The following is a 57235-nucleotide window of genomic DNA, read 5'->3' as shown; positions in this document are numbered from 1 at the left end:
TCGGGTGCGACTACATGCCGCCAACCGTGCAGATCGGGCCTACGGCTACGACTTCGGCATCCGGCACGCGTTCTGACGCGAGCTTCGCTCAGGCCCGCGCGGTCGCCGCGGCCTTGCGGGCAGGCGCACTGGCATAAAGCCAGATGCCGAACACGATCATCGGCACGCACAGCCACTGCCCCATGCTCATGTTGAGCGCGAGCAGCCCGAGGAAGTCGTCGGGCTCGCGGAAGTACTCCGCGATGAAACGCATCAGCCCGTAGCCGACCAGAAACACGGCCGACACGCGACGCTCGCGCCGCTCCTTGCGGGCGTAAAGCCACAGGATCACGAAGAGCAGCAGGCCTTCGAGCAGGAACTGGTAGACCTGCGACGGATGGCGCGGAAGCATCGATCCGCTTTGCGGAAAGACCATGCCCCAGGGCAGGTCGGGGCTGCTGAAGCGGCCCCAGAGTTCGCCGTTGATGAAGTTGCCGACGCGGCCCGCCGCCAGGCCGGTCGGCACGCAAGGCGCGACGAAGTCCATCACCTGCCAGAACGGACGTGCACGCGAGTGCGAGAACCACACCATCGAAGCGATCACGCCCAGCAGCCCGCCATGAAAGCTCATGCCGCCCTGCCACACGAAGAAGATCTCCAGCGGGTGCGTGAGATAGAAGCCCGGCTTGTAGAAAAGGCAGTAGCCCAGCCGGCCACCGACGATGACGCCCATGACGCCGAGGAAAAGGATGTCTTCGAGGTCCTTGCGGGTCCACGCGCCCGGGCCGGTGATAGAGCGGAACGGCTCGTGCTGCAGCCGGCGCGTGCCGAGAAAAAAGAACAGGGCGAAGGCGGCCAGATAGGTCAGGCCATACCAATGGATGGCGATCGGCCCGAGCTGCAGGGCCACCGGATTGATCTGCGGGTACATGAGCATGCTGGATTAAAACACCCCCAGGCTCACGCACTTCGTGTCGCTCTCCACCCCCTTGCAGGGGGCAATACCGGCGGACCGGCGGAGCCGGACCCGCGGTATTCCTGGGCTTTACGCCTTGATGAATTCGATGAAGCGCCCCAATGCTGGGTTGTCGATGTGTGATGGCCAGACCAGGCTGGTTTCGCAGCGCGGCAATGGTGCGGCAGTTCGTCGGCGAGCGTGGGGCTCGAACTCGGCGGCGGCGCGATAGACAACGCCCGAGCGTCGGAACTGCATGACGCTTTCGGGCACCCACGCTACACCGAGGCCGCCGGAGACGAGGTTCACGATGGTCTGCATCTGGATGGCTTCCTGGGCGATCTCGGGGGTTCGGCCGGCGGCGTGGTAGAGGGCGAAGATGGTGTCGTGTAGCGACGGGACGATGCGGCGCGGGAAGATCACGAGGGGTTCGGCCAGCGCGTCCGCGAGCGGCACCTTGTCCGCCTTTGCCAGCGGATGCCTAGCCGGCACGGCCAGCACCAACGGCTCTTCGGAAACCGCCAGGCGCTCCAGTCCCGGCGGGGCGAAGCCGGGCGAATGCAGCATCAGGCCGGCGTCGATCTCGCCGCGGGAGAAGGCTTCGAGCTGCACGTCGCCGGTGGCCTCGACCAGTTCCAGGGCGACCTCGGGGCACTGGATGCGGAACTCGCGCACCCACGCGGGCAGGCGCTCGAAGCCGATGGTCGAGACGAAGGCTAGGCGCACGCGCCCCACCTCGCCCGCAGCCGCTGCCCTGGCGCGCGCCGGAAGCGCTCGCGCGCGCGCCAACAGTTCGCGGACATCGGGCAGCAGGGCCTCTCCGGCCGGCGTGAGGGCCACCCGGCGCCGCGTGCGGTCGAACAGCAGGACGCCCAGCGTCTTCTCGATCTGCGCGATGGCCTGCGTGACCGGCGGCTGCGTCATGTGCAGGCGCGCAGCGGCACGGCCGAAGTGCAGTTCCTCGGCGACGGCGACGAACTGTCGCCATGCCCTGAGGTCGATCCAGGCTTCTTTCATACGTCAAGCATATCAATCAGACACAAAAATCGGATTGGAACCAATCAATCAATCGTCCGATACTTGGCGTCCCCGATTCCCGACCCATGAGACACACGATGGACACCAAAACGATCCAGATCAACCGCCGCAGCGCCAACATCGTCGAAGGCAAGAGCCGCGCACCCAACCGCTCGATGTTCTACGCGATGGGTTACGAGGAAGGCGACTTCAAGAAGCCGATGGTGGGCGTGGCGAATGGCCACAGCACCATCACGCCCTGCAATTCCGGTCTGCAGAAGCTGGCGGATGCGGCCATCGAAGGCATCGAGGAAGCCGGCGGCAACGCCCAGGTGTTCGGCACACCCACCATCTCGGACGGCATGGCGATGGGCACCGAAGGCATGAAGTACTCGCTCGTCAGCCGTGAGGTGATCTCCGACTGTATCGAGACCTGCGTCGGCGGCCAGTGGATGGACGGCGTGCTGGTCGTGGGCGGCTGCGACAAGAACATGCCGGGCGGCATGATGGGCATGCTGCGCGCCAACGTGCCGGCAATCTACGTCTACGGCGGCACCATCCTGCCGGGCAGGTACAAGGGCCAGGACCTCAACATCGTGAGCGTGTTCGAGGCGGTGGGCCAGAACGCCGCGGGCAACATGAGCGACGAGGACCTGAAGCAGATCGAGATGCGTGCCATCCCCGGCACCGGCTCTTGCGGCGGCATGTACACGGCAAACACGATGAGCTCGGCCTTCGAGGCGCTGGGCATGTCGCTGCCCTACTCGTCCACCATGGCCAATCCGCACGACGAGAAGCAGAACTCGGCCAAGGAATCGGCCAAGGTGCTGATCGAGGCGATCAAGAAGGACATCAAGCCTCGCGACATCGTGACCAAGAAGGCGATCGAGAACGCGGTGGCGGTGATCATGGCGACCGGCGGATCGACCAACGCGGTGCTGCACTTCCTGGCCATCGCCCATGCCGCGGACGTCGAATGGTCCATCGACGATTTCGAACGCATGCGCAAGAAGGTGCCGGTGCTGTGCGACCTCAAGCCCAGCGGCAAGTACCTCGCAGTCGACCTGCACCAGGCCGGCGGCATCCCGCAGGTCATGAAGCTCCTGCTGAACGCCGGCCTCCTGCATGGCGATTGCCTCACCATCACTGGCCAGACCATTGCCGAAGTGCTGAAGGACGTGCCGGACCAGCCGCGCGCCGACCAGGACGTGATCCGCCCGATCGGCGATCCGATGTACGCCGAAGGCCACCTCGCGATCCTGAAGGGCAACCTTTCGCCCGAAGGCGCGGTCGCGAAGATCACCGGGCTCAAGAACCCGGTCATCACCGGACCGGCACGTGTGTTCGACGACGAGCAGTCGGCCTTGCAAGCCATTCTCGACGGCAAGATCAAGGCCGGCGACGTGATGGTGCTGCGCTACCTCGGTCCGAAGGGCGGACCCGGCATGCCCGAAATGCTGGCCCCCACCGGTGCGCTGATCGGCGCCGGTCTGGGCGAGAGCGTGGGCCTCATCACCGACGGACGCTTCTCCGGCGGCACCTGGGGCATGGTGGTCGGCCACGTGGCCCCCGAGGCGGCGGCGGGCGGCACGATCGCCTTCGTCAACGAAGGTGATTCGATCACCATCGACGCACACGAGCTCAAGCTGGAACTCAACGTGCCCGAGGCGGAGATCGCCAGGCGCCGGGAAGGCTGGAAAGCGCCCGCTCCGCGCTATACGCGCGGCGTGCAGGCCAAGTTCGCGTTCAATGCGTCGAGCGCCAGCTCGGGCGCGGTGCTCGACAAGTTCTGAGCGTCAAGCCTCGGAGGCGGTGCCCGGTTACCGCCGCCGGCGGCTCGAGCGGCTGGTCAGCATGCCGAGATTGCTGCGCTGGCGGTCGATTCGGTCTTGCCGGCGCTCGTTCTCTCTCTCGACGGCCTTGCGCTTGGTGTAGCCGGAGGAATCCGCCCAGGCCCACCAGGCGACCGCGAGCGCGAATGGGGTCAGCACAATCCACCAGCTCATCGTGACGACAAAGCTGACTTCGAGCAATTTGAGAGCCACACCAAGCAGGCCCAGCATCAGAAACCACATTGCGAACTCCTCCGTTATTTGCGCGGGACGCGTGCAAAAGAGCGTGCACCGCCCTGCCTACAATCGCGTTGGATCGACTGTACCCCACCGTCTCGTTGGAACCCCATGAAAAAAGCACTGCTGATTGCTTTGTTGGGCCTCGGTTGTAGCGTGCCTGCACTTGCCGACCTTGCCCTTGCCACCTCGAAGAACTGCATGAGCTGCCACGCGGTCGATCGCAAGGTGCTCGGGCCGTCCTTCAAGGAAGTGGCGGCGAAGTACAAGGACAACAAAGGCGCCGTCGACCTGCTCGCCACCAAGATCATCAAGGGCGGCTCCGGCGTCTGGGGCCCCGTGCCGATGCCGGCCAACAACCAGGTGAGCGAGGCTGACGCCAAGAAGCTCGCGGCCTGGGTGCTGGCCCAGTAACGTCGATCAGACCGGCGGCGGCATGCCGGCCGCCGACACCGACGAGCGGCGGTCGAAGCGATCTTCCAGCTGGCCGATGTGCGCCGCGAGCGTGTTGTCCGACTGGTCGGATCGCAGCCTGATCGCGGTCTCGAGCTGCTCCACCCTGGCCAGCAGCGCGGCGTGGCGTTCGGCATTGCGCGCCATGTGGGCGTTCTCCTGTGTCTCCAGGAAGTTGCGCAGCTCCGTAAACCGCGAGGCCTCCGCCTTGTCGGCGAGATCGCGCTGGGCCTGCATTTCCTTCGTGTGCCGGCGCGTTTCCATCAGGATGGAGCTTTGCAGGTAGACCACGTAGGCCACGAAGAAGATGCCCAGCAGCGCCGTGAGCCCGAGCATGATCAGCGCGAACGGCGCAGTGACCTGCATGAAGCCGATCGACATGGCTGTGGGCGTGACCAGCAGCCCCCAGTTCAACGCCGCCAACGCCGCGATCAGCAACACGACGACCAGCAGCACCCCGGTTCTCAGTCCCATGACGTTGTCTCCTCGACGATCAATGGGCTGTTTGTAACGCATCGCCGCCACCCGCCCTGTCGGACGGGGTCGCGGACGGCCAAATCAATATGCTTGACCCAGTTGTTCAAGGATCGCGGGGTTCTCGAGTGTGGAGGTGTCCTGCGTGATCGCCTCGCCCTTGGCGATGCTGCGCAGCAGGCGCCGCATGATCTTGCCGCTGCGCGTCTTCGGCAGGTTCTCGCCGAAGCGGATGTCCTTCGGCTTGGCGATGGGACCGATTTCCTTGGCCACCCAGTTGCGGAGTTCGGTCGCGATCTGCTTGGCCTCGTCGCCGCTCGGGCGGCCGCGCTTGAGCACGACGAAGGCGCAGACCGCCTCCCCCGTCAGGTCGTCCGGCCGGCCGACGACAGCAGCCTCGGCCACAAGGTCGGTCTTGGCGACGAGCGCGGATTCGATCTCCATGGTCCCGAGGCGGTGGCCCGACACGTTGAGCACGTCGTCGATGCGCCCCGTGATGCGGAAGTAGGCCCGGTCGGCGCTGCGCACGGCACCGTCGCCGGCCAGATAGATCGTGCCGCCCATCTCTTCCGGGAAATAGCTCTTCCTGAAGCGCTCGGGATCGTTCCAGATCGTCCGGATCATCGAGGGCCACGGCCGCTTGATGACCAGCATGCCGCCGGCACCATTCGGGATGTCCTTGCCAGTCTCGTCGACGATCGCGGCCATGATCCCCGGCAGCGGCAGCGTGCACGAACCCGGCACCAGCGGCGTCGCGCCCGGCAAGGGCGTGATGACGTGGCCCCCCGTCTCGGTCTGCCAGAAGGTGTCGACGATCGGGCACTTCTCGTGGCCCACGTTCCGGTAGTACCACATCCAGGCTTCGGGATTGATCGGCTCGCCCACCGTGCCCAGGATCCGAAGGGAAGACAGGTCCCAGTTCTTTGGATGCACCTTCTCGTCGCTGTCGGCCGCCTTGATGAGGGAACGGATCGCGGTCGGCGCCGTGTAGAAGATCGAGACCTTGTGCTTTTCGATCATCTGCCAGAACCGGCCCGCGTGCGGAAAGGTCGGGATGCCTTCGAACACCACCTGTGTCGCGCCCGCCGCGAGCGGGCCATAGGCGACATAGGTGTGGCCGGTGATCCAGCCGATGTCGGCGGTGCACCAGAAGACGTCTTCCGGACGGATGTCGAAGGTCCAGTCCATCGTGAGCTTGGCCCACAGAAGGTAGCCGCCGGTCGAATGCTGCACGCCCTTGGGCTTGCCCGTCGAGCCGGAGGTGTAGAGGATGAAGAGCGGATGCTCCGCGCCGACCGGAACGGGAGCGCACTCGGTGGCCTGCCCCTTGAGCGCCTCGCCGAAGGTCTTGTCCCGCCCCGTCACCATGTTGCAGGGCGTCGAGGTGCGCTCGTAGACCAGCACCGTCTTGATCGATTCGCAGCCACCGAGCGCGATGCCGTCGTCCACGATCGCCTTGAGCGGGAGTTCCTTGCCGCCGCGCATCTGGAAGTTGGCGGTGATGACGGCGACGGCGCCAGCGTCGATGATGCGTTCCTGTAGCGCCTTGGCCGAGAAGCCGCCGAAGACCACGCTGTGCGTCGCGCCGGTGCGGGCGCAGGCCTGCATGGCGATGACGCCTTCGATGGTCATCGGCATGTAGATGATGACGCGGTCGCCCTTCTGAATGCCCTGCGCCTTCAGCGCATTGGCGAACTGCGACACGCGCGCCAGCAGTTCCTTGTAGCTGACCTTGGTGACGGTGCCGTCGTCGGCCTCGAAGATGATCGCCGTCTTGTTCTCGACCGGCGTGCCCATGTGCTTGTCGAGGCAGTTGGCCGAGGCGTTGAGTTCACCATCGTCGAACCACTTGTAGAACGGCGGGTTGGATTCGTCGAGCGTGCGGGTGAAGGGCTTGCTCCACACCACGTTGGCACGCGCCTGCCGGGCCCAGAAGCCCTCGAAGTCGTCCGCCGCTTCCTTGCAGAGGGCGTCGTACGCCGCCATGCTCGGAACGCGAGCGCCCTGGCTGGCGCGGGCGTCAGGCGGAAACACGCGGTTTTCGACCAGGACGGATTCGATCGTGGAAGCGCTGCTCATTCTCTGTCTCCTGTACCAACGTTCATACGGAAGGTAAATGTGGGCGTCCGCACTTACGGATCACTGACTGGACATGTTAACGACAGGACGATGACACCAGCGCCGGCATGCGCACCCTAGAATCGCGCGTTTCCCCGTTGTTCGCGCCAGTCCAACAACCACCGCTTCGCATCGATGTCAAACTCCGACCCCCTCCTCCCGCCCACCGGCAAGACCTCGCCGCTGCGCCCCCTGCCCAACCTGATCTTCGCGAGCCGCTGGCTGCAGTTGCCTCTGTACCTGGGCCTCATCGTGGCGCAGGCCGTGTACGTCGTGCATTTCCTGGTCGAGCTGCTGCACCTGGTCGAAGCCACGTTCGGCAACAAGGACGCCCTCGAGTCCCTGGTTACGAGCATTGGCTACAAGACCGCCGCGCCCATCGCCTCGCTCAATGAAACCGTCATCATGCTCGTCGTGCTGGCGCTCATCGACGTGGTGATGATCTCCAACCTGCTGATCATGGTGATCGTCGGGGGCTACGAGACTTTCGTGAGCCGCATGAACCTCGAAGGCCATCGCGACCAGCCCGAGTGGCTCAGTCACGTGAATGCGTCGGTGCTGAAGGTCAAGCTCGCGACGGCCATCATCGGCATCAGCTCGATCCACCTGCTCAAGACCTTCATCAACGCGGACAACTACACCGACCGCGTGCTGATCGCGCAGACGGCGATCCACATCACCTTCCTGTTGTCGGCTATGGCGATCGCGGTCACGGACCGGCTGATGGCGCCCGGCCGCCCCGGCAACGACCATTGAGGCCGAGAGGGCGGCGAGCGGTCACCGCCCGGTCATGTTCTCGGGAATCACCCACTGATCGAACTGCTCGGCCGTCAGGTGTCCTGAGGCAATCGCCGCGTCGCGCAGGCTGCTGCCTTCCTTGTGCGCCTTCTTCGCGATGAAGGCCGCCTTGTCGTAGCCGATATGGGTATTGAGCGCCGTCACCAGCATCAACGAGCGCTGGACCAGTTCGGTGATGCGCTCGCGGTTCGGCTCGATGCCCACCGCGCAGTGGTCGTTGAAGCTCACCATGCCATCCGCCAGGAGGCGCACGCTCTGCAGGAAGTTGTGCGCCACCATCGGGCGGAACACATTGAGCTCGAAGTTGCCGGAGGCGCCGCCGATGTTGATCGCGACATCGTTCCCGAACACCTGGGCGGAGAGCATCGTGACGGCCTCGCTCTGCGTCGGATTGACCTTGCCCGGCATGATGGAAGAGCCGGGCTCGTTTTCGGGAATGCTCAGTTCGCCGATACCGCTGCGCGGACCGCTGGCGAGCCAACGCACGTCGTTGGCGATCTTGGTCATGCTCGCGGCCAAGGTCTTGAGAGCGCCATGCGCATGCACGAGGGCATCGACCGAGGCCATCGCCTCGAACTTGCTCGGCGCCGTGACGAAGGGCAATCCGGTGAGCTTCGCCAATTCGGCGGCGACCTGCTCCGCATAGCCCTTCGGTGCGTTGAGGCCGGTGCCCACCGCCGTCCCGCCTAGCGCTAGTTCGCACAGGTGCGGCAACGCCGCGCGCACATGCGCTTCACCATGCGCCAGTTGGGCCACATAGCCTGAGAACTCCTGGCCCAGTGTGAGCGGCGTCGCATCCTGCAGGTGGGTGCGGCCGATCTTCACGATGTCGGCAAAGTCGCCGGACTTCTTGTCGAGCGTGGCCCGCAGCTTGGCAATGGCCGGCAGCAGCTTGTGCGTGATCGAATCGACCGCCGCAACGTGCATGGCCGTGGGAAACACGTCGTTCGACGACTGGCTGCGATTGACATCGTCGTTCGGGTGCACGAGCCGACCTTCGCCGCGTTCGCCACCCAGCAGTTCGCTGGCGCGATTGGCGAGGACCTCGTTGACGTTCATGTTGGTCTGCGTGCCCGATCCGGTCTGCCACACGACCAGCGGGAATTCGTCGTCATGCTTGCCGACGATGACCTCGTCGGCCGCCGCGACGATGGCCTGGGTCTTCTTTTCGTCCTGAAGGCCCAGCGCGTGGTTCACCACCGCCGACGCCCGCTTGACCTGGGCCAGCGCCCGGATGATCTCGCGCGGCTGTTTCTCGCCGGAGATGTCGAAGTTCTGAAGTGAACGCTGCGTTTGCGCGCCCCAGAGCTTGTCGGCAGGCACCTCGATGGGGCCGAAAGTATCGCGTTCGACGCGGGTCTTGGAACTTGTCGCCATGATGGATGCTCCGCTGGTGAAGATGGCAGCGTGCCGCGCGAGAAGATAGCACAAGGCTATCCGCGGCGCCGGTCGGACAGGTGCGAACGCGGCAGGGATAATTGCGGGGTTTGTCCGCCACCTTCCCCACGAGAATCGCCATGACCATCATCCAGCAAGCCGACCTGATCGAGTCGGTCTCCGCCGCGCTGCAATACATCAGCTACTACCACCCGACCGATTACATCGCCCACCTGGCCAAGGCCTATGAGCGCGAGCAGAGCCCTGCCGCCAAGGACGCGATGGCGCAGATCCTGACCAACAGCAAGATGAGCGCCACCGGGCATCGCCCGATCTGCCAGGACACGGGCATCGTCAATGTGTTCCTGAAGGTCGGCATGGACGTCCGCTGGGGCGGTTTCACCGGCAGTCTGGACGACGCCATCAACGAAGGCGTTCGCCGCGGCTACAACCACCCCGACAACACGCTGCGCGCCTCGGTCGTGGCCGATCCGCAGTTCGACCGCAAGAACACCAAGGACAACACGCCGGCCGTGATCTTCACCGAGATCGTGCCAGGCAACACGGTCGAAGTGACCGTCGCGGCCAAGGGCGGCGGCAGCGAGAACAAGAGCAAGCTCGTGATGCTGAACCCCGGCGACAGCGTGGTCGACTGGGTGCTCAAGACCGTGCCGACCATGGGCGCTGGCTGGTGCCCACCGGGCATGCTGGGCATCGGCATCGGGGGCACGGCCGAGAAGGCCACCCTGCTCGCCAAGGAAAGCCTGATGGACGACCTCGACATGCACGAGCTGCAGGCCAAGAAGGCATCGGGCGCCGAACTGAGCAAGGTCGAGGCGCTGCGCATCGAGCTGTATGAAAAGGTCAACGCGCTCGGCATCGGGGCGCAGGGGCTGGGCGGTCTTTCCACTGTGCTCGACGTCAAGATCAAGATGTACCCGACGCACGCGGCGAGCAAGCCGGTGGCGATGATCCCGAACTGCGCCGCGACGCGCCACGCGCACTTCGTGCTGGATGGCTCGGGTCCGGTGTACCTCGAGGCGCCCTCGCTGGACTTGTGGCCGAAGATCGACTGGGCGCCCGACTACAACAAGAGCAAGCGCGTCGACCTCGACAAGCTCACGCCCGCCGAAGTCGCGAGCTGGAAGCCGGGCGACACGCTGCTGCTCAACGGCAAGATGCTGACCGGCCGCGATGCGGCCCACAAGCGCATCGCAGACATGCTCGCCAAGGGCGAGAAGCTGCCGGTGGACTTCACCAATCGGGTGATCTACTACGTTGGCCCGGTCGATCCGGTCGGCAACGAGGCCGTGGGCCCGGCCGGTCCGACGACGGCAACGCGCATGGACGGATTCACAGAGATGATGCTGGCCCAGACCGGGCTGATCGCGATGATCGGCAAGGCCGAGCGCGGCCCGGTCGCCATCGAGGCAATCAAGAAGCACCAGAGCGCGTACCTGATGGCTGTCGGCGGCGCGGCCTACCTGGTGAGCAAGGCGATCAAGACGGCCAAGGTGGTTGGCTTTGCCGACCTCGGCATGGAAGCCATCTACGAATTCGACGTGGTCGACATGCCCGTGACAGTGGCGGTCGACGCCGGTGGCACGAGTGCGCACATCACAGGCCCGGCGGAATGGCAGAAGCGCATCGCGAGCGGCGAATTCAAGACGATCGCGCTGCAACCGGCTTGAGCATGAAGCCGGTCGGCAACCACTCCAGCGCCGATCGGCCGATTGGCGTGTTCGACAGCGGCGTCGGGGGCCTGAGCGTCCTGAACGCGTTGCGCGAGGAACTGCCGCAAGAGCGATTCGTCTATTTCGCGGACACTGCGCATGCGCCCTATGGCGAGCGCGGGGATGCGTACGTCGTCGAACGCAGCGGCGCGGTCGCGCGCTATCTCCTGGAAACGCATCGGATCAAGGCGCTGGTCGTGGCTTGCAACACCGCGACGGCGGCTGCGATCCACCAGCTTCGGGCGGAACATCCGGCGTTGCCGGTGGTCGGCGTCGAACCGGCGCTGAAGCCTGCGGTGGCGCACAGCAAGACCGGTCACATCGCGGTCATGGCGACGCGGGTGACCGTGGAAAGCCGCAAGTTCGAAGCGCTGCGGGAGTCGCTCGACGGGCAGGCGACGTTTCACATCGTTCCTTGCGACGGCCTCGCGGGTGCCATCGAGCGGTCCGATGCCCCGACGATCGCGACGCTGTGCCAGCAGTACGCCAATGCCGCCGGGACGTACGGAAATCAGCCCGGACAGATCGACACGCTGGTGCTGGGCTGCACGCACTATCCCTTCATTGCCGACCATCTGCGCCACCACACCGGCGATGCGGTGCGCTTCATCGATACCGGTGCGCCGGTGGCGCAGCAAACGCGCCGGCTACTGGGCCGGACGGGCCAACTCACTGACGCAGGTGACGGCGCCGTCCTGCTTCTTGGCAGTGCGGCGCCTGAGCTGCTCGACGCGGCCGCGATGCGCTGGCTCGCCTTGCCTGCCGCTCGCGCGGGCCTTGCCCACGCTGTCGCGGCAGCAACCGCCTGACGCCACGCATGGGCCTCAGATTCCTTGCCGCGTGCCTTCTGGGCGCCTTCTGCGTCGCAGGGCACGCCGCGTGCGATACAGGTCTCGCGGAGCGGATGCACGCCAAGCTGCATCCCAAGCGCGTGCTCGACCACGAGCGCGCCGTGTGCGAGCCCTGGCGGGGCTTCCCTGGTCGATTCATCGTCGTCCTGCCCATGCCCCGCGAATCCTCCGAGCCCGGCTCGACGCAATTCGACCTGGACGTGCTGGTGGTCCAGCAAGCCGACAACGGGAACACGGACCGCGCCAGGGTCGTCAGCCGGCTGTTCGAGGAGTCGGCCCTGACCGAAGACGCGGTGCGCATCGGCGAGATCAAGGTCGACACGGCACGCTACACGCTGGCTTCGGATGCGCGGGCCTTCGGGTTGCGCGTTCTTCGCCAGGGTTCGTCGCGCGCCAACCCCTATTCCAACGAAACCCTGTCGCTCTACGTCCCGCAAGGCCAGAAGCTCGCCAAGGTCCTGGACGAACTTCAGCTGACGCTGGAGCGGGGCGAGTGGGACACCAATTGCACGGGCAACTTCGAGACTGTGCGAGGAGCACTTTCCGTCGCACGGGGCAGCGTGCACAGCGGTTACGCCGACCTGATCCTGCGTGAAGCGCGATCGGAGAGCCGATCAACGCCGCAGGGCGACGAGTGCATGACGCACGAGCGGCCGGCGACCTTCAAGTCGACCGTTCTGCGCTACGACGGGTCAGGCTACCGCACCTCGAACGCCGTGGCATCCGAGTGATGTTGCCAGGTTCCGGTATCAGGCTCGCAGCGCGGCTTCGCGACCGCGTCGCATGTCGATTGGCAACAGCAGCAGCAGTCCGGCAATGAACAGCGCCGCGGTCGACAGGATCGCGACGCGCTGGTTGCCCCCCGTCATCCAGGTGATGGCGCCGTAGCTCAGTGGACCGATGATGCTGGCGAGCCGCGTGGCAAAGGTCCAGAGTCCGAAGAACTCGGCAAGCTGGCGCGGCGGAGCGAGAACGCCCGTCATCGCGCGGCCCGCCGACTGGCTGGATCCCATCGCCAACCCGGCGATCGACGCAGCCCACCAAAAGCCACCCTTCGTCGTCACGGAGGCCGCGATCACGCAGACGGCGATCCAGGCCACCAGGGTGCCCGCGAGCGAACGCTTGTGACCGAGCCGGTCCTGCCAGTAGCCGAACACGAAAGCACCCAGCGCTGCGGCGATATTCAGCACGAAGATCAGCACCATCGTCTCGCTGGGGACGAAGCCGATCACCTGCTCGGCATAGATGGCAGCCAGCGTGATCGCCACCGCTACCCCTCCCTGATAGCAGACGGTGCAGGCCAGCAGCCACATGAAGTCACCGTACTGGCGCGCCTCGCGGAAGGTGCTGTTCAGTTGCAGCCAGGCGCTTTGCCCCTCGTCTCGCATCTGAGGCATGGCGCGTTCGGGAAGCAGAGCAAAGGTCACGCAAGCGGCCACGCCGTAGATCGCTGCCGTGATTAGCATGGTGACCGGCACGAAATGCGCGGCCGGCAAGCCCTTGGCTTGCGCAGAAAGCACATAGGCGAGGCAGAGGCCCAGCGCGAGCATTCCGCCGATGTAGCCGAACGCCCATCCCCAGCCGCTGACCTTTCCCATGCCTTCGGCCGTCGCGAGTTCCGGCAGGAAGGCGCCGGTCAGCGATTCGCCGTACGAATAGAAGGTGTTGGAAATGATCACGAGGACCATGGCCAACGCCACGGCGTAGGTCCCCGCCGCGCGCGGCGTGAGGGCCAGCGCCGCGGTGCCGAAAACGCACCCCGCAGTGACGATCATCAGTACGCGCTTCTTGGCTGCGTGGAGGTCGGCCCAGGCGCCGATCGCAGGCATGGTCAGCATCACGATCGCATACGAGATGCTCAGGGCCACCGTCCAGGCGAAAGCACCCCAGGACGCGCCTTTCGCGATGCCGCCGACAAAGTAGGCCGCGAACACCGCAGTGATCACGACCGTGGTGTAGCCCGAGTTGGCGAAGTCGTACATGGCCCATCCGAAGACCTCGCGCTTGCGCACACCGGACCGGAGGGCTGACTGGGGGAACAGGGCCAAGCGACGTCTCCTCGAAAAGAACGTCGCCGAGCATAGCGGAGCGGCTTGACCGCCCCGTGTCGCGCTGCGGCTAGTGCAGGTGGCGCGGACGGCGACCGCCGCCGTGTCCGCCGCTGCCCGCGCCGCCGGTGCCGCCGCGAGGTCGCTTGCCGATCTCGAGCGAATTCACCAGCGCATCGAAGCGATCGCCGAACAGCTTGTCGATCTCGGCCACAACACCGCCGAGTTCGGCGCCGTCGAAGTGGCGCTCCATGAGGTTGACGACATCCTCGACCAGCAGGTCGCGCTGCACCTGCATGATTGCTGCGGGGTTGGGGCCGACGAACAGCATCAGGAAGTCGTCGCGCGACTCCTCGTCGGGATCGCCCTCTTCCTCGTCGAAGTCGGTGTCGTAGAAGGTGACTTCGAGTGCAGCGCCCTGCTCCGCGAGTTCGTTGAGCGCCATGCACATCTCGTCGAGCGCCTGGCGGAAATCCTCGTCGCCGGCGACCGTCCAGCAGATCTGGAGCATGTGGTCCTTCTGCTCGAAGCGGATGCCCGGCTCTTCCTCGTAGACGCTGGTCGCGCCGTCGGCCAGCGAACGGGCGCCGGCGTATTTCCAGAGCGGCTTGAGCGCTTCCTGGATCTGCTCGAAGCTCACATCGGAACGCAACGGCACATCGCCGTGCACGTGGATTTCGAACGGAGCGTTATAGCGAGGCATGTCTTGCTCCCTTGTAGTGTGGTGGTGCCCGGAACCGGGGTCGAACCGGTACGCCCCTTATGCAGGAAGCGGCGGATTTTAAGTCCGATGTGTCTACCAATTTCACCATCCGGGCGTCCGGTCGGATATTGACGATACCCCAAACAAAAACAGCCCCGGCAACGTTGGTTGGCGGGGCTGCATTTTCGGTACCGAAGGAAGTGGAGGCGCGACCCGGAGTCGAACCGGGCTAGACGGATTTGCAATCCGTTGCATAACCGCTTTGCTATCGCGCCACGCTCTTTTTTCGAGACTTTCGAAGTCGTATAAACCGCGAAAAAAAGGGAAGCCTGAGCTTCCCTTTTTCAAAACTGGAGCGGGAAAAGAGTCTCGAACTCTCGACCTCAACCTTGGCAAGGTTGCGCTCTACCAACTGAGCTATTCCCGCGTTTCGAGCCTCGAATTATATAGCATTTTTTCGAGGTCCCGCAACCGTCGGCACTCAATGCTTGATGGATCCTTCGGCAGGTTGTGCGGCGCGCTGCTTGGCCAGTTCGGCCACTGCAGCAGCAGATGCTGCAACCTCTTCGTCGGACAAAGGCGTCGGCATCTTTTCCAGCGCGATCTCGAGGACCTTGTCGATCCACTTCACCGGCACGATCTCGAGGCCGTTCTTCACGTTCTCGGGAATGTCCTGCAGATCCTTCGCGTTCTCTTCAGGGATCAGCACGGTCTTGATGCCGCCGCGCAATGCGGCCAGCAGCTTTTCCTTCAGGCCGCCGATCGCGGTGACTTCGCCACGCAGCGTGATCTCGCCGGTCATCGCGACATCGGCACGAACCGGAATGCCCGTGAGCGCCGACACGAAGGCCGTCGTCATCGCAGCGCCCGCGCTGGGCCCGTCCTTGGGCGTCGCGCCGTCAGGCACGTGGATGTGAATGTCGCGCTTCTCGAAGATCTCGTCCTTGATGCCGAGCCGACGAGCACGGCTGCGCACCACGGTGCGGGCAGCTTCCACCGACTCCTTCATGACGTCGCCGAGCGAACCCGTGCGGCTGATCACGCCCTTGCCGGGCATCGTGACCGCCTCGATCGTGAGCAGGTCGCCGCCGACTTCCGTCCATGCGAGACCCACCACCTGACCGACCTGGTTCTGCTTCTCTGCGAGGCCGAAGGTGTACTTGCGCACGCCGAGGAAGTCGTTGAGGTTCTCGCCGTTGACGACAACCTGCGGCTCCATCTTCTTGAGCAGCAGTCCCTTGACCACCTTGCGGCAGATCTTCGACAGCTCGCGTTCGAGCGAGCGCACGCCGGCTTCGCGGGTGTAGTAGCGCACGATGTCGCGCACCGCTTCTTCGGTGATGAGGAGTTCCTCTTCCTTCACGCCGTTGTTCTTCATCTGCTTGGGCAGCAGGTACTTCAACGCGATGTGCGTCTTCTCGTCCTCGGTGTAGCCCGCGAGACGAATGACCTCCATCCGGTCCAGCAGCGCCGGAGGGATGTTCATCGAGTTCGACGTCGCAACGAACATCACGTCGCTCAAGTCGAAATCGACCTCGACGTAGTGATCGCCGAAGGTGTGGTTCTGCTCGGGGTCGAGCACTTCGAGCAGTGCACTCGACGGGTCGCCGCGGAAGTCCGTGCCGAGCTTGTCGATTTCGTCCAGCAGGAACAGTGGATTGCGCGTGCCGACCTTGTTCAGGCTCTGCAACACCTTGCCCGGCAGCGCGCCGATGTAGGTGCGGCGATGGCCGCGAATCTCGGCCTCGTCACGCATGCCGCCAAGGGCCATGCGCGTGTACTTGCGGCCGGTCGCCTTGGCGATCGATTGCCCGAGCGAGGTCTTGCCGACGCCCGGTGGGCCGACCAGGCACAGGATCGGCGCCTTGACCTTGTCGACGCGTTGCTGCACCGCGAGATATTCCAGGATGCGGTCCTTGACCTTCTCGAGGCCGTAGTGGTCCTCGTTGAGGACTTCCTCGGCATGGGCGAGATCGTGCTTGATCTTGGTCTTCTTGCTCCACGGCAGGCCGATGAGCACATCGATGTAATTGCGCACCACCGTCGCCTCGGCCGACATCGGCGACATCAGCTTGAGCTTCTTGAGTTCGCCCTCGGCCTTCTTGAGCGCTTCCTTGGGCATCTTGGCGAGCTTGATCTTCTTCTCGATCTCTTCGATGTCCGCGCCCTCTTCGCCTTCGCCCAGTTCCTTCTGGATGGCCTTGACCTGTTCGTTCAGGTAGAAGTCGCGCTGGTTCTTTTCCATCTGGCGCTTGACGCGGCCGCGGATCTTCTTGTCGACGTTGAGGATGTCGACCTCGCGCTCGAGTTGACCGAAGAGGTTCTCGAGCCTCGCCTTGATGTCGTCCAGGTCGAGCACGGCCTGCTTGTTGTCGAGCTTGAGCGGCAGGTGGGCGGCGATAGTGTCAGCCAGTCGGCCCGGATCGTCGATGCTGGAGATCGAGGTGAGGATCTCGGGCGGGATCTTCTTGTTGAGCTTCACGTACTGGTCGAACTGCTGCATCACGGCACGCCGCAGCGCCTCGACTTCCGTGCCCTTTTGAGTCGCGACCTCGGTCGCCTGGACCGGCGTCACGTTCGCGGAGAAATGCGTTTCACCGTCGTCGATGCGGTTGACGCGCGCGCGTTGCTGGCCCTCGACCAGCACCTTCACCGTACCATCGGGCAGCTTCAGCATCTGGAGGATCGTCGATATGCAGCCGACCTCGAACATGTCCTCGACCGAGGGCTCGTCCTTGGCGGCGGCCTTCTGGGCGACCAGCATGATGCGCCGTTCGGCTTCCATGGCGAGTTCGAGTGCCTTGATGCTCTTGGGACGCCCGACGAACAGCGGGATGACCATGTGAGGGAACACGACCACGTCGCGCAGCGGAAGCAGCGGCAGGTCGAGTTCGGTGGCAGGCAGGGGGGTATGACCGGACATGGGAATCCTTTACTTGATCATGGAAAGATGGTCGGGCCCGCGCACTTTTCAAGTGCGCGGGCACGGTCTTCGTCGAAGACGCCGGACGCCTGGCGGGGAGCGGCCGGCTGCGTGTGCATTCAGGCCTTCTTGGCGGCTTCGCGGTAGACAAGCAAGGGTGGCTTGTTCTCGTCGATCGTGGATTCCTCGACCACGACCTTGTCGACGTTGGTCGCGTTCGGGAGCTCGAACATCGTGTCGATCAGCGACTGCTCCAGGATCGAGCGCAAGCCGCGCGCCCCGGTTTTCCGGGCAAGCGCCTTGCGCGCAATGGCCTTCAAGGCAGCCGGACGGATCTCGAGGTCCACGCCCTCCATCTGGAGCAGCTTGGTGAATTGCTTGACCACGGCATTCTTCGGCTCGGTCAGGATCTGCACCAGCGCGTCTTCGCTGAGCTCGGCGAGCGAGGCCACGACCGGCATACGGCCGACCAGTTCGGGAATCAGGCCAAACTTGATCAGGTCTTCGGGCTCGACCTCGCGGAACACCTCGGTCACGCTGCGCTGCTTCTTGCTCTTGACCGATGCGCCGAAACCGATGCCCGAGGCCTCGGTGCGGTTTTCGATGACCTTCTCGAGGCCCGCGAACGCACCACCGCAGATGAACAGGATGTTGGTCGTGTCGATCTGCAGGAAGTCCTGGTTGGGATGCTTGCGGCCGCCTTGCGGGGGTACGCTGGCCATCGTGCCTTCGATCAGCTTCAGCAGTGCCTGCTGAACGCCCTCACCCGACACGTCGCGGGTGATCGAAGGGTTATCCGACTTGCGGGAGATCTTGTCGATTTCGTCGATGTAGACAATGCCGCGCTGGGCGCGTTCGACCTCGTAGTTGCAGCTTTGCAGCAGCTTCTGGATGATGTTCTCGACGTCCTCGCCCACGTAGCCGGCTTCGGTCAGAGTGGTGGCATCGGCCATCACGAAGGGAACGTCGAGCATGCGGGCCAGCGTCTGGGCCAGCAGCGTCTTGCCCGAACCGGTCGGGCCGATCAGCAGGATGTTGCTCTTGCTGAGTTCGACGTCGTCGCCCTTGGCCTTTTCCTTGTGGCGCAGGCGCTTGTAGTGGTTGTAGACCGCGACCGACAGCATGCGCTTCGCGGGCTCCTGCCCGATCACGTAGTTGTCGAGGTTGGCCTTGATCTCCAGCGGCGTCGGCAGGTCGCTACGACCCTCGCGCGCTTCCTCGCCCGCGGGGAGTTCGTCGCGGATGATTTCGTTGCACAGGTCGATGCATTCGTCGCAGATGAAGACCGACGGTCCGGCGATCAGCTTCTTGACCTCGTGCTGACTCTTCCCGCAGAACGAGCAGTAAAGCGTTTTTTCGCTGGAGGAGCCTTTTTTCTCGGCCATGGACAAATGCCTCGTAACAGGGGTTTAACAATGATAGCGAAACAAAAACGGCGTTTCCCGTGTGGGAAAACGCCGTTGTTGCTCGGGCGCCTCAGCGCCAGGGTGCCTTAACTGCGCTTCGCGATCACTTGGTCGATCAAACCGTACTCTTTGGACTCGTCCGCGGTCAGAAAATAATCCCGTTCCGTGTCGCGGGCAATCTTTTCGAATGACTGGCCGGTGCGATCCGCCAGGATGCGGTTCATCAGCTCGCGCGTCTTCAGGATGTCGCGCGCGTGGATCTCGATGTCCGTAGCCTGGCCGCGAGCGCCGCCGAGCACCTGGTGGATCATGATCTTGGAGTTCGGGAGCGAGAAACGCTTGCCCTTCTCGCCGGCCGCCAGCAGGAAGGCGCCCATGCTGGCCGCAAAACCGATGCACAGCGTCGACACGTCGGGCTTGATGAACTGCATGGTGTCGTAGATGGCCATGCCGGCGCTCACGCTGCCACCTGGGGAATTGATGTAGAACGAGATGTCCTTGTCAGGGTTTTCGCTCTCGAGGAACAGAAGCTGCGCCACCACGAGGTTGGCCGTCTGGTCGTTGACTTCACCGACCAGGAAGATCACCCGTTCCTTGAGAAGGCGCGAATAGATGTCGTAGGACCGTTCGCCACGGCCTGACTGCTCGATGACCATCGGAACCATGCCGAGGCCTTGAATATCCTGTGCGCTCATGTTTGCTCTCCAGAGGGGGTTGTACTTTACCCAAACGAAATGGGGCTCGTGCCACAAAGCACAAGCCCCATGGATCGCAAGGCTGCTCCGCGTGATCAGCCCTGCTGGGCCATCAGTTCGTCGAAGGACACCGACTTGACGTTGATCTTGGCCTTGTCGAGCACGAAATCCGTCACATTGTTCTCGATCACGACAGCTTCGACTTCCGCGAGGCGGCGGTTGTCGCTGAAATACCAGCGAACCACGTCGGCCGGCTTCTCATAGCTGGCGGCGAGCTCGTCGATGTGGGCCTTGATCTGCTCGGGCTTGGCTTGCAGGTTGTTCGAACGGACCAGTTCGGCCACTACGAGGCCCAGACGCACGCGGCGCTCGGCTTGCGGACGGAACACGTCGTCGGGGATCGGCGTCTTGTCGGCGTCCTTGATGCCGCGCTGCTTGAGCTCGGCACGGGCGCCTTCGATCATGCGGTCGACTTCGGCCTGCACGCTCGACTTGGGCAGGTCGAGTTCGGCGTTGGCGATCAGCGCGTCCATCACCGCGTTCTTGTTGCGGGCCAGGAGGCGGAACTTGACTTCGCGCTCGAGGTTCTTCTTGATGTCGGCGCGCAGGCCTTCGACCGTGGCGTCGGCGATGCCGAGCGACTTGGCGAGTTGCTCGTTGACTTCGGGCAGGTGCGAAGCCTCGATCTTCTTCACGGTGACCATGAAATCGGCCTGCTTGCCGGCCACGTCCTTGCCGTGATAGTCGGCCGGGAAGGACAGCGGGAACGTGCGGCTGTCGCCGGACTTCAGGCCGCGCACGGCGTCTTCGAATTCCTTGAGCATCTGGCCTTCGCCGACGATGAACTGGAAGTCGTCGGCCTTGCCGCCCTGGAAGGTCTCGCCGTCGATCTTGCCTTCGAAGTCGACCGTGACACGATCGCCGTCCTGGACGACGGCGTCCTGCGCGCGTTGCGCGAAGGTGCGGCGCTGCTTGCGCAGGATGTCGAGCGTCTTGTCGATCGCGTCGTCGCCGACTTCGGCACTGAGCTTCTCGACTTCGGCGCCGGACAGGTCATTGATCTTGACGTCCGGGAACACTTCGAAAATCGCGTCGAACGCGAGTTCGCCTTCGGGCGAGCCTTCCTTTTCGGTGATGCGGGGCTGTCCGGCCACGCGCAGCTTGGCTTCGTTGGCAGCCTGCGAGAAGGCCTCGCCGACCTTGTCGTTCATGACCTCGTAGTGAACCGAGTAGCCGTAACGCTGGGCCACGACGTTCATCGGCACCTTGCCGGGACGGAAGCCGTCCATCTTGACGGTGCGGGCCAGCTTCTTGAGGCGCGAATCGACCTCGGACTGGATGGTGCCGACCGGCAAGGTCAGCGTGATCTTGCGTTCGAGCTTCTCGAGGGTTTCAACGTTCACGGTCATTTGAGTCTTCCTTGTGAGGGGTCTTGTGCTGGTGCGCGGGGCCGGACTCGAACCGGCACGCCATTGCTGGCGTCAGGACCTAAACCTGGTGCGTCTACCAATTTCGCCACCCGCGCGGTTCCAGTGTCTTCAGGTGATGTATACCGAAGGCGGCCCGCAGGCCGCCTTCGGTCATTCGGAAGCGGACGACCCGGAAGCCCCCCGCCTGAAATCGGTCAACCGCGTATTTTAAGCGCGAACGAGAGCCTCCTCGGCCTCCACCACCGGGTTTCTCTCGTCGCGCTTCACGCGGAACCAGGCGGCGTACATCGCCGGCAGCGCCAGCAATGTCAACACGGTCGCCACGATGAGGCCGCCCATGATCGCCACCGCCATCGGGCCCCAGAAAACGCTGCGCGACAGCGGAATCATCGCCAGCACGGCCGCCGCCGCCGTCAGCACGATCGGCCGCAACCGCCGCACAGCCGATTCGACGATCGCGTCCCAGGTTGCAACGCCCGCGGCGCGGTCGCTCTCAATCTGGTCGATCAGGATCACGGCGTTGCGCTGGATCATCCCCATCAGCGCAATCACGCCCAGCAGCGCCACGAACCCGAACGGCCGGTTGAGCAGGAGCAGCGCCCCCGCGACGCCGACGATGCCCAGCGGCCCCGTGATGAAGACCAGCAGCGACCGGCTGAAGCTGTGCAGTTGCAGCATCAGCAGCGTGAACACCAGGAACAGCATGATCGGCACGCCCGCCACGATGGATGCCGAGCCCTTGCTGCTTTCCTCCACGGCACCGGCCACCTCGATGCGATAGGCGCCGTCGCCCGCCGCGTGCCATTTCGCCTCGAGTTCGCGCAGCTTGGGCAGCAACTGGTTGGTCACCGTCGCGCCCTGCAGCCCCTCGACGATGTCGCCCTGCACCGTGATCGCGTAGTCGCGGTTCTCGCGCCACATGACGCCCGGCTCCCAGGTGAAGACCGGCTTGGCGATCTGCGTCAGCGGAATCGCGCGGCCCGAGCTTGTCGGAAGGTAGGCATTGCCGATATCCGAGATCGATTCGCGCTCGTCCGGAGACTGCCGCACCATGATGTCGATGAGCAGGTCGTTCTCGCGGTACTGGCCGACGGTCGTGCCGCTGAACATGGTCCGCGAGGCCTGTGCGATCGCCTGGCTCGTGACGCCCAGCGCACGCGCCTTGTCCTGGTCGATTTCCAGCCGGATCACCTTGACCGATTCGTTCCAGTTGTCGTTGACGCCCCGCATGTTGGGGTTCTGGCGCATCAGGGCCTTGACCTGGTCGGCGTGCGCGCGCAGTTTTGCAGGGTCGGTGCCAATCACGCGGAACTGCACGGGGTACGGCACCGGCGGGCCGTTGGGCAGCAGTTTGACGCGGCCGCGCGCCTCGGGGAACTCCTGGGCCAGCACGGCCGGCAGCTTGATGCGGAGCGACTCGCGGTACTTCAGGTCCTTGGTCAGCACGATCATCTGCGACACATTGGTCTGCGGGAAGACCTGATCCAGCGGCAGGTAGAAACGGGGCACACCCGAGCCGATCCAGGTCGTCACCGTCTCGACGCCCGCTTCCCGCTGCAGGCGCTGCTCGACGCGCTCGGCCACCTCTTCGTTCGCGGCGAAGGACGTGCCTTCCGGAAACCACAGCTCGACGAGGATCTCCGGCCGGCTCGAATCCGGGAAGAACTGCTGCTGCACCTTCCCCATGCCGACGATGCCCAGCGCAAAGACCAGCAGCGTGGCGCCGATCGTCATCCACCGATGCTCGACGCACCAGTTCACCATGCGCCGGAAGGCGTTGTAGAACGGCGTGTCGAACAGTTCGTGTGGCGGGGCATCGGGATCGTGCGGCTTCACCTTGAGCAGCAGGGTGCCGAGGTAGGGCACGAAGTACACCGACACGAACCAGCTCAGCACCAGCGCGATCACCGTGACCGCGAAGATCGCGAAGGTGTATTCCCCGGTGACCGACTTCGCGATGCCGATCGGCAGGAAGCCCGCCGCCGTGATCAGCGTGCCCGTGAGCATCGGCTTGGCGGTGACGTCGTAGGCGAAGGTCGCGGCACGCACCTTGTCGTAGCCCTCCTCCATCTTCCGCACCATCATCTCGACGGCGATGATCGCGTCGTCGACCAGCAGGCCGAGCGCGATGATCAGCGATCCGAGCGATATCTTGTGCAGGCCGATGCCGAAGTAGTTCATGGCCAGGAACGTCACTGCCAGCACCAGCGGAATGGTGATCGCCACCACCAGGCCAGGCCGGATGTCGATGTACCAGCCGAAACGCCCGCCTCGGTGCAGCCCCAGCGCGACGAAGCTGACCGCCAGCACGATCGCCACGGCCTCGATCAGGACGTGGATGAATTCATTGACCGACCTCGACACCGCGACCGGCTGGTCCTGCACCTGCACGAGCTTGACGCCGAGCGGCAACTGCTTGTCGATCTCGGCGGTGGCGCTTCGCAGCGACTTGCCGAGCGCGATGATGTCGCCGCCCTTGGCCATCGAGACCCCGAGCCCAATGACTTCCTTCCCCTGGTGGTGCACCTTGACCGCGGGCGGATCGACGTAGGCACGACGAATCTCCGCGATGTCGCCCAGGCGCATGTGGTTGCCAGAGCTGCCCTGGATCGGCATCGCGCGCAGTTGCTCCACGCTCGTGAACTGGCCGCCGACGCGCACCTGCACCACGTCCTGCGGCGACTGGATCGTTCCGGCGCTCTCGATCGCGTTCTGCGACCCGAGCTGAGCCAGCACCGTGTTGAAGTCGAGGCCGAGTTGCGCCAGCCGCTTCTGCGAGACCTCGATGAAGACCTTCTCGTCCTGCACGCCGAACTGCTCGACCTTGGCCACATCCTGCACGCGCAGCAGCCGCTGGCGCACGTCGTCCGCGAAGGTCTTGAGCTCGGCGTAGGTAAAGCCGTCGCTCTCCAGCGCGTAGATCACGCCGTAGACGTCGCCGAAGTCATCGTTGAAAAAGGGGCCCTGGACGCCGGCCGGCAGCGTGCCGCGCATGTCGGCGATCTTCTTGCGCACCGTGTACCAGACATTGGCGACCTCGCCGGCCTTCGATGAATCCTTGATCTGAAAGATGATCTGCGACTCGCCCGGCTTGGAGTAGCTGCGGATCTTGTCGGCGTACGGCGCTTCCTGGAGCGTGCGCTCGAGCTTGTCGGTCACCTGCTCGGCCACCTGCTGCGCCGTGGCGCCCGGCCAGTACGTCCGGACCACCATCGCGCGGAACGTGAATGGTGGGTCTTCGTCCTGGCCGAGCTGGAAGTAGGACGCGAAGCCCAGCAGCATCAGCACCAGCATCAGGTAGCGTGTGAGCGCGGAGTGCTCTAGCGCCCATTTCGAGAGATTGAATCCGGCCTTGCCGGACGCGTCGGTCTGGGACGTCATGTCAGGCGTCCTCAGCGCGTGGCAACGGGAGCGACGGGCACCGACTCTTGGGCGGGACTGCCGGGCGCGGCGCCCTTCCCTTTCTCCTGGTAGATCGAGACCTTCTGGCCCGGGGAGAGCACGTGCACGCCGGCAGCGACGACGAGCATGCCCGGGGTGATGCCGGTGCCGATGACCGCGTCGTTGCCATCGGCGGTGGCGACCTGCACGGCCTGCGAGCGGACCGTCATCGAGTCCTTGTCGAGCACCCACACGGCCGTGCCCTGGCCTTCCTGGCGCAACGCGCTGGTCGGCAGCTTCAACACCGGCGTGCCGGTGTGCGACAGCGCCTTCGGACGTGCGTAGACCGTGGCACCCAACGCCGGCGCCGTGGCGGCATCGATGGTCACCTTGATCGTGTAGGTCCGCGTGACCGCGTCGGCACTCGCCGCAACCTCGCGCACCTTGCCTTCGAGATCCGTGCCGCTGGCCCAACCGCGCACTGCGACGGCGGAACCCGCCTTGACCAGTCCGGCCCGGTCTTCGGGCACGGCGAACACAACGTCACGAGCGCCGTCCTGGGCGATGCGCACGACCGGCGTCCCGGCCGCGACCACTTGTCCCGGCTCGGCTTCGATGGCGGTGATGACGCCCGCCACGTCGGCAATCAGCGTCGTGTAGTTGGCCTGGTTGCCCTGCGACGAGAGCTGCGCCTGGGCCTGTTCGAGCTGGGCCTGCGCGGCCTTGTACGTCGTCTCGCGGCGCTCCAGGTCGGCGCCGCTGATGAAGTTCTGTGCGCGCAGTTCGCGATAGCGCTTGAGGTCCGCCGCGGCGAGATCGCGATTGGTCAGCGCCGCTGCATGTTGCGCACGGGCGCCTTCGGCGGCCAGCTTGTAGTCCTGCGCATCAAGTTGCGCCAGCACCTGGCCAGCCTGCACGTGCTGCCCGAGTTCGGCCTGTCGACGCGTGATCTTGCCGGCCACCCGGAACCCGAGCCGCGACTCGACGCGGGCGCGAACCTCGCCCGAATATTCCGGCTCGGTGCCGTAGGCGCTCGTCCCCACCAGGACCACCTTGACCGCACGCAGGGGCTCTTCGGCAGCCGGAGGGCGGGAGCAGCCGGCGAGTCCGGCCAGGGTGAGGATCGCAAGCAGCAGGCCCACGCGGCTGGGGAACGATGAGAGGGACGACGCGGTCATGAAGCACCCTTGAAGATTCGGTCGGGGTCATTAATGACCAGCCGGTTAGTAATCTAGGGTAAACGCGAATCCCTGTCAACGAAAACACTAATTCCGTTGGCCCATCTCCACGAGTCGATTGCCGGGCAACTCGAAGTAGTCCGAGGCCCGCCCGGCGTTTCGCTGGAGCCAGCCGAACAGCGCCCGTCGAACCGGATTCATCCCCGGCAGGGCTTCGTCGCCGATCGAGGCACGAGACACGAAGTACGACGTCGACATCGATTCGCAGGCCAGCCCTTTCTGGTAAGCCAGGATGCGGATGAACTCGGGCACGTCCGGGCGCTCCATGTAGCCGTGACGCGCGATGACGACCCACACGCCGTGTCCGAACGATTCGGCCTCGATCCGAATGCGAGCGTCCACCCGCGGCGTGTCGCACGACTGCACCTTGAGCACGATCACTTGTTCATGGAGCACCTGGTTGTGCTTGAGGTTGTGCAGCAGCGCATGCGGCACCGACTCCGCATCGGCGTTCAGGAACACGGCCGTTCCCTTGACCCTGTGCGGCATGTGCGCCTCGAGCGACCGCACGAAAGGCGCCAGCGGCAGGCTCTCCGCCGCAGCGGCCTCCAACCCGAGGCGCCTTCCCTTGGCCCAGGTCGTGAACACGACCATCACCACCACGGCCACCGCCAGCGTGAGCCAGCCGCCCTCGGCGATCTTCAGGCTGTTGGCGACCACGAAAGTGACGTCGACCACGGCGAAGAGCGCTACGCCCACCACCACGGCCACACGATTCCAGCGCCAGAGCTTGAAAGCCACGATGCCGGCCAGCAGCGTGGTGGTCACCATCGTGATCGACACCGCGATCCCATAGGCCGCCGACAGTGCGCTCGAACTCCGGAAACCGAGCACCAGCAGCAGCACGCCCACCATCAACATCCAGTTGACGCCCGGCACGTAGATCTGGCCGATGGCCTCGCCGGAGGTCTGGATCACACGCATGCGCGGCAGGTAGCCCATGCGCATCGCCTGCGCCGTCAGCGAGAACGCGCCGGAGATGACGGCCTGCGAGGCGATGACCGTCGCCATGGCCGCAAGGATCACCATCGCCAGCACGGCCCATGACGGAAAGAGCCGGAAGAACGGATTGTCGATGGCCGCCGGATTCGACAACACCAGCGCCCCCTGGCCGAAATAGTTGAGCACGAGGCCGGGCAAGGCGATGAAGATCCACGCCAGCCGAATCGGCCGCGCGCCGAAATGGCCCATGTCGGCATAGAGCGCTTCCCCACCGGTGAAGGCAAGGAACACCGCGCCCAGCACGCCGAGCGACTGCGCACGGTGCGTGACCAGGAAGCCGACCGCATGACGCGGATCCAGTGCCGCCAGTACCTCCGGATGCTTCAGGACCTGCCACAGGCCGCCCACTGCGATCGCGAGGAACCACAGCAGCATGACCGGCCCGAACACCTTGCCCACCGCGCCGGTGCCCTTGCGCTGCATCGCGAACAGGCCGACGAGGATCACCAGCGTGATGGGCACCACGAAGTGGCTCAACCCCGGCGCCTCGACTTCCAGGCCCTCGACCGCCGAGAGCACCGAGATGGCCGGCGTGATGAGGCTGTCGCCGTAGAACATGGCCGCGCCCAGGAGCCCCAGCGCCCCGATCAGTTGCCAGACCCAGGGCCGCGCCGACGGGCCAGCCACCGAAATCCGGGCCAGCGCCTGCAGCGCCAGGATGCCGCCTTCGCCGTCTTGGTCCGCGCGCAGCACGAAGACCACGTACTTCAGCGTCACGACGAACATCAGCCCCCAGAAGATCAGCGAGAGCAGGCCGAGCACCACTTCGGGCGAGAAGGCCACTCCATGCTCCGGATTCAGCGTTTCCTTGAACGCGTAGAGCGGCGAGGTGCCGATGTCGCCGAAGACCACGCCGAGCGCCGCGATCATCACGGCCGGGCCGGCACTCGGATGAGGCGCAGCGTCGGCGGGGGATAGTTTCTGCGTCGTTGCGGTCATGGGGGTCCGTCGTGGGTGAGCCGATCGTACTGTGCCGTGAAGCACAATCCGCCGCGTGCCATCCAGCCCCAATCCCGTGCTCGCCGCAACGCCGACGCACTACGAGAACTTCCCCGTCGCCTCCTGGCTGTGCCCGCCGCGGCTGCGGCCGCCCATCGCCGCGATCTACGCCTTTGCGCGCACGGCCGACGACATCGCCGATGAAGGCGATGCCAACCCAGCCGAGCGGCTCGATGACCTGCGCGCCTTTCGCGCGGACCTCGCTGCCACGGCGCGGGGCGCGGCGCCCTCCGACCGCTGGCCCGAAGTCTTCGGGCCGCTCGCGCACGCCATGCGCGACTTCGCATTGCCCGAAGGCCTTCTGGCCGATCTCCTCTCCGCCTTCATGCAGGACATCGAGAAGACGCGCGACGGCGCGGGCTACGCCGATCGCGCCGAACTGCTCGACTACTGCCGCCGCTCGGCCAATCCCGTCGGGCGCCTGCTCCTGCATCTGTACGGCGTGAACGATACGCCCTCGCTCGCGCAGAGCGACGCCATCTGCAGCGCCTTGCAACTCATCAATTTCTGGCAGGACCTGAGCGTCGATCTCCCACGCGGCCGCTTCTACCTGCCGCGCGAGGACGCGCGGGCGCACGGCCTGGACGCCGGCGCCTTCGGCGCCTTCAGGCCGCTCGGGCAGGCAGCACCGCCATCGCAGGCCATCGCGCTCGTCGCCAGCCAGGCCGCATGGGCGCGCGCGCTGATGCGTGAAGGCGCACCGCTCGTGCATCGCCTGCCGGGCCGCGCCGGATGGGAACTGCGCTTCGTGGTGCAGGGCGGCAACCGCGTCCTCGACAAGATCGAGGCGCTGGGTTGCGACACTTTCTCGACCCGCCCGACCATCGCCAAGGCCGACGCGCCGCTGCTCGCATGGCGGGCCCTGTGTATGCGGAGACAATCGCCCGCATGAAGAGGCCCGAATGATGAACCCCGAGCAGTACGTCCAGGACAAGGCCGCTGCATCGGGCAGCAGTTTTTATTACGCATTCCTGTTTTTGCCCAAGCCGCGCCGCGCCGCGATCACGGCCTTCTATGCGTTTTGCCGAGAGATCGACGATGTGGTCGACGAGGTCACCGACCCCGGCGTCGCGGCCACCAAGCTGGCCTGGTGGCGAACCGAGGTCGCACAGTCCTATGCGGGACAGCCGCATCACCCCGTGATGCAGGCGCTGATGCCGCATGTCGCAACCTACGGCATCGAAGAGCGCCAGCTGCACGAAGTGATCGAAGGCTGCCAGATGGACCTCGACCAGACGCGCTACCTCGACTTCACGGCCCTGCGGCGCTACTGCCATCTGGTCGCCGGCGTGGTCGGTGAAGGCGCGGCGCGCATCTTCGGCCAGAGCGATCCACAGACCACCGAGTACGCGCACAAGCTGGGCCTGGCGCTGCAGTTGACCAACATCATCCGCGACGTCGGCGAGGATGCGCTGCGCGGACGCATCTACCTGCCCGTCAACGAACTGCAGCAGTTCGACGTCAAGGCACACGAGATCCTGAACCGCGTCCATTCGGAGCGCTTCGTCGCCCTGATGAAGTTTCAGGCGGCGCGCACACACAAGGCCTACGACGACGCGCTCGCCCTGCTCCCGCCCGCCGACCGCCGCATGCAGAAGCCCGGCCTGATGATGGCGAGCATCTACCGCACGCTGCTGAACGAGATTGAACGCGACGACTTCCAGGTGCTGAATCAGCGTGTGAGCCTGACACCGGTGCGCAAACTCTGGCTCGCCTGGCGCGTCCAGGCGCTGGGAAAGTTGTGACGCCTTCCCGGCCCGCGCGCCCCCCGCCGGCGCCAGACTCATTCGTGAAACACCGCGGAACCGGCTTCGCCGGGCCGCCGGTGTTGCCCCCGGCAGGGGGTAGGCGAAGCGACACGAAGTGCGCGCAGCCTGGGGGGGAGCAATGAAACTGGCGATCATCGGCGGCGGATGGGCGGGCATGGCCTGCGCTGTCGAGGCCACGCAGGCAGGCCATGCGGTCACGGTCTTCGAGGCCGCGCGCAACTGGGGTGGCCGCGCGCGCGCGCTCGCCGCCACCTTGCCCGACGGACAGGACGTGACGCTGGACAACGGCCAGCACATCCTGATCGGCGCCTATACCCGCTCGCTCGAGCTGATGGCGCGCGTCGGCGTGGACATCGGGCAAGCGCTGCAACGCGTGCCCCTCATCCTGCGATTTCCCGATGGCGGTGGCTTGTCGCTGCCCCACATAGCGCCATGGCTCGACCGTGCGACACGGCACATTGCGCCCCTCGACGTCGTCGCCGGCGTGTTGGGTGCGCGCGGATGGTCCTGGCGCGACAAGCTCGCCCTACTGAAGACCTCGACGCAATGGCAGCGGCAAGGCTTCGTATGCCCGGAGGAACAAACGGTGGCCAGCCTGTGCGCCACGCTCACGCCACGCGTTCGCGCCGAACTCACCGATCCGCTGTGCGTGTCGGCCCTCAACACACCCGCCGAGCAGGCCAGCGGCAAGGTCTTCCTGCGCGTGCTGGCCGAGGCGTTGTTCTACACACCGGGCGGGTCGCAATTGCTGTTGCCCCGCGTGGACCTCGGCGCGCTGTTCCCCGACGCAGCTGACCGCTGGCTGCGCGACCAAGGCGTCCGGACAGTGCTGGGGCAACGCGTCCGCGCCCTTTCACGCACAGAGGACGGCTGGCGCGCCGATGACGAGCCTTTCGATTGCATCGTGCTCGCATGCTCGCCGTGGGAAGCCGCCCGGCTGACCGCCGATCTGGCGTCGGACTGGTCTGCCATGGCCGAGGCGCTGCCGCACGAGGCCATCGCCACGATCTACCTCCATGGTGACGTCGCCCTCCAGGCGCCCTTCGTCGCACTGCGCAGCGAGCCGGACGCGCCCGCGCAGTTCGCTTTCGACCGCGGTCAACTCGGCGGCCCGAAGGGCCTGCTGGCCTTCGTGATCAGCGCAAGCACCGGCGACCGCGAAACTCTGCAACGGCAAGTGCTGGCGCAGGCACGCGACCAACTAAGCCTGGCGCATCTGAAGCCGGTGTTGACTGTGGTCGAACGGCGCGCCACCTTCGCCTGCATCCCCGGACTGGCCCGGCCACCGATGCGGATCGCGCCGAACCTCATCGCCTGCGGGGACTACGTCGAGGGCGACTATCCCGGCACGCTCGAAGGCGCGGTGCGCAGCGCCATCGCTGCCGCAGCGGCGCTCTAGCTTTCGCGTTGGAATGGACAGCCTCGCGCACCTCGACCGAAAAGCTCACGCACACCGAGTAACCCGGCGGATGGTGTCGGACGGCGCTTCTGCGAAGACGCGCTTGTAGTCGATTGCAAAGCGACCGAGATGGTTGAAGCCCACGCCCAACGCAATGGACGAGACGTTCTGGTTTGACCGGTCCTGCTGCAACTGGGCGCGTGCCTGGCGAAGCCTGTAATCCTTGAGGTAGGCAGCCGGGGTGAACCCCGTGTGCTTGCGAAAGGTCTCGAAGAGTTTGAGCCGGGAGACGCCCGCAGCTGCCTCGATGTCTTCGAGGCGGATCGTCTCACGGAAGTTTGCTTCGATGAAACTTCTGCAGCGCACGACATATTCCGGAACCTTGATGTTCAGTGCTTGCTTGATCTCCGCCGAATAGTTGCTCGGCTGGGAGAGCAGAAGGCCCTTGATCAAGGTTGCCTCGATCGCTTGGCCGAAAGTGCCACACCCGTACAGTTCACGGGCGCGCTCGATCTCGGCGTGGTGGTGCTTGACCATTCGCCACCATGCGGCACCCAAGCCGTTCACGGCGTCCATGCTTTCGGAAAATACGAGCAGTTCGTCGACGCGCCTGCCAAGGATGTCGCTCAATGTCCGCTCGATCGCGGAGCGACGGAATATGGCCTGGATCTTTGGGCAATTTCCCGCGGAGCTTAGTTCGAAGCGCTGGGCGGCCGACATGACGACGCCACGATCCGAGTCCGAAAGCACAATGCCGGACGAAGTTCGCAATTCCTGCTCGCCGGACAGGGGCAGACTGGCCATGTAGAGACTTTGCTCCTTCCGATCCACATTGACTCGCAGTTCGGCGCCAGTCTCGTCAAGGCGAGCGATTGCCGAGGACATGCCTCCCAAGAGGTGGCCGCTCAAGGTCAGTCGGTATCGATTGGGTGCGGAGACATGCTGAGAGGCCCCATGGATATCGGCATTCAATTCACACGCGCCGTTCCAGTTCAGTCCCCTGACGAGAATCGAACCGTCCGGCCCCAGCGCATCTTCGAGCAACATAACCGTCTGCGTTCAAACAGCCCCTGAGCAAAGGGTCGAAACAACAACCAACTCCTGACGAATGCGAGTATGGGTGAGTCCTCTGGCGGCACCATAGGGTTTCTCCGGATTGGAATCGAAGCGCGCCTGCGCCGCCAGACCCTTCACGGCACGCATTTTTCGGACAAAGGTCGCGAACAAATCGGATAGCTGCGGCAGGCCGTTGCCGGTCCAATGAACTGCGAGCAACAAGAACCGGATCGCCGCAAGCATAGCGGCCGACGGGGTTCGCAATGCACATGTTCGGCCTGCGGCGCACGGGTGCGAAACGGCCTTTGTCCGCACTCTAGGGCGCCCTTCGGGCGCTTAGTCAAGGTATTCCATGCAAGAGAGAAACAGCGGCAGTGAACTGAACTTCTACCTGTTGAAGTGTCTGGTGGCTCTCGTCGACCATTCGCAGGTCTCCCGCGCCGCATCAGCCGTTTCCATCAGCCAGCCCGCAATGAGCCGAGCGATGAGCCAGCTGCGCGCGATCACGTCGGATCCCGTTCTGGTGAAAGGTGCAAGCGGACTCGTTCCCAGTGCCAAAGCGCTCCAATTGCGCGACTTCGCCAAACGGATCCTCAAGGAGATGGACCAGCTGGTGGGCAAGGCGGTCTCTTTCGATCCGAATCGGGCGCATCACGTCTTTCGAATGGTTGCATCGGACTTCCTGGAATGCCTCTTCGTAGACTGTCTGATCCGGAGCTTCGGCGCCGACTACCCGGGTATCGCGATGTCCTTGCGGCATCCGATCAATCCCTTGGACTTCAGCAAGATGCTGGAGGAGGGCGAGATCGACTTCTTCGTCGGTCAACTGCCGCCATGCCTTCACGAACTGCGCTATCGGCCCCTCTTCAGGGATCGCATCGTGTGCATGGCGCGTGCCGGGCACCGGGCGGTCGGCGGCCGGCTGTCGCCGGAGGAATTTGCCGGACTCGAGCACGTGGCGATCATGCCGAACGCAACGAATTGCTTCGGCGAAGCCGTGGATCTGGCTCTGGGGTCTCTTGGCTTGCAGCGCAATCGACGCTTCGTGACGCCCAACTATCTCACCGCCCCGCACCTCGCAGGGCAGACCGACATGGTGGCCTTGCTGCCCATGTCGCTCGCGAAGCGCTGTCGTGACCGCTTCGGGCTTTCCGAAATCGCAATGCCATTCGACGTTCCGGAATTCGAGGTCTGCCTTTCCTGGCACGACCGCACCCACCGCCACGCCTCTCACATGTGGTTTCGCGATCAGGTCGTGAAGTTTGTCGAACACACCTGCCAGGAGGCCATCGTTGCGTCTGCATGCGCAGCCCGCTTCCAGCCGTTTGCTCCGGTCTGAGCGCTCTAGGCCCGCCCTGCCGGTTTGCCTGCGCCCGCCCAGTCGGCGCGGAAACCGTTGCCGGCGGATTTCAGGATCGCATCCAGCGGGTTGGCGACGCTCGCAGGCACCGGACGAATCTGCGCCTCCGCGGGCGGCCACGGCGTGGCCTGGTGCGGCCTCGATTCCGAATCCAGCGCGATGCTGTGCTTGTCCATCAGCCGGTACAAGGTCATGCGCGACACACCGAGTTCGCGCGCAGCGTGCGTGATGTTGCGTCCGACCCGTGTCAGCGTGAGGCAGATCACGTCGCGCTCCGCCAGCGTGCGCGCGGCATCGAGCCCCATGCCGACCGGGTTGTCCACCATCGCGAGGCCGAGGTCGGTCGGGCCGATCAGGCGCCGGTCGGTCATGACGACCGCGCGCTGCACGCGGTTGAACAGCTCGCGCACATTGCCCGGCCATCCATGCGCGAGCATCGCCGCGACCGCCTGGCGGCTGAAGCCCCGGACGCGGGTGCGGCTCTTCGCCACGCAACGCTGGAAGAAATACTCGGCAAGGATCGGAACGTCCTCCATGCGCCGCCGCAAGGGTGCGACATCGATCGACAGCACGTTCAGGCGATAGAACAGGTCGTCACGGAACTGGCCGACAGCCACGGCTTCGGCCAGGTCCACGTGCGATGCCGCCACGACACGCACATCGACATGCAGATTGCGAACCGCGCCCACGCGGCTGATCGTCTTCTCCTGCAGGAAGCGCAACAGGTTGGTCTGCAGTTCGACCGGCAGGTCGCCGATTTCGTCGAGAAAGATCGTGCCGCCATTCGCGGCCTCGATGAGGCCGCGTCGCTCGGATGACGCGCCGGTGAACGCGCCGCGCTCGTGACCGAACAGCTCGGACTGGATGAGCGACGGAGAGATCGCACCGCAATTGACCGCGACGAACGGGCCCGCAGAGCGATTCGAGCATTGGTGGATGGCCCGTGCAGCGAGCTCCTTGCCGCTGCCGCTCTCGCCGCCGATCAGCACCGGCGCCTCCGTGGCCGCGACCTTGCGAATCTGCTGGCGCAGCCGCGTGATGGCCGGGCCCTGCCCCACCATGCCCAGCGCATCCACCGCATGACGATGGGAGGCATCGTGAAGTTGCCGGAGCATGGCGCGCTGGCTGGCCCGGTCGAGCATCAGCTCCAGTTCGTGCACGTCGAAGGGCAGCGTCTGGTGGTCGAAGAAGCAGCCGAGGATCAGTTCGCGAACACCCGCCGATTCGAGCGCGCGCGCATCACAGACACACACCCACTCCGAGCCGCCGGAGGCCGCGACGCAGGCCTCCACGGCAGCCTCGGGCACCGTCAGCGCGGCGCCGACGACGAGCATGCTGACATTGAAATTCCGGTGCGCCTGGAGACGGCCCGCGCCCACCAGGTCCGACGCCTGCGCCACATTCCATCCGCGCGAAATCAGCGGGCCGATGACCTGGCCCGCGTTGCCGCCGAGCGTCACGCAAAGGATGTTTCCGGCCTGCATGGCGAATTTCAGAAGGACATCGGCACTCTGACTGTCAGTTGGAGGTCGGGCGTGTCGCGGGTCAGGCCGGCACCCACGCTGACGTTCAGCGTGGTCCTTTCGCTGTAGCGGTACGAATAGCCCAGCAGCAGCGAGGCCAACTGGGTACGTACCGAGCCGATGACGTACTGGCCGTTCTGCTTGGTGCGCCCGACGGAGTACAGCTCCATGCCGAGACTGAAGGACGAGCGCTCGTTGATGCCCAGGCCCATGCCGAGATTCATGCCGAAGACGTCCCCCGCCTTCACGTCACCGAGGAATTCCGTCTGGCCGTTCAGCAGCGTGCGGCTGACATCGTTGCGAGCGACGTTGTAGGTGTAGCTGACACCGCCGAAGAACACCGCGGGATCCGACGGCAGCAGGAAGGTCAGGCTGGGCTGGATCGAATAGAAGCCCGAGCCGACCGGGAGCTCCAGGGGCAATCCGGTACCGGTGGCATTGCCGAGGCAGCGTGTCACGCAGTCGGTCGCCACCTCGAAGGGATCCTTGCCGTTGCGCGCCTTGAAGCGCAACGCGCCGACCACATAGGGCTTGTTGTTGTCCCGGCCGTCGGCGAGCTGGTAGCGGAGTGCGACCTCGACATCGCCGATGCCCTTGCCGTGCGTGTCGAAGACGTTGTCGAAAGCGCTGCCCGTGAAGATCTCGCGGCTGATCGTGGAATCCGAACGATTGATGTACGGCACCTTCAGCTCGACCTCCATGCGGTTGGTCGCGCCCCAGCGGCCTGTCAGCGCAGAGATGAAAGTGTTGTTCTTGAATTCGCGAACGTCCACCAGGCCGATCAGCAGTGCGGGGATGACCGTGTAGCCCACCAGCGCGACCCGGTTGCTGGACGAATAGCCGTACTGCAGCGAAGGCTCCAGCACGAACTTGCCCTGCGGCGTGAGGATCCCGGGTTCGCTGAAGATCTGCGCCACGGGTGGTGCCTGGACCTCGGCCGCTGGCGCCACGCCCACACGCACCGGTGTCGTCGCGTTGTCGCCCGCGCCCGCGGTCTCGGTGGGAATCTTGTTGGGCATGCCGGGCACCGGCACCGGCTTGCTGCCGGGGGCGGGCAAGTTGTCACGAGCTTCCTGGGTAACCAGGCGATCCTGCAGTTCGCGAAAGCGCGCATCCTGCTCTGTGGCCTGCTTCCGGAGTGCCTCGATCTCGCGTCCCTGATCGGACAGTTGCTTCTGCAGTGCTTCGATCCGCTTGGCCGTGGTCCCCGTGTTCCGCGTCGCCGAAGTCCCCTGCGACTGCGCAGCAACGCCGGTCCATGCCATCGAAGAACAGGCAAGCAGCAAGAGCGCCCGTTTTGGACGAAAAGTCTCCATCTTTTGCCCCCTCTTTTTGGTTCTTCGCGCAACCTATCGGGCGCCAGACTAATCTCATCCTGTAACAGTGCCAAGCCGCAAGTTGCAATTAAAGGTAAGCCGATAGACCACACATGATGCGTGTCTCAGGTGTGTTGCACTTCGCTCCGGGCGCGAGTCGAAACGCAGGCGCCATCCGGGACAAGGCCCGGCCTCAACGCTATGCCCTTCGGCCTACGTGCAACGCCTTGCTTCCTCGAAATCGACTGTCACCCGCTTGAGACAGAACGCGAATCTTCAAAGCCCATCGGGCGCGTCAAGTCGCTTCTCGCTTCCCATTGGAAGCGACGGAAACGCGTCGTGCCCAGCGTCAGGCAACTGTGACACTCAGCGCACGAAACCACACCTGCAGCCCTCGAAAACCGGGAGGGCGCACATTCGCGAAACTGTCATGTGGAACCCTTCCCCAATGGAGAACGAACCGGAGGAAACAAGCAGTAAGTTGGTGGCACCGAAGTTGCACTGCGGCCCCTGATTTGCGGCGACGCACGTCACTACCAAGCTTGTTCAACTTTTCTGGAGGGTTCATGAGAAAAACACTTCTGGCTTCGGCCATTGCACTTGCCTTCGGGTTCAGTGGCGCGGCATTCGCCCAGCAGACTGCGGGCCCATCGGGCCAAGGCGCGGATACCAACACCAATACCAATACGGTCACAGACAACAGCACGACCACCAACACGCCGACCACAACCAACACGACGACCGACAGCAGCACGAACAAGGACTCGGGCGGAGCAAACGCGTCGGCCGCACGTTCCGCAGCACTCAACAACGGTTCCACCGGAACCTTCAGCAACGCCTTCAATTTCAACCAGACCACCGCAACGGCGAGCAGCAATCTGAGCGGCACCGTGACGGGCAATGCTGTCGGCGGCATCGGCAACCAGGCCTACAACACAGGCTCGGCTTCGGGTGGCAATGGCGCGGGTGGCCGCGGCGGCAGGGGCTTGGGCGGCACCGCCTCGGGCACGGGCAACGGCGCGACGGGCGGTACCGGCCAGGCAGCGGTCGGCGCAGCGGGCGGCAATGCGTCCAATGGCAACGTGACCAATGGCAGCGCCACGAACGGCAGCGCGACCGCGGGCTACGGCGGCACCGGCAACGGCGGCAATTCGAACGGTGGCGCAGGCGGCGGCAATGCAACCGCCAATGGCCAGGCTGGCGGCGCGGCAGCAGCAGCGGCAGGCGGCGGCAGCGGCGGCTACGGTGGTGACACCGGCAATGCGAACTCCGGCGCTTCGGGCCGAGGCGGCGCGACCGGCAATTCCAACGGCGGCGGTGGTGGTGGCGGCGGCGGTACCGGCAATGCGAATGCCGGGACCGGCGGTGCTGGCGGCAACACCGGCAACGCCGGCGGCGGCGGCGGTACCAATACGGCAGGCGCGGGCGGCGGCGCCGGTACGGGCGGCACCAACACCGGTGGCGCAGGTGCTGCGGGCGGCGCAGGCGGCACGAACACAGGCGGCGCAGGCGGTGGCAGCGGCGCGGGCGGCACCAACACGGCTGGCGCAGGTGCGGCTGGCGGCGCGGGCGGCACCGGTGGGTCCGGTGGTGCAGGCGGTGCGGGCGGTACCAGCACGGGCGGAGCGGGCGGCACTCACACGGCCGGCGCAGGAACCGGCGGTGCAGGCGGCTCCGGCACGAACGGCAGTGCCAGCAACGGCAGTGCAAGCAACGGCAGCAACACGGCCGGAGCAGGCGGTGACGGCGGCGGCGGTACCGGCGGTGCCGGTGGCGCGGGCGCTGGCGGAACCAACACGGCACAGGGCGGAACCGGTGGCGCAGGCGCGGGCGGCACGGGCGGCGCAGGCGGGACCAACACGGTCAATGCAGGCACGTTCAACATGTCCAACACCATGACCAGCGTTGGACAGTCGGCGGCGCCCGACATCGTCGGGCCGCACGGCGAACGTCGCTCGCCCTCGCCCTCATAGCAGGCCAAAGGGAGACGCCATGAAATTCACCACCCTCATCGGGTCCGTCTGCGCATGCGCGGCCCTGGGGATGCTGTTGCCGGGTACGGCTGCGGCGCAAGGCGCCCCGGCGACCAGCGAGGCATCGACCGGGAGCGATCAAGGCGTGGCCTTCGCCGCAGTGCCGGTCGACTCTGCAACGCTCGCTGGCTATCGCGGCGGAGCCGAACAGGTCTCGAACGACATGACATTGAACGGCACCACGGCCAACAACTCGGCCAACCGCGTCAACACAGGCGACAACACCATCAGTTCGGGCTCGTTCGCCAACATGAACGGCCTGCCGGTCGTGATCCAGAACACCGGCGCGAATGTTCTGATACAGAACGCAGTGATCCTTCATCTGCAGATGAATTGAGGAGAGCGCCATGCGCGGCATGCTGCTCTCCTTCGCACTGCTGACTGCGACCTTCGCAGCACCTGCCCAGCAGACCTATCTGCCCGGCCTGGGCGGGGTCGACGTGCGCATACCCATCAGCAGCCTGAAGCAGGCGCGCACGGCGCGCACGCTCATCCAGAAATACGACTTCAGTTGCGGATCGGCCGCGCTCGCCACGCTGCTGACGCACCACTACGACTACCCGGTCACCGAAGAGACGGTGTTCAAGGAGATGTACGAGAACGGCGACCAGGCGAAGATCCACAAGGAGGGTTTCTCGCTGCTCGACATGAAGCGCTTCCTGGAAGCGCACGGCTTCAAGGCCGATGGCTTCCAGCAGCCGCTGGACAAGCTCAACCAGGCGCGCATCCCCGCCATCGTCCTGATCAACTCGAACGGCTACCACCACTTCGTTGTCGTGAAGGGCGTGGAGGACGATCGCGTGCTCATCGGCGACCCCGCGCAGGGCACGCGCGCGATGTCGCGCACGATATTCAACGAGAGCTGGCAGAACGGCCTGCTCTTCGTCATCCACAGCCACATGGACAAGGCACGCTTCAACGTGGCCGCCGACTGGCGCGTGGCACCTCGCGCGCCGCTCGGCCGCGCCATCGGCCGCTCGAACCTGGGCGACATCACAATGCCGAAGATGGGACCGGGAGACTTCTGATGCATGCCGGCCGCCCTCCGTTCGCGCGCATCGCATGGGGCCTGTGCCTCAGCGCGCTCGCGGGAAGCGCCCTCTCCCAGGAGTCATCCGGCGAACCCGATCCCGTGCCGCGCCACGAGGAAGTGTGGATGGCGGTGAGCGGCCAGACGCTCGACCAGATGCGTGGCGGCTTCGACCCTGGCAATGGCCTGCTGGTGAGCTTCGGGATCACGCGCGCGGTCTACATCAACGGCAACCTCGTGACGCAGACCACGATGGACTTCGGCCAGGTCAACAACCTCACGCCGGTGCAGGCGGCGCAACTCAACAAGCAGTTGTCGAGCCTGAACCTCGTGCAGAACGGTCCGGGCAACACGGTGCAGTCGCAACAAGGCGGCGCGAACTACGGCACCGTGATCCAGAACACGCTGGACAACCAGCGCATCGTGAACCAGACCGTCATCAACGCGACCAGCAACTCGGCGGGAATGCTCAAGAACTTCAACATCCAGTCGACCGTCAGCGATGCCGTGGCGCGCGCCATCATGAACTCGCGCTGACGAACTCGCGGCCTACGCGGACTCCAACGCTACACACAACGCGTGCAGGTTCGGCACGATGAGTTGCGGCCGCGCGCCGTGTTCCCACGGTCGCTCGTCGCGAACCAGCCAGGCCGCCTGCATGCCGGCATCGAGCGCGCCGATCACATCGAGCGCAGCGTCGTCGCCGACATGCAGCACGTCCTTCGGCAGCAGCCCGACCGACGCCGCCGCGGCACGGAAGATCGGCGAATGCGGCTTGCCGCTGCCGAAGGCGTGCGCATTGAAGGCCGTGCGGAACCAGCGCCCGACCCCCGTCAGGTGAACGTCCGCATTGCCGTTGGAGATCGCCACCAGGGGATAACGCTCACTGAGCCATTTGAGCGCCGGCAGGGCATCGTCGTAGAGCGTCACGCGCTGGCGCTCGGCAAAGAAGGCATCGAAGGCCGGATCGGCCAGCGCCGGGTCCTCGCCCGATCGGCGCAGCGCGGCACGGATCGACTCGCGGCGCAGCGCGCTCAGGTCGTGCGCAAGATCGGAGCGCTCCTTTTCGGTGGCTTCTCGCAACTCGCGCAGCACGCCCGGCGTCAGGAGCAGGCTGGCGGTCTTCGGCGCCTCGCGCAGAAGCCATTCGTGCAGCACGCGTTCGGCGCGCTCGATGGTCGGCCAGATGGGCCAGAGCGTGTCGTCGAGATCAAGCGAGATCGCGGCAATGCGGTTCACGTCGAGGGTCAGGGAATCGGGGATCGCGGAGGGCATGACCGAGAATATCGCATGCCTTTTCGACCTGAACCGCCTGCCGGCGACAACGCCCAGGAGCGCATTGCCGTGCTCTGGTGCAACCTGGGATCGCCTGATGAGCCGACGGCAAGCGCCGTGCGCCCCTACCTCGCGGACTTCCTGGGCGACCCGCGCGTGGTCGAGATCCCTCGTGCCCTTTGGGCGCTGATCCTGCACGGCATCATCCTGCGCACGCGGCCCGCCAAATCGGCCGCAAAGTACGCCAGCATCTGGACGCCGGAAGGCTCTCCGCTCAAGGTCTGGACGAAGAAGCAGGCCACGCTGCTCGCCGGATGGCTCGGCGAGCGAGGCCACCGTGTGACTGTGCGCGATGCGATGCGCTACGGCCAACCGTCGATCGCTTCCCGGCTCGACGAACTGAAGGCGGAAGGCGTCACGCGCGTGCTCGTGTTGCAGGCCTATCCGCAGTACTCGGCGACCACCACGGCGAGCGTGATCGACGCCGTCAACGCATGGAGTGCGCACGTGCGCCGCGTGCCGGAGTTCCGTTTCGTCAACGACTACCACGACGATCCGCTCTACATCGATGCGCTGGCGCGCAGCGTTGCGCGCCACTGGCAGCAGAATGGCCGCGCCGACCAATTGGTGATGAGCTTTCACGGCATTCCGGAACGCAACATCAAGCTCGGCGACCCCTATCAGGCGCAGTGCCTCGCCACGGCGCGCCTGCTGGCGGGGAAGCTGCAGCTCACGCCGTCGCACTACCGCGTGACCTTCCAGTCACGCTTCGGCCGTGCGAAATGGCTGGAGCCCTACACCGAGCCCACGCTGCGCGAACTTGGCGCGTCGGGTGTCGGGCGAGTCGACGTGATGTGTCCGGGCTTTCCGGCCGATTGCCTGGAGACGCTCGAAGAGATCGCGATGGAAGGTCGCGATACCTTCCTGGGCGCGGGCGGCAAGGAGTTCCACTACATCCCCTGTCTCAACGACAGCGGCCCGTGGATCACGGCGCTGGCCGGCATCGCGGACCGCCACCTCGGCGGCTGGCCCACGCAAGTGGGCTGATCAGAATCGCCCGAGATAGTCCAGCTTGCTGAGCGGCACGCCACTGTGCCGCAGCACATCGTAGGCCGTCGTGATGTGGAAGAAGAAGTTCGGCAACGCGAACTGCAGCAGGTAGCGCTGAGCCGTGAACTTCAGTTCCGCGCCACGCACTTTCATCGTGACCTCACGCTCCTCGGCGTCATCGATCAGCGCGCGATCCACGCTGTTGAGGTAGTCGATCGTCTTGGCGACGCGCGCCTGCAGTTCCGCATAGGTTGACTCGGTGTCCGGAAAGCTCGGCGCCGTGACGCCGGCGATCCGCGCCGTGCCGAGCTTGGAAGCATCGCTCGCGCTCTGCACCTGTCCCGCGAGGGTGAACATGTCCGGCGCGAGCCGCGCGGTCACGAACTGGGTGGGGTCGATGCCGGCCGACTCCGCGTGCGCAAGGCCTTTGTCGAGCACATGCGAAAGCTGGCCGAGTCCGCGGGTGAACACCGGGACCGAGATGTCGTAGAACGAGAGCGCCATGTTGTCTGACTCCGTGTTGAATGGGCGGCCCGATTGTCGTGCCGCCATCGATCACGTGCCGGCGGCGCGAACAAAGGCCTCGATCGGCTCCAGGTGGGCGGCCACATTGAGGGCCGGTGCATGGCCGCAGTCCGGCACCTCGATGATCTGAAGCCGGTCCTTCGCGCCGGGGCCGCGGCGTCGCATCTCATCCAGCGTTTCAGGCAGCACGAGGTCGGAATCCACGCCGCGCAGGCACAGCAAGGGCACGTCGATGGCGTCGTAGTGCGACCACAGCAGGTAGTCGTCGGGATGCGCGATGAACTGCCGCACCATCGCCGGGTCGTAGTGCGGCGTCACGCGGCCGTCGGGCAGGCGCCGCGTCGATGTCTCGGTCAGCCGGCGCCATTGCGCATCGCTGAGCCAGCCATAGGGCTTGTAGACGGTACGGAAGAAGGCTTCGAGCTCGGCGACGGTGTCGAAGGCCGGCGGCTGGCCGGCGTAGGAACGGATCCGCTCGACAGCCGCATCCGCGATCTGCGGCGCGGTGTCGTTGAGCACGAGGCTCGCGATTCGGCCTTTCATCGCCGGTTCGATCAGCCCCCCGGCGCAGACCAGGCCGATCGCACCGCCCATCGAAGTGCCGACCCAATGCACCCGTGCCAGCTTCAACGCGTCGCACAGCGCAGTCGCGATGCGCGCGTAGAACGACAACTGGTATTCGTCATCCGGCGCGGGACTCCATTGACTCAGCCCGCGCCCGATAGTGTCCGGGCAGATCACGCGGAAGCCCCGGCCGGCGAAATGCGCAGCGAGTTCGTCCATGTCGCGACCGGTGCGCGCGAGGCCGTGCCAGGCGACAACGACCGGGTCATCGGAGTGGCCCCAATCCATCCAGTGGATCTCGCGGCCCGCAAGCTGCGCGTAGTTCGAAGTCGGAGTGTTCAACGCAAAGCCCTCGCACGAAGACGGCCGACGATGCCGGTCGGGAAGTAATAGACAGAGAGCACGAACAGAACGCCCAGCCACAACAGCCAACGGTCCGGCGACAGCAATGCGGCGAGCCAGCCCACGCCGCTCGCGGCCTCGCTGCCGAGGCGCAGCAGATCCTGCAGGTAGCTCTGCGCCACCACGAAGATCACCGCGCCGATGACCGCGCCGTAGATCGTGCCCATGCCGCCGATCACGACGATCAGCAACACATCGATCATGATTTCGAAGCTGAGCGAGGTATCGGGCCCGTTGTAGCGCAGCCAGATCGCGAGCATCGCGCCCGCCAGCGTCGCGAACAGCGCCGACAGCACCGAGGCCGTCGTGCGGTACACCACCACGCGATAGCCGATCGCCTCGGCGCGGAACTCGTTCTCGCGGATCGCCTGCAGCACGCGGCCAAAGGGCGAGTTCACGATGCGCAGCAGCGCAAGCACCAGCACGACCGCGACCACGAACAGCATGTAGTAGCAGAGCAGGCGTCCATCGAGGGACACGCCGAGGAAGGGCTCTTCGGCAAACTCGAAGCTCGGCGAGATCAGTTCCGGCAGCTTGAAGGTCAGGCCATCCTCGCCGCCGGTGAAGTCCGACATCTGCGAGGCCAGCGTCTGGAACGCGGAAGCCACCGCCAGAGTGATCATCGCGAAGAAGATCGCGCGCACCCGCAGCGAGAACAAGCCGATCGCGAGCGACAGCACCAGCGAGATCGCGAGCGCCGCACCGAGCCCCAGCAGCACCGCGCCCCACCCTGCCCCGAGCCGCGTGGCCGAGATGGCGATCCCGTAGGCGCCGATGCCGAAGAACATGGTCTGCGCGAAGCTCACGATGCCCGTGTAGCCGAGCAGCAGATCGAAGCTCGCGACAAGCACGATGAACACCAGCACCTTGGCCGCCACGCTGAGCGCCTTGACGCCGGGAAAGATGAAAGGCGCGAAGGCCAGGCCAAGCACCAGCGCGACGAGCAACACCGCGAGCAGGCGGCTTCGCGGCATGTCGTTGGAAAGAAGTCGGGACAGCATGGTTGTTCTTTTCAGCGGTTCGCCACGGGATAGACACCTTGCGGACGCCACAGCAGCACGGCGACCATCAGGAAGATGCTGGCGAACTGCGTGAGCGTGGGCACGAGGAAGCCGATGTAGTTGGTCATCAGGCCGACCAGCAAGGCGCCGATGAGCGCACCCGCCGTGGAGCCCAGCCCGCCGATGATGATGACGATGAAGATCAGCACGTTGACCTGCGCGCCCATCTGCGGGATCAGGTTCTGCTGGAACAGCCCCCACATCACGCCACCCAGGCCCGCGAGCGCGCTGCCGACCACGAACACGCCGACGAAAAGGCGGCCGATGCGATAGCCGAGCGACTCGACCATCTCGCGGTCCTGCACGCCGGCGCGGATCAGCAGGCCGATCTTCGTGCGGCCCAGCGTCCATGCCAGCAGGCCGAACACGAACACGCCGATCACGACCGCGAGAATGCGGTACTTGCTGATCGCCGCATCGCCGATGAGCAGCGATCCGCGCAAGGCATCGGGCAGCGGCAGCGGAACCTGCCCGGGCCCCCAGATCACCTTGATCAGTTCTTCGCCGATGATCATCCCGCCCATCGTGATCAGGATCTGCTTCAGGTGCTGGCCGTAGACCGGCCGCACGATGAAGCGTTCGAAGGCCAGGCCCACAGCGCCGGCTGCCGCCATCGCCACCAGCATCGCCGGGAACACGGCGACGAGGTTGCGCCACAGTTCCTGCGAGCCGGTCCAGTCCGCCATGCCGCCGAGCACGCTGCTCGCGACGAAGGCGCCGAACGCGATGAACACGCCGTGGCCGAAGTTCAGCACGTCCATCAGGCCGAACACCAATGTGAGGCCCGAGGCGATGATGAAGATGATCATGCCCATCGCAAGGCCTGCAACAGTGAGGGTGAGCCAGGTGGAGAAGGAGCCCGTCAGCGGCAACGCGATCAGCGCGAGCACCGGCACCAACGCCAGCGGCTTCCAATCGAAGTCGAATTTCATAGCGCCAATCCCAATAGCGACCGCTGCAACTGCTCGTCCGCCGAGAACGCCGCCATCGTTCCGGCGTGCACTACGCGGCCGTTGTCCATCACGGCCACGGTGTCGCCCAGTCGCTGCGCGAAGTTGATGTTCTGCTCGACCAGCAGGATCGTGACGCCGCTGTGCTTGAGTTCGCTGAAGGCGTCGATCATGTTGTTGATGATGGCGGGCGCGAGGCCCTTGCTCGGCTCGTCGATGATGAGCAGTTCGCGCGGCTCGACGATCGCGCGCGAGACGGCGAGCATCTGCTTCTGGCCACCCGAGAGCTTGCCCGCGGGATGGTTCCAGAACTTCTCGACCGCGGGGAAGAGCTTGAAGATCCACTTCAGGCGCTTGTCGTCCATCTGGTCGGCGTTCTTCGCGCCGCGCGCGGCCAGCAGCATGTTTTCCTTGACGGTGAGGTCCGAGAAGATTCCCATGTTCTCGGGCACGTAGGCGATGCCGAGTTCGGCGATCTGCGGCGTGTGCAACGCAGTGATGTCGCGGTCGCCGAAGCGCACATTTCCCTGCGACGCGTGCCACAGGCCCATGATGGTTCGCAGCGTCGTGGTCTTGCCCGCGCCGTTGCGGCCCAGCAGCATCGTGAGTTGGCCACGCGGCACAACGAGGTCCACGCCGTGGAGGATGTGGTACGCGCCGATGTGCGTGTGCACACCTTCGAGTTGCAGCAGGTTGCGATCAGTCATGGTGTTCCTCCTTCCCCCTCTGGGGGAAGGCCGGGATGGGGGCAGCGGGCGTATGAGGCTGGGCGCATTGCCAAGGTCGCGCGGGCGCTTGCCCCCACCCCAGCCCTCCCCCAGAGGGGGAGGGAGCGGAATGCGTTCATGCGGCCTCCTTCGCGATGCCGAGGTAGGCCTCCTGAACGACCGGGGAGGCGATCACCTCCGCCGGTTCGCCATCCGCCACGAGCTGCCCGTTGTGCAGCACGATGATGCGGTCGGCGAGTTCACGCACCACGTCCATCTTGTGCTCGACGAGCAGGATGGTCTTGGTTCGGTCTTTCTTCAGCGCGCGGATCAGGTCGAGAATCACCGGTGCCTCCGCGGCGTTCATGCCGGCCGTCGGTTCGTCGAACATGAACACCTTGGGTTCGAGCGCCATCAGCAGCGCGACTTCGAGCTTGCGCTGGTCACCATGCGGCAGGCTCGCGACCGTCGCATGTTCCTTGGACTTCAACGCCACGTCGGCGAGGATCTGGTCGGCACGCTCGGTCAACGCACGGTGATCGCTCCAGATGCTCCACAGGTTGAGCCCACGCCGATGCGGCCCTTCGCGCGTGGCCTGCACGGCCAGCCGCACGTTCTCCAGCACCGACAGATTGGGAAAGAGGTTCGTCAACTGGAACGCGCGCCCCAGTCCGGCCCGCGTACGCGCCGAAGCCGGCAGGCCCGAGAGCAGTTGCCCGTCGAGCGACACCGTACCCGCGGTCGCCTTGAGCTGCCCCGAGATCAGGTTGAAGTACGTCGTCTTGCCGGCCCCATTCGGTCCGACGATCGCCGTGAGCGTGCCGGGCGCGAAGGCACAGCTGACGGCGTTCACCGCCACGTGGCCGCCGAAGCGGATGGTCAGGTCTCGGGTCTCAAGCATCGTTCAAGGGGCGGGGCCGCCGGGCAGCTGGGGAAATGGGCTTCAGCATGTACCGATCACGTAGTAGTTGGGGCTGGTCTGTTTCAGGGTCGTGGTGACGAAGGTGTTCCACAGGCCCATGTTCTGGTTGGAACCCTTGGCGTAGGTATAGCCTCCGGTTTGCGTGGCGCGGCCTGCGGTGGTGTGGGCGTAGTTGCTGGCCGTGTAGCAGGTCGGCGTCCCGCCGCCGCCGGCCAGCGTGGTGCCCGAGGCGGAAGCGGACATCGCGCTTTCGACGTTGCTGGCATCCAGCGCGGTCACGCTCCAGCTGTAGGTCGTCGACGCGGCCAGCCCGGTATCGGTGTAGTTGGTGCCGGAGACCGCCGAGGCATTGACCTTGCTGCCGCCGCGATAGACGTTGTAGCCCGTGGCTCCCGACACACCGCTCCAGCCGATCACCATGCTGCTGCTGGTGGCGCCGGACGTGCCGACGCCGACGGGCGCGGGCAGCGTCGATCCGCCACCGCCGCCTCCCGACGTGCTGGTCACCTGGTCCACCATGGCCTTGATGGCGGCCATCTGCGGGCCCGACTTCTTCGCGTAGTTCGCGTTGTCGTAGCCCCACCAGTCCCAGCAACTGTTGGTGGCTGCCGTGCTGGTCTGCGGGTAGATCAGGATGATGTTGTTGGTATCGGCCCAGCGGTTGTAGCCCGTCTTGCGGACGTACTGGTCGCCGATGTCGGTGTAGTTCTGCTTGCAGCCATGCAGGACCACGTGCGTCCGGCACGATGTCGCGGCGCAGTTCTGCGGCACGTAGATCCAGCCTGTCGCGGCCATGCCGTGGCCGCTGATGAAGCTGGCCTGGTTGAACTCGGTGAAGGTGCCCGACAGCGTGCCGTTGTTGCGGGCGTTCAGCGGACCATAGAGGTACTGCAGGATGTCGCCCGCCAGGTCGAAGCCGCAGTTGTTGATGTAGGGCGACGCCGTGGTGCCGCAACTGCTGCCGTAGTCGTCGGTGATCATCGCGTGGCCCGAGCCGATGTTGTTCTTGTAGAAAGTGTTGGCCGTCGGAACGAAGCTCTGGTAGTAGGTCTTCAGGTCGTTCATCACGGCCTGCGTCACCGTGTTGTCCGACGTGCCGGAGTAGAGATACACCTTCGAGCCCGAGAGGTTCGATACCGGATCGATGGCTCCGCTCGACGCCCAGCTATTGGTGGTGTTGACCAGCGACGCCACCGGGATACTGCTGGTGTGCGACATGCAGCGCCCCGTCGCGTTCACGATGGAGCCCTCTGCACAGTAGTACGGCCCACCGGCGACTACACCGGCCCCGCGCTTGAAGGTACCCGAGTAGGCAACGTGCAACTGCACTGCCATGAAGCCGCCCGACGACAGCCCGGACACGCTGACTTCGGCGGGGTTGGCCCCCAGCGCCGGCAATGGCACCGCCGCCGTGGCAGCGTGGCCCACCAACGCGGCGACGGCCGCGACCATGCTCATCTTCATCATCCAGTTGCGCTTCATGCTTTGTCTCCCGTAGTTTTTTGGAATGCACTGAACCGCCCCTTCTCACGAAGGGGATCGATGGAAAGAACGTTGCGCGCTAGCCCAGAAGCCAGGAACCCCACGGAACCGGCTCCGCCGGGCCGTCGGGGTTGCCCCCCGGAGAGGGGGTGGAGAGCGACACGAAGTGCGCGAGCCTGGGGGTTATCTCTTGTTCCTGATCGGGATATCCATCTCTTCCGGCTTGATCTCATGCACGAGTTCAGGCACGCCCCACGCGAAAGCCGGATCCACCTTGATCTTGAAGTGGTACATGCTCTGCATGGCCTGGTGGTCTTCTTTGCGGAAGGTCATCTTGCCCTTGGGCGTGTCGAAGCTCATGCCCTCCATGGCGGCGATGAGCTTGTTGGTGTTCGTGTCGCCGCCCGTCTTCTTGAGCGCGGTCACCACTGCCATCGCGGCCGAGAAGCCACCGGCCGTGAAGAAGTCCGGCGGCGTCTTGAACTCCTTGTAGTGCATCGAGACCATCGCGTCGTTCACCGGGTTCTTCGGAATGCCGAAGTAGTAGTAGGCCGCGCCTTCCATGCCCGGCAGCGCCTTGTAGGCAGCCATGGCCGGGAGGATGTTGCCGCCGGTGGCGATCTCGATGTTGTAGCGCTTCAGGTCGAGGTCGACGATCTTGAACGGATTGCCCGCACCCGCCCACACGATCCAGATGATCTTGCGGCCCGGCTGGTCCTTCAGCTTGTCGATCAGGCGCTGCGCACCGGCGGTGAAGTCGGTGGTGGCCGGCGGCAGGTATTCCTCGTGCGCGAGCTTGGCCTTCTTGAGTGCGTCCTTGAACGCCTTCACGCCATCGCGGCCGAAGGCGTTGTCCTGCGCCAGCGTTGCGACGGTGACGCCGGGCTTGTCGATCGCCACCGCGTTGGAGATCGCGTCCTGCGAGCTGTTGCGGCCGGTGCGGAAGATGTACTTGTTCCACTTGTCGCCGGTGATCGAGTCGGCCACGGCGGGCTCGACCAGCAGGATCTTCTTGTATTCCTCGGCCACCGGCAGCATCGCCAGCGCCACGCCCGACGACGTCGGGCCGACCGCAAGGGCAGCCTTGTCGTCGGCGTAGGCCGCGGCCAGCAGCGACTTGCCGAGGTCGGGCTTGCCCTGGTCGTCCTTCTCGATCACGACGATCTTCTTGCCGTTGACGGTCATCGTGCCGCCGGTCGCGTAGTCCAGGCCCATCATGAAGCCGGTCTGCGTCTGCTTGCCGTAGGCTTCGAGCGGACCGGTCTTGCTGTAGATGTGGGCGATCTTGATCTCGTTGGACTGGGCCCAGGCCGTGGCGGTCAGGGCCGATGCGCCTGCGATGGCAAGGCTTGCCAAGGCGACGAGGTGGCGACGTTGCATTCTTTGTCTCCTGATGATGATGGCTGAATATTGCACAGTTCGTGCCAACACGCTCACCCCCAGGCTCGCGCACTTCGTGTCGCTCTCCACCCCCTTCCGGGGGCACCCCTGGCGGCCCGGCGGAGCCGGGTCCGCGGGGGTTCTGGTATTGGGCGAGTGGCTGACTTCAAGACAGCGGGCATGTCCGGAATTTGGACAATTGCACTATCTTTATTCAGGGTTTTCCAGACGTTCGTAGAGGGTGGCGCGGGAGATGCCTAGCAAGCGTGAGGTTGCGAGCTTGTTGCCGCCGGTCGCGGCCATCGCGGCGGCGATGGCCCGGCGCTCCAGTTCGGCGACCTGCTGGGCGAGCGGTCGCAGGAGGGATGCGCTGTCGTCGGCGTCGTTCGCCGCACCGGGCGCAGCCGGCTTGCTCGGCGCCGCGATCTTTTCTTGGCCGGCTTCACGCAGGATGCGTTCGAGTTGCGCCGCGTCGATGCGCTGCGAGTCACTGCGCATGGTCACCTGCTCCAGCACGTTGCGCAGTTCGCGGATGTTGCCGCGCCAGTGCTGCGCGGCCAGCAGCGCCATTGCATCCGGCGTGAGTTCGGGCGGCGCCTCGCCGCTGCGCAAGGCCATGTCCTCGCCGAGCACCTCGACCAGTGCGGGGATGTCGCTGCGTCGCTCGCGCAACGGAGGCACGCGCACCGGCAAGACGTTCAGCCGGTAATACAGGTCTTCGCGAAAGCGGCCTTCCCGCACGAGCGCCGCGAGGTCGCGCGAGGTGGCGGCGATCACGCGCGCATCGAAGGGCACCAGCTTGTTGGAGCCCAGCGGCTCGATCTCGCCCTCCTGCAGCGCGCGCAGGAGCTTGGCCTGCAGGCCGAGCGGCATGTCGCCGATCTCGTCGAGGAACAGCGTGCCGCCGTCGGCGAGCTTGAACTTGCCTTCGCGCGCCTTGCGGTCGGCCCCGGTGTAGGCGCCCGGCGCGACGCCGAAGAACTCGGCTTCGAGCAGGGTGTCCGGCACGGCGGCGATGTTCACGCTGACGAAGAGGCCGGCCGCTCGCGCCGATGCCGCATGGATCGCGTGCGCGAGCAGTTCCTTGCCCGTGCCCGTTTCGCCCAGCAGCAGAACCGGGCTCGACGATTGCGCCGCACGCCGCGCGTGGCGCTTGACCTCCACCGCCGCCGGACTGCTTCCGATGAAGCTGGCAAAGGTGTACTTGGATCGACGTTGGCCATCGGCCGATTGCTGGTACAGCGGGTTGTTGCGCTGGCTCGCGAGTTCGCGCCGTGCATCGTCGAGGTCGCGCTGCAGCAGCGCGAACTTGCTGATGAGCGGCTGCAAGGTCGTTTCGGGATGGTCGAACAGCACGATGCCGATGGCGCCGATCACGTCGCCGGGAACGGCGCCCGAATCACCCTCGCGCTCCTCGCGCAGCGGGATGCGGCTCACAACGAAGGTGCCGGCCTTGTTGGTCAGCAGGTCGATCAGGATCGGCTCGCCGGTCTCGAGCACCCGGCGCATCTGGGTGTTGGGGATCACGTCCTCCACCCGATGGCCCAGGAACTGGTCGATCGACGAGAAGCCGAGCGCCGGCAGGAAGCGCCGGTAACCCTCGTTGACCCAGACGATGCGGCCGCCGCGATCGACCAGGAACATGCCCTGGCTGATGCTCGAGAACAAGTGGAACATCGAGCGCGCGGCGAGCGCGAGGATGCCTTCGGCATCGAGCGGCAATGCGGGTGGGGCGGCAGCGGCGGGAGACATGGGCGGGATCGTAGCGCGCGCCGGACTCGCGCAAACGCGGCGAGTTCCGACAGGTGCCGGCAAGCTGCCTTGTTATGCTGCGCGCCTTGCACGGCCTACGGCCATTCGATGGCGCCACGGCGATCGACCCGCTCGCCTGAATCACGCCCCTTTTTTGCGGAAATCCCGATCTCATGAGGAACACCCGGCTCCCCGCGCTTTGCGTCGTCGCGTCCTTGCTTCTTTCCGCCTGCGCGGTTCCCCGTCCGCCCGAACAGGTCACGGCTCCGCTGCCTGCGCAATGGAACACGCCCCTGCCCGCCTCCACCGCCCCGCTGCCGCATGGCGGCTCGCTGCCGACGCTGGCCGAATGGTGGCGCCAGCTCAACGACCCACTGCTGGTCGAATTGATCTTCGCGGCCGAGGCGGCCAGCCCGACGGTGGCCAGCGCCGCTGCCCGCATCACCGAGGCCCGCGCGACGCGTGTCGCCGCGGGTGCGGCGCTGATTCCCAATCTCAACGGATCGCTGTCCGCCGGCCGCGGCAACTCGCCGAGCTCCGGCTTCACCACGGGCACGGCGAGCGGCGCGTCCGACGGGGTCCCGACCAGCCTGCCGATCCTCACCACCGGGCAGGCAGGATTGCAGTCGAACTGGGAGATCGACCTCTTCGGCGGCCTGCGCGACAGCCGGGATGCCGCCCAGGCGCGATACGTGGGCGCGGACGCGCAATGGCATGACGCACGTGTGTCCGTCGCGGCCGAGACCGCCAATGCGTACCTGGCGGAACGCGCGTGTCGCCGTCAGCTCGTGGTGTCCACGTCGGACGCCCAATCGCGCGCCGAAACCGCGCGTCTGACCGAGTTGTCCGCGCGCGCCGGATTCACCGCGCCGGCCGATGCCGCCCTGGCGCGCGCCAGCGCCGCCGAGGCATCGGGGCGGCTGACGCAGCAACGCGCCCTGTGCGCCGTGCAACGGCAGGCCCTGTCGGCGCTGACGGCGATCGAAGCGCCTGTCCTCGATGCCAAGCTCGATGCCGCGCCGATCGACGTCAGCCTGCCGGCCGTGCAGGCTGTTCACAGCGTCCCCGCCGAAGCACTGGCGCAGCGGCCCGACATCTTTGCCGCGGAGCTTGCCGTGGCAGCAGCGAGTGCCGATGCCGGTGCGGCGCTGGCGCAGCGCTTTCCACGGCTGTCATTGCAGGGCTCGATCGCCACGGTCCAGGTTCGCGCCGGCGGGTTCCGCGAGACGCTCGACACCTGGACGATCGGCCCCCTTGCGCTGACCGTGCCGATCTTCGATGGCGGCACGCTCGCGGCCAATTCCGAAGCCGCGAAGGCGCGCTACGACGAATCCGTCGCCCTCTACCGCTCGCGCGTGCGGCAAGCGGTGCGCGAGGTCGAGGAGGCGCTGGTCAACCTGCAAAGCACCAACGAGCGCGCCAGCGATGCCGACACCGCGGTCACCAACTACCAGGTCTCGTTCGACGCGACCCAGCAGCGCTACGGCATCGGCCTCGCGAGCCTGTTCGACCTGGAGGATGCGCGGCGCACCCTCTTCGTCTCCCAGACCGCCCGCGTCTCCCTGCAACGCGAACGCGCCGAAGCCTGGGTGTCGCTGTACCGCGCCATGGGCGGCGGCTGGTCGCGTCCCGAATCCGTCGCTACGACGACTACTCCTGCGACCCCGTCACCATGAAAAGAATGAAGCGTTCCACCCTCATCGTCGTCGTGCTGGCCGCCGTGCTGGTTCTTGCCGCCGCCGCCTTCTGGCTCTCGCGCGGCAAGCAGCCCGAGGGCGCCGCCAAGCCGAAGGAAGCGGCCACGGCACGGCCGACCCTGACCGTCACCGTCGCCAAACCGGAGACGAGCGAACTCGGCGTCACGCTCGCGGCCAACGGCAACGTGGCGGCCTGGCAGGAGGCCAGCGTCGGTTCCGAATCCAGCGGGCTGAAACTCGCCGAAGTGCGAGTGAACGTGGGTGATGTGGTCAAGAAAGGCCAGGTGCTCGCGACCTTCTCGGGCGACTCCGTGCAGGCGGACGTTGCGCAGGCGCGTGCCTCTCTCGCCGAGGCGCGGGCAACCGCCGCCGATGCCACCGGCACTGCGGCACGTGCACGTACGCTGCAGGCCACCGGCGCGATGAGCCAGCAGCAGATCAACCAGTACCAGACCGCCGAACAGACCGCCAAGGCAAGGGTCGAGGCGGCCGAGGCCGTGCTCGCTGCGCAGCAGGTGCGCGGCCGCAACACGCAGGTGCTGGCGCCCGATGACGGCGTCATCTCCTCGCGCACGGCGACGGTGGGGAGCGTGGTCAACGCCGGCACCGAGTTGTTCCGCCTGATCCGCCAGGGGCGGCTCGAATGGCGCGCGGAGGTCACCTCGTCCGAGCTCGCGCGCATCGCGGTCGGCACGCCGGCGATCGTCATCAGCGCCAGCGGCGCGCAGGTCAGCGGCAAGGTGCGCAGCGTGGCGCCGACCGTCGACCCGCAGACGCGCGCGGCGCTGGTCTACGTGGACATCCCCAACGTCCTGCAGAACACCGGCATCAAGGCGGGCATGTTCGCGCGCGGCGACTTCCAGCTCGGCCGCACGAGCGCGGTCACGGTGCCGCAGGCGTCGATCGTTCCTCGCGATGGCTTCAACCATCTGCTTCTGTTGCAGGCCGACAACCGCGTCGCGCAGTTGAAGGTAGAGACGGGCCGGCGAGTGGGCGACCGGGTCGAGATCACGACACCCCTCCCGGCGGATGCACGCGTGGTGGTGCAGGGTGCCGGCTTCCTCAACGACGGCGACCTGGTCCGCGTGGTGGAACCATCCACGAAGCCGGCCGTCGAAGCCGCGAAGTAAGGAGCACCGCGATGAACGTGTCGGCCTGGTCCATCCGCAACCCGATCCCGGCGGTGATGCTGTTCGTGCTGCTCACCTTCGGGGGGCTGTTGTCCTTCAACGCGATGAAGGTGCAGAACTTTCCCGATATCGACCTGCCGACCGTCACCGTGTCGGCCGCGCTGCCGGGTGCCGCGCCCTCGCAGCTCGAAACCGACGTCGCGCGCAAGCTCGAGAACTCGATCGCGACCATCCAGGGCCTGAAGCACATCACGACCAAGGTGCAGGACGGCGCCGCCACGCTGATCGTCGAGTTCCGTCTCGAGAAGCCCGTGCAGGAAGCCGTCGACGACGTGCGCTCCGCCGTGCAGCGCGTGCGCGCCGACCTGCCGGCCGATGTGCGCGATCCGGTGGTCACGAAACTGGATTTCGCAGCGCAGCCGGTGCTGGCCTTCACCATCGCGTCCTCGCGCATGGACGACGAGGCGCTCTCGTGGTTCGTCGACAACGACATCTCGAAGAAGCTGCTGGCGATCAGCGGCGTTGGCGCGGTGAATCGCGTGGGCGGCGTCACGCGCCAGGTGCACGTCGATCTCGATCCCGAAAAGCTCCAGGCGCTGGGCGCGACCGCGGCCGACATCTCGCGCCAGTTGCGCCAGGTGCAGACCGAGAGCGCGGGCGGCCGCACCGACCTGGGCGGCAGCGAGCAACCCGTGCGCACCCTGGCCACGGTGAAGTCGGCCGATGAACTGGCGGACATGCAGATCTACCTGTCGGACGGCCGCCGCGTCCGGCTCGACCAGGTCGCGCGCATCAGCGACACCATCGCCGAACCGCGCGCGGCCGCGCTGCTCGACGGCAAGCCGGTGGTGGGATTCGAAGTCGCCCGCAGCCGTGGCGCGAGCGAAGTCGAAGTGGGCGCAGCCGTGCAGAAGGCGCTCGCCGACCTGCGCGCGCAACGGCCCGACATACAGCTCACCGAGGCCTTCAACTTCGTCGATCCGGTGCGCGAAGAGTATGAAGGCTCGCTGCACCTGCTGTACGAAGGCGCCATCCTCGCGGTGATCGTGGTGTGGCTGTTCCTGCGCGACTGGCGCGCAACCTTCGTCTCGGCGGTGGCGCTGCCGATGTCGGTGATCCCTGCCTTCATCGGCATGTACCTGCTGGGTTTTTCAGTCAACGTGGTCTCGCTGCTCGCGCTCTCGCTGGTGGTGGGGATCCTGGTGGACGACGCGATCGTGGAGGTCGAAAACATCGTGCGCCACCTGCGCATGGGCAAGACGCCCTACCAGGCCGCGATGGAGGCCGCCGACGAAATCGGTCTGGCGGTGATCGCCACCACCTTCACGCTGATCGCGGTGTTCCTTCCGACCGCCTTCATGAGCGGCGTGGCGGGCAAGTTCTTCAAGCAGTTCGGCTGGACGGCTTCGCTCGCGGTGTTCGCATCGCTGGTCGTCGCACGGATGCTCACGCCGATGATGGCGGCCTACATGCTGAAGCCCGTTATCGGCGCCGAGAAGGAGCCGCGCTGGCTCAAGATCTACATGGGCATGGCCGAGTGGTGCCTGAAGCATCGCTTCACGACGATGGTGCTGGCCACGCTTTTCTTCTTCGGCTCGGTGGCGATGATTCCGCTGCTGAAGACGGGCTTCATCCCGCCTGACGACAACTCGCAGACGCAGGTCTATCTCTCGCTGGCACCCGGCGCGACGCTGGCCCAGACCATGGCCGCGGCGGAGGAAACACGGCGCCGCGTGATGGCGATCGAGCACGTGCGCAGCGTCTACACCACGGCCGGTGGCGGCAGCGCGGGCGGCGACCCGTTCGCGAACTTCGGCACGCCGGAGACGCGGAAGGCGACGCTCACGATCCAGCTCGATCCGCGCAGCGACCGGCCGCGCAAGCAGGTCATCGAGAACCAGATCCGTGCCTCGCTCGAATCGCTGCCCGGCGTGCGCAGCACCGTCGGCCTGGGCGGGTCGGGTGAAAAGTACATCCTGGCGCTGAGCGGGGACGACCCGGCCGCGCTGACGACCGCCGCGCGCGCGGTGGAGCGCGACCTGCGCACCATTCCCGGACTCGGCAACATCACGTCGACCGCGAGCCTGATCCGCCCGGAGATTGCCGTGCGGCCCGACTTCGCGCGTGCCGCCGACCTCGGCGTGACCAGTTCGGCCATCGCCGACACGCTGCGCGTCGCCACCCTCGGCGACTACGACCAGAACCTGCCCAAGCTCAATCTCGCGCAACGGCAGGTGCCGATCGTCGTGAAGCTGCAGGATTCGGCACGCCAGAACCTCGCCTTACTCGAACGCCTCGCCGTGCCGGGCGCGCGCGGGCCGGTGATGCTCGGCCAGGTGGCCGCGCTCACGGTCGAGGGCGGTCCGGCCGTGATCGACCGCTACGACCGCTCGCGCAACGTCAACTTCGAGATCGAACTGTCGGGCGTCGGCCTGGGCGATGCCAAGGAAGCGGCGATGAAGCTGCCGTCGATCCGCAGCCTGCCGCCCGGCGTGCGCGTGGCCGAGGTTGGCGACGCCGAGGTCATGACCGAGCTGTTCGCGAGCTTCGGCCTCGCGATGCTGACCGGCGTGCTGTGCATTTACATCGTGCTGGTGCTGCTGTTCAAGGACTTCCTGCATCCGATCACGATCCTGTGCGCCTTGCCGCTCGCGCTCGGCGGTGCCTTTGTCGGGCTGCTGATCGGCCAGAAGGCGCTGTCGATGCCTTCGCTCATCGGGCTGATCATGCTGATGGGCATCGCGACCAAGAACTCGATCCTGCTGGTGGAATACGCCATCGTCGCCCGCCGCGATCACGGCATGAACCGGTGGGATGCGCTGCGCGACGCCTGCCACAAGCGGGCGCGCCCCATCATCATGACCACGCTTGCGATGGGCGCGGGCATGTTGCCCATTGCGCTGGGCCTCGGGACTGCCGATTCGAGCTTCCGGGCGCCGATGGCGATGGCGGTGATCGGCGGGCTCATCACATCGACGGTGCTGAGCCTGCTGGTGGTGCCGGCCGTGTTCACCTACATCGACGACATCGAGCACTGGATCCGGCGCACGACGCGGCGCATCCGCGGGAAGCTGGGTGGCCATGAGGCCGGCGCGGCGCCCTCTTCGCACGCCGAAGAACATCCCGCCCCGACGCAATAAGCTGCTGACGTCGCAAATTGTTGCAAGTTAGACTAGCCGCCATCGTCGTTCGACGGAGGCACA

At 65.6% G+C, this 57235-nt stretch carries 47 protein-coding genes and 4 tRNA genes; 18 read left to right on the top strand and 33 right to left on the bottom strand.

Features of this window, described 5'->3' with window-relative positions; all coding sequences use genetic code 11:
* Positions 1-88: 88 nt before the first annotated feature.
* Complete coding sequence (lgt, locus tag AC1D3B_RS24075) at positions 89-916, bottom strand: prolipoprotein diacylglyceryl transferase (RefSeq protein ID WP_478193187.1); 828 nt, start codon at positions 914-916, stop codon at positions 89-91.
* A 108-nt stretch (positions 917-1024) separates the two neighbouring features.
* Positions 1025-1951: a LysR family transcriptional regulator gene (locus AC1D3B_RS24070; RefSeq protein ID WP_478193186.1), complete on the bottom strand. Its 927-nt coding sequence runs from the start codon at positions 1949-1951 to the stop codon at positions 1025-1027.
* Positions 1952-2049: 98 nt separating this feature from the next.
* On the opposite strand from AC1D3B_RS24070, the gene ilvD reads away from it, so the two are divergent.
* Positions 2050-3744, top strand: a complete 1695-nt coding sequence (ilvD, locus tag AC1D3B_RS24065) for a dihydroxy-acid dehydratase (RefSeq protein ID WP_478193185.1) — start codon at positions 2050-2052, stop codon at positions 3742-3744.
* A gap of 27 nt (positions 3745-3771) precedes the next feature.
* On the opposite strand, the gene AC1D3B_RS24060 is transcribed toward ilvD, so the two are convergent.
* Positions 3772-4026 (bottom strand): TIGR04438 family Trp-rich protein, encoded by a 255-nt coding sequence (locus tag AC1D3B_RS24060; RefSeq protein WP_478193184.1) that lies wholly within the window; start codon positions 4024-4026, stop codon positions 3772-3774.
* Positions 4027-4131: 105 nt separating this feature from the next.
* Between AC1D3B_RS24060 and AC1D3B_RS24055 the strand changes: the two genes are divergently transcribed.
* Complete coding sequence (locus AC1D3B_RS24055) at positions 4132-4434, top strand: c-type cytochrome (RefSeq protein WP_478193183.1); 303 nt, start codon at positions 4132-4134, stop codon at positions 4432-4434.
* 6 nt (positions 4435-4440) lie between these two features.
* Here the strand turns inward: AC1D3B_RS24055 and AC1D3B_RS24050 are convergent, their stop codons facing one another.
* Entirely contained in the window at positions 4441-4947 is a 507-nt protein-coding gene (locus AC1D3B_RS24050; protein WP_478193182.1) for a LapA family protein, read from the bottom strand.
* 84 nt (positions 4948-5031) lie between these two features.
* On the bottom strand, positions 5032-7026 hold the full coding sequence (acs, locus tag AC1D3B_RS24045; protein ID WP_478193181.1) for an acetate--CoA ligase: 1995 nt from the start codon (positions 7024-7026) through the stop codon (positions 5032-5034).
* 174 nt (positions 7027-7200) lie between these two features.
* On the opposite strand from acs, the gene AC1D3B_RS24040 reads away from it, so the two are divergent.
* The gene (locus AC1D3B_RS24040) at positions 7201-7821 is read left to right on the top strand and encodes a YqhA family protein (RefSeq protein WP_478193180.1); all 621 of its coding nucleotides are present in this window, start codon (positions 7201-7203) and stop codon (positions 7819-7821) included.
* Between the two features lie 21 nt (positions 7822-7842).
* Here AC1D3B_RS24040 and fumC read toward each other — a convergent pair whose 3' ends face one another.
* On the bottom strand, positions 7843-9240 hold the full coding sequence (gene fumC / locus AC1D3B_RS24035; protein ID WP_478193179.1) for a class II fumarate hydratase: 1398 nt from the start codon (positions 9238-9240) through the stop codon (positions 7843-7845).
* Between the two features lie 140 nt (positions 9241-9380).
* On the opposite strand from fumC, the gene AC1D3B_RS24030 reads away from it, so the two are divergent.
* The 3 genes from AC1D3B_RS24030 to AC1D3B_RS24020 are packed head-to-tail and all read left to right on the top strand — an operon-like array spanning position 9381 to position 12555.
* Complete coding sequence (locus tag AC1D3B_RS24030) at positions 9381-10931, top strand: fumarate hydratase (RefSeq protein WP_478193178.1); 1551 nt, start codon at positions 9381-9383, stop codon at positions 10929-10931.
* A 2-nt stretch (positions 10932-10933) separates the two neighbouring features.
* Positions 10934-11782 (top strand): glutamate racemase, encoded by an 849-nt coding sequence (gene murI, locus AC1D3B_RS24025; protein WP_478193177.1) that lies wholly within the window; start codon positions 10934-10936, stop codon positions 11780-11782.
* Positions 11783-11790: 8 nt separating this feature from the next.
* On the top strand, positions 11791-12555 hold the full coding sequence (locus AC1D3B_RS24020) for a PA3715 family protein (protein ID WP_478193176.1): 765 nt from the start codon (positions 11791-11793) through the stop codon (positions 12553-12555).
* A gap of 18 nt (positions 12556-12573) precedes the next feature.
* Here the strand turns inward: AC1D3B_RS24020 and AC1D3B_RS24015 are convergent, their stop codons facing one another.
* The 13 genes from AC1D3B_RS24015 to AC1D3B_RS23955 form a co-directional block, all read right to left on the bottom strand.
* A complete protein-coding gene (locus AC1D3B_RS24015) occupies positions 12574-13872 on the bottom strand; it encodes an MFS transporter (protein WP_478193175.1) in 1299 nt (432 codons plus the stop codon).
* A 70-nt stretch (positions 13873-13942) separates the two neighbouring features.
* Positions 13943-14575, bottom strand: coding sequence for a DUF6806 family protein (locus AC1D3B_RS24010; protein WP_286599117.1), 633 nt, complete (start codon positions 14573-14575; stop codon positions 13943-13945).
* A 22-nt stretch (positions 14576-14597) separates the two neighbouring features.
* Positions 14598-14690, bottom strand: a tRNA-Leu gene (locus tag AC1D3B_RS24005).
* An 86-nt stretch (positions 14691-14776) separates the two neighbouring features.
* A tRNA-Cys gene (locus tag AC1D3B_RS24000) sits at positions 14777-14850 on the bottom strand.
* Between the two features lie 76 nt (positions 14851-14926).
* Positions 14927-15002, bottom strand: a tRNA-Gly gene (locus AC1D3B_RS23995).
* Positions 15003-15056: 54 nt separating this feature from the next.
* Positions 15057-17498, bottom strand: coding sequence for an endopeptidase La (lon, locus tag AC1D3B_RS23990; RefSeq protein ID WP_478193174.1), 2442 nt, complete (start codon positions 17496-17498; stop codon positions 15057-15059).
* 119 nt (positions 17499-17617) lie between these two features.
* Positions 17618-18883, bottom strand: coding sequence for an ATP-dependent Clp protease ATP-binding subunit ClpX (gene clpX / locus AC1D3B_RS23985; RefSeq protein ID WP_478193173.1), 1266 nt, complete (start codon positions 18881-18883; stop codon positions 17618-17620).
* Between the two features lie 107 nt (positions 18884-18990).
* On the bottom strand, positions 18991-19599 hold the full coding sequence (gene clpP / locus AC1D3B_RS23980; protein WP_478193172.1) for an ATP-dependent Clp endopeptidase proteolytic subunit ClpP: 609 nt from the start codon (positions 19597-19599) through the stop codon (positions 18991-18993).
* A 95-nt stretch (positions 19600-19694) separates the two neighbouring features.
* Complete coding sequence (gene tig, locus AC1D3B_RS23975; RefSeq protein WP_478193171.1) at positions 19695-21008, bottom strand: trigger factor; 1314 nt, start codon at positions 21006-21008, stop codon at positions 19695-19697.
* Between the two features lie 29 nt (positions 21009-21037).
* Positions 21038-21124 (bottom strand) — tRNA-Leu (locus AC1D3B_RS23970).
* Positions 21125-21236: 112 nt separating this feature from the next.
* Complete coding sequence (locus AC1D3B_RS23965; RefSeq protein WP_478193170.1) at positions 21237-24410, bottom strand: efflux RND transporter permease subunit; 3174 nt, start codon at positions 24408-24410, stop codon at positions 21237-21239.
* 11 nt (positions 24411-24421) lie between these two features.
* The gene (locus AC1D3B_RS23960; protein ID WP_478193169.1) at positions 24422-25588 is read right to left on the bottom strand and encodes an efflux RND transporter periplasmic adaptor subunit; all 1167 of its coding nucleotides are present in this window, start codon (positions 25586-25588) and stop codon (positions 24422-24424) included.
* 87 nt (positions 25589-25675) lie between these two features.
* Positions 25676-27589 carry a potassium transporter Kup gene (locus tag AC1D3B_RS23955; protein WP_478193168.1) on the bottom strand — a complete coding sequence of 638 codons (1914 nt, stop codon included), beginning with the start codon at positions 27587-27589 and terminating at the stop codon, positions 25676-25678.
* Positions 27590-27644: 55 nt separating this feature from the next.
* Here AC1D3B_RS23955 and hpnC point away from each other — a divergent pair, with 55 nt between their 5' ends.
* The 3 genes from hpnC (at position 27645) to hpnE (ending at position 30817) form a co-directional block, all read left to right on the top strand.
* Complete coding sequence (gene hpnC, locus AC1D3B_RS23950; RefSeq protein WP_478193167.1) at positions 27645-28541, top strand: squalene synthase HpnC; 897 nt, start codon at positions 27645-27647, stop codon at positions 28539-28541.
* A 13-nt stretch (positions 28542-28554) separates the two neighbouring features.
* The gene (hpnD, locus tag AC1D3B_RS23945; protein WP_478193194.1) at positions 28555-29394 is read left to right on the top strand and encodes a presqualene diphosphate synthase HpnD; all 840 of its coding nucleotides are present in this window, start codon (positions 28555-28557) and stop codon (positions 29392-29394) included.
* A 142-nt stretch (positions 29395-29536) separates the two neighbouring features.
* Entirely contained in the window at positions 29537-30817 is a 1281-nt protein-coding gene (hpnE, locus tag AC1D3B_RS23940) for a hydroxysqualene dehydroxylase HpnE (protein WP_478193166.1), read from the top strand.
* A gap of 45 nt (positions 30818-30862) precedes the next feature.
* Here hpnE and AC1D3B_RS23935 read toward each other — a convergent pair whose 3' ends face one another.
* On the bottom strand, positions 30863-31864 hold the full coding sequence (locus AC1D3B_RS23935) for an AraC family transcriptional regulator (protein WP_478193165.1): 1002 nt from the start codon (positions 31862-31864) through the stop codon (positions 30863-30865).
* A gap of 12 nt (positions 31865-31876) precedes the next feature.
* On the bottom strand, positions 31877-32095 hold the full coding sequence (locus AC1D3B_RS23930) for a hypothetical protein (protein ID WP_478193164.1): 219 nt from the start codon (positions 32093-32095) through the stop codon (positions 31877-31879).
* Positions 32096-32225: 130 nt separating this feature from the next.
* Here AC1D3B_RS23930 and AC1D3B_RS23925 point away from each other — a divergent pair, with 130 nt between their 5' ends.
* Positions 32226-33212: a LysR family transcriptional regulator gene (locus AC1D3B_RS23925; RefSeq protein ID WP_478193163.1), complete on the top strand. Its 987-nt coding sequence runs from the start codon at positions 32226-32228 to the stop codon at positions 33210-33212.
* A 5-nt stretch (positions 33213-33217) separates the two neighbouring features.
* On the opposite strand, the gene AC1D3B_RS23920 is transcribed toward AC1D3B_RS23925, so the two are convergent.
* Together AC1D3B_RS23920 and AC1D3B_RS23915 are read right to left on the bottom strand one after the other, a co-directional pair.
* Positions 33218-34717, bottom strand: a complete 1500-nt coding sequence (locus AC1D3B_RS23920) for a sigma-54 interaction domain-containing protein (RefSeq protein WP_478193162.1) — start codon at positions 34715-34717, stop codon at positions 33218-33220.
* Between the two features lie 8 nt (positions 34718-34725).
* The gene (locus AC1D3B_RS23915; protein WP_478193161.1) at positions 34726-36021 is read right to left on the bottom strand and encodes an acetate kinase; all 1296 of its coding nucleotides are present in this window, start codon (positions 36019-36021) and stop codon (positions 34726-34728) included.
* A 617-nt stretch (positions 36022-36638) separates the two neighbouring features.
* On the opposite strand from AC1D3B_RS23915, the gene AC1D3B_RS23910 reads away from it, so the two are divergent.
* The 4 genes from AC1D3B_RS23910 to AC1D3B_RS23895 are packed head-to-tail and all read left to right on the top strand — an operon-like array spanning position 36639 to position 39672.
* The gene (locus AC1D3B_RS23910) at positions 36639-38045 is read left to right on the top strand and encodes a hypothetical protein (protein WP_478193160.1); all 1407 of its coding nucleotides are present in this window, start codon (positions 36639-36641) and stop codon (positions 38043-38045) included.
* 19 nt (positions 38046-38064) lie between these two features.
* Positions 38065-38442: a hypothetical protein gene (locus AC1D3B_RS23905; RefSeq protein WP_478193159.1), complete on the top strand. Its 378-nt coding sequence runs from the start codon at positions 38065-38067 to the stop codon at positions 38440-38442.
* A gap of 10 nt (positions 38443-38452) precedes the next feature.
* Complete coding sequence (locus AC1D3B_RS23900; RefSeq protein ID WP_478193158.1) at positions 38453-39133, top strand: C39 family peptidase; 681 nt, start codon at positions 38453-38455, stop codon at positions 39131-39133.
* Positions 39133-39672, top strand: a complete 540-nt coding sequence (locus tag AC1D3B_RS23895; RefSeq protein WP_478193157.1) for a hypothetical protein — start codon at positions 39133-39135, stop codon at positions 39670-39672. The genes AC1D3B_RS23900 and AC1D3B_RS23895 overlap by 1 nt, the downstream gene beginning before the upstream one ends.
* A gap of 12 nt (positions 39673-39684) precedes the next feature.
* On the opposite strand, the gene AC1D3B_RS23890 is transcribed toward AC1D3B_RS23895, so the two are convergent.
* Positions 39685-40410 carry an HAD family hydrolase gene (locus AC1D3B_RS23890; RefSeq protein ID WP_478193156.1) on the bottom strand — a complete coding sequence of 242 codons (726 nt, stop codon included), beginning with the start codon at positions 40408-40410 and terminating at the stop codon, positions 39685-39687.
* Between the two features lie 15 nt (positions 40411-40425).
* On the opposite strand from AC1D3B_RS23890, the gene hemH reads away from it, so the two are divergent.
* Entirely contained in the window at positions 40426-41457 is a 1032-nt protein-coding gene (hemH, locus tag AC1D3B_RS23885) for a ferrochelatase (RefSeq protein WP_478193155.1), read from the top strand.
* Here hemH and AC1D3B_RS23880 read toward each other — a convergent pair whose 3' ends face one another.
* The 9 genes from AC1D3B_RS23880 to AC1D3B_RS23840 all read right to left on the bottom strand — a co-directional run bounded on the left by AC1D3B_RS23880 (position 41458) and on the right by AC1D3B_RS23840 (position 51205).
* Positions 41458-41964: a DUF1993 domain-containing protein gene (locus tag AC1D3B_RS23880; RefSeq protein WP_478193154.1), complete on the bottom strand. Its 507-nt coding sequence runs from the start codon at positions 41962-41964 to the stop codon at positions 41458-41460.
* Between the two features lie 51 nt (positions 41965-42015).
* Positions 42016-42837, bottom strand: coding sequence for an alpha/beta fold hydrolase (locus AC1D3B_RS23875; RefSeq protein WP_478193193.1), 822 nt, complete (start codon positions 42835-42837; stop codon positions 42016-42018).
* A gap of 50 nt (positions 42838-42887) precedes the next feature.
* Complete coding sequence (locus AC1D3B_RS23870; RefSeq protein ID WP_478193153.1) at positions 42888-43952, bottom strand: branched-chain amino acid ABC transporter permease; 1065 nt, start codon at positions 43950-43952, stop codon at positions 42888-42890.
* 11 nt (positions 43953-43963) lie between these two features.
* Positions 43964-44944, bottom strand: coding sequence for a branched-chain amino acid ABC transporter permease (locus AC1D3B_RS23865; protein ID WP_478193152.1), 981 nt, complete (start codon positions 44942-44944; stop codon positions 43964-43966).
* On the bottom strand, positions 44941-45669 hold the full coding sequence (locus AC1D3B_RS23860) for an ABC transporter ATP-binding protein (RefSeq protein ID WP_478193151.1): 729 nt from the start codon (positions 45667-45669) through the stop codon (positions 44941-44943). Before AC1D3B_RS23860 ends, AC1D3B_RS23865 begins: the two co-directional genes overlap by 4 nt.
* A 136-nt stretch (positions 45670-45805) precedes the next feature.
* A complete protein-coding gene (locus AC1D3B_RS23855; RefSeq protein ID WP_478193150.1) occupies positions 45806-46570 on the bottom strand; it encodes an ABC transporter ATP-binding protein in 765 nt (254 codons plus the stop codon).
* 42 nt (positions 46571-46612) lie between these two features.
* A complete protein-coding gene (locus tag AC1D3B_RS23850; RefSeq protein WP_478193149.1) occupies positions 46613-48073 on the bottom strand; it encodes an extracellular catalytic domain type 2 short-chain-length polyhydroxyalkanoate depolymerase in 1461 nt (486 codons plus the stop codon).
* 183 nt (positions 48074-48256) lie between these two features.
* On the bottom strand, positions 48257-49453 hold the full coding sequence (locus AC1D3B_RS23845) for a substrate-binding domain-containing protein (protein ID WP_478193148.1): 1197 nt from the start codon (positions 49451-49453) through the stop codon (positions 48257-48259).
* 210 nt (positions 49454-49663) lie between these two features.
* Positions 49664-51205, bottom strand: a complete 1542-nt coding sequence (locus AC1D3B_RS23840; RefSeq protein ID WP_478193147.1) for a sigma-54 interaction domain-containing protein — start codon at positions 51203-51205, stop codon at positions 49664-49666.
* A gap of 173 nt (positions 51206-51378) precedes the next feature.
* Here AC1D3B_RS23840 and AC1D3B_RS23835 point away from each other — a divergent pair, with 173 nt between their 5' ends.
* From AC1D3B_RS23835 to AC1D3B_RS23825, 3 genes are read left to right on the top strand one after another with little or no spacing between them, the layout of a single operon-like run.
* Entirely contained in the window at positions 51379-52881 is a 1503-nt protein-coding gene (locus AC1D3B_RS23835) for an efflux transporter outer membrane subunit (RefSeq protein WP_478193146.1), read from the top strand.
* The gene (locus tag AC1D3B_RS23830; protein WP_478193145.1) at positions 52878-54032 is read left to right on the top strand and encodes an efflux RND transporter periplasmic adaptor subunit; all 1155 of its coding nucleotides are present in this window, start codon (positions 52878-52880) and stop codon (positions 54030-54032) included. The genes AC1D3B_RS23835 and AC1D3B_RS23830 overlap by 4 nt, the downstream gene beginning before the upstream one ends.
* Positions 54033-54043: 11 nt before the next feature.
* Complete coding sequence (locus AC1D3B_RS23825) at positions 54044-57172, top strand: efflux RND transporter permease subunit (protein WP_478193144.1); 3129 nt, start codon at positions 54044-54046, stop codon at positions 57170-57172.
* Positions 57173-57235 lie beyond the last annotated feature (63 nt).

It is taken from the genome of Variovorax sp. P5_A3 (genome assembly GCF_056400665.1).
Note: the sequence above shows the minus strand (reverse complement) of the source record. Positions and strands in the feature narration are given on the sequence as shown.

Bases quoted from the DNA above. Each gene is read 5' to 3' on its own strand.
- lgt (WP_478193187.1), bottom strand. From the start codon at position 916: ATGCTCATGTACCCGCAGATCAATCCGGTGGCCCTGCAGCTCGGGCCG.
- AC1D3B_RS24070 (WP_478193186.1), bottom strand. From the start codon at position 1,951: ATGAAAGAAGCCTGGATCGACCTCAGGGCATGGCGACAGTTCGTCGCC.
- ilvD (WP_478193185.1), top strand. From the start codon at position 2,050: ATGGACACCAAAACGATCCAGATCAACCGCCGCAGCGCCAACATCGTC.
- AC1D3B_RS24060 (WP_478193184.1), bottom strand. From the start codon at position 4,026: ATGTGGTTTCTGATGCTGGGCCTGCTTGGTGTGGCTCTCAAATTGCTC.
- AC1D3B_RS24055 (WP_478193183.1), top strand. From the start codon at position 4,132: ATGAAAAAAGCACTGCTGATTGCTTTGTTGGGCCTCGGTTGTAGCGTG.
- AC1D3B_RS24050 (WP_478193182.1), bottom strand. From the start codon at position 4,947: ATGGGACTGAGAACCGGGGTGCTGCTGGTCGTCGTGTTGCTGATCGCG.
- acs (WP_478193181.1), bottom strand. From the start codon at position 7,026: ATGAGCAGCGCTTCCACGATCGAATCCGTCCTGGTCGAAAACCGCGTG.
- AC1D3B_RS24040 (WP_478193180.1), top strand. From the start codon at position 7,201: ATGTCAAACTCCGACCCCCTCCTCCCGCCCACCGGCAAGACCTCGCCG.
- fumC (WP_478193179.1), bottom strand. From the start codon at position 9,240: ATGGCGACAAGTTCCAAGACCCGCGTCGAACGCGATACTTTCGGCCCC.
- AC1D3B_RS24030 (WP_478193178.1), top strand. From the start codon at position 9,381: ATGACCATCATCCAGCAAGCCGACCTGATCGAGTCGGTCTCCGCCGCG.
- murI (WP_478193177.1), top strand. From the start codon at position 10,934: ATGAAGCCGGTCGGCAACCACTCCAGCGCCGATCGGCCGATTGGCGTG.
- AC1D3B_RS24020 (WP_478193176.1), top strand. From the start codon at position 11,791: ATGGGCCTCAGATTCCTTGCCGCGTGCCTTCTGGGCGCCTTCTGCGTC.
- AC1D3B_RS24010 (WP_286599117.1), bottom strand. From the start codon at position 14,575: ATGCCTCGCTATAACGCTCCGTTCGAAATCCACGTGCACGGCGATGTG.
- lon (WP_478193174.1), bottom strand. From the start codon at position 17,498: ATGTCCGGTCATACCCCCCTGCCTGCCACCGAACTCGACCTGCCGCTG.
- clpX (WP_478193173.1), bottom strand. From the start codon at position 18,883: ATGGCCGAGAAAAAAGGCTCCTCCAGCGAAAAAACGCTTTACTGCTCG.
- clpP (WP_478193172.1), bottom strand. From the start codon at position 19,599: ATGAGCGCACAGGATATTCAAGGCCTCGGCATGGTTCCGATGGTCATC.
- tig (WP_478193171.1), bottom strand. From the start codon at position 21,008: ATGACCGTGAACGTTGAAACCCTCGAGAAGCTCGAACGCAAGATCACG.
- AC1D3B_RS23965 (WP_478193170.1), bottom strand. From the start codon at position 24,410: ATGACGTCCCAGACCGACGCGTCCGGCAAGGCCGGATTCAATCTCTCG.
- AC1D3B_RS23960 (WP_478193169.1), bottom strand. From the start codon at position 25,588: ATGACCGCGTCGTCCCTCTCATCGTTCCCCAGCCGCGTGGGCCTGCTG.
- AC1D3B_RS23955 (WP_478193168.1), bottom strand. From the start codon at position 27,589: ATGACCGCAACGACGCAGAAACTATCCCCCGCCGACGCTGCGCCTCAT.
- hpnD (WP_478193194.1), top strand. From the start codon at position 28,555: ATGAACCCCGAGCAGTACGTCCAGGACAAGGCCGCTGCATCGGGCAGC.
- hpnE (WP_478193166.1), top strand. From the start codon at position 29,537: ATGAAACTGGCGATCATCGGCGGCGGATGGGCGGGCATGGCCTGCGCT.
- AC1D3B_RS23935 (WP_478193165.1), bottom strand. From the start codon at position 31,864: ATGTTGCTCGAAGATGCGCTGGGGCCGGACGGTTCGATTCTCGTCAGG.
- AC1D3B_RS23925 (WP_478193163.1), top strand. From the start codon at position 32,226: ATGCAAGAGAGAAACAGCGGCAGTGAACTGAACTTCTACCTGTTGAAG.
- AC1D3B_RS23920 (WP_478193162.1), bottom strand. From the start codon at position 34,717: ATGCAGGCCGGAAACATCCTTTGCGTGACGCTCGGCGGCAACGCGGGC.
- AC1D3B_RS23915 (WP_478193161.1), bottom strand. From the start codon at position 36,021: ATGGCATGGACCGGCGTTGCTGCGCAGTCGCAGGGGACTTCGGCGACG.
- AC1D3B_RS23910 (WP_478193160.1), top strand. From the start codon at position 36,639: ATGAGAAAAACACTTCTGGCTTCGGCCATTGCACTTGCCTTCGGGTTC.
- AC1D3B_RS23905 (WP_478193159.1), top strand. From the start codon at position 38,065: ATGAAATTCACCACCCTCATCGGGTCCGTCTGCGCATGCGCGGCCCTG.
- AC1D3B_RS23900 (WP_478193158.1), top strand. From the start codon at position 38,453: ATGCGCGGCATGCTGCTCTCCTTCGCACTGCTGACTGCGACCTTCGCA.
- AC1D3B_RS23895 (WP_478193157.1), top strand. From the start codon at position 39,133: ATGCATGCCGGCCGCCCTCCGTTCGCGCGCATCGCATGGGGCCTGTGC.
- AC1D3B_RS23890 (WP_478193156.1), bottom strand. From the start codon at position 40,410: ATGCCCTCCGCGATCCCCGATTCCCTGACCCTCGACGTGAACCGCATT.
- hemH (WP_478193155.1), top strand. From the start codon at position 40,426: ATGCCTTTTCGACCTGAACCGCCTGCCGGCGACAACGCCCAGGAGCGC.
- AC1D3B_RS23880 (WP_478193154.1), bottom strand. From the start codon at position 41,964: ATGGCGCTCTCGTTCTACGACATCTCGGTCCCGGTGTTCACCCGCGGA.
- AC1D3B_RS23875 (WP_478193193.1), bottom strand. From the start codon at position 42,837: ATGGATTGGGGCCACTCCGATGACCCGGTCGTTGTCGCCTGGCACGGC.
- AC1D3B_RS23870 (WP_478193153.1), bottom strand. From the start codon at position 43,952: ATGCTGTCCCGACTTCTTTCCAACGACATGCCGCGAAGCCGCCTGCTC.
- AC1D3B_RS23865 (WP_478193152.1), bottom strand. From the start codon at position 44,944: ATGAAATTCGACTTCGATTGGAAGCCGCTGGCGTTGGTGCCGGTGCTC.
- AC1D3B_RS23860 (WP_478193151.1), bottom strand. From the start codon at position 45,669: ATGACTGATCGCAACCTGCTGCAACTCGAAGGTGTGCACACGCACATC.
- AC1D3B_RS23855 (WP_478193150.1), bottom strand. From the start codon at position 46,570: ATGCTTGAGACCCGAGACCTGACCATCCGCTTCGGCGGCCACGTGGCG.
- AC1D3B_RS23850 (WP_478193149.1), bottom strand. From the start codon at position 48,073: ATGAAGCGCAACTGGATGATGAAGATGAGCATGGTCGCGGCCGTCGCC.
- AC1D3B_RS23845 (WP_478193148.1), bottom strand. From the start codon at position 49,453: ATGCAACGTCGCCACCTCGTCGCCTTGGCAAGCCTTGCCATCGCAGGC.
- AC1D3B_RS23840 (WP_478193147.1), bottom strand. From the start codon at position 51,205: ATGTCTCCCGCCGCTGCCGCCCCACCCGCATTGCCGCTCGATGCCGAA.
- AC1D3B_RS23835 (WP_478193146.1), top strand. From the start codon at position 51,379: ATGAGGAACACCCGGCTCCCCGCGCTTTGCGTCGTCGCGTCCTTGCTT.
- AC1D3B_RS23830 (WP_478193145.1), top strand. From the start codon at position 52,878: ATGAAAAGAATGAAGCGTTCCACCCTCATCGTCGTCGTGCTGGCCGCC.
- AC1D3B_RS23825 (WP_478193144.1), top strand. From the start codon at position 54,044: ATGAACGTGTCGGCCTGGTCCATCCGCAACCCGATCCCGGCGGTGATG.